The 57,671-nt window shown below is 43.0% G+C and carries 58 protein-coding genes (2 of these 58 only partly in view); 48 read left to right on the top strand and 10 right to left on the bottom strand.

Annotated elements, in window-relative coordinates:
- The 29 genes from GJS45_RS06375 to GJS45_RS06515 form a co-directional block, all read left to right on the top strand.
- Positions 1-63: the 3' end of a class I SAM-dependent methyltransferase gene (locus GJS45_RS06375; RefSeq protein WP_162340640.1), read on the top strand. 654 nt of this gene lie to the left of the window's left edge; the window shows 63 of its 717 coding nt (coding positions 655-717); its start codon lies beyond the left edge, outside the window; it ends in the stop codon at positions 61-63.
- Between the two features lie 11 nt (positions 64-74).
- Positions 75-893, top strand: coding sequence for an ABC transporter permease (locus tag GJS45_RS06380; protein ID WP_162340641.1), 819 nt, complete (start codon positions 75-77; stop codon positions 891-893).
- A gap of 255 nt (positions 894-1,148) precedes the next feature.
- Positions 1,149-1,316 carry an endonuclease domain-containing protein gene (locus GJS45_RS23805; protein ID WP_235954647.1) on the top strand — a complete coding sequence of 56 codons (168 nt, stop codon included), beginning with the start codon at positions 1,149-1,151 and terminating at the stop codon, positions 1,314-1,316.
- A gap of 190 nt (positions 1,317-1,506) precedes the next feature.
- On the top strand, positions 1,507-2,850 hold the full coding sequence (locus GJS45_RS06390; RefSeq protein WP_162340642.1) for an ABC transporter ATP-binding protein: 1,344 nt from the start codon (positions 1,507-1,509) through the stop codon (positions 2,848-2,850).
- Positions 2,819-3,607 carry a class I SAM-dependent methyltransferase gene (locus tag GJS45_RS06395; protein WP_162340643.1) on the top strand — a complete coding sequence of 263 codons (789 nt, stop codon included), beginning with the start codon at positions 2,819-2,821 and terminating at the stop codon, positions 3,605-3,607. The genes GJS45_RS06390 and GJS45_RS06395 overlap by 32 nt, the downstream gene beginning before the upstream one ends.
- A gap of 60 nt (positions 3,608-3,667) precedes the next feature.
- Positions 3,668-4,777, top strand: coding sequence for a glycosyltransferase (locus tag GJS45_RS06400; protein WP_162340644.1), 1,110 nt, complete (start codon positions 3,668-3,670; stop codon positions 4,775-4,777).
- Positions 4,770-5,699, top strand: a complete 930-nt coding sequence (locus GJS45_RS06405; RefSeq protein ID WP_162340645.1) for a glycosyltransferase family 2 protein — start codon at positions 4,770-4,772, stop codon at positions 5,697-5,699. The genes GJS45_RS06400 and GJS45_RS06405 overlap by 8 nt, the downstream gene beginning before the upstream one ends.
- Positions 5,696-6,454 carry a glycosyltransferase gene (locus tag GJS45_RS06410; protein WP_162340646.1) on the top strand — a complete coding sequence of 253 codons (759 nt, stop codon included), beginning with the start codon at positions 5,696-5,698 and terminating at the stop codon, positions 6,452-6,454. Before GJS45_RS06405 ends, GJS45_RS06410 begins: the two co-directional genes overlap by 4 nt.
- A complete protein-coding gene (locus GJS45_RS06415; RefSeq protein ID WP_162340647.1) occupies positions 6,455-7,369 on the top strand; it encodes a hypothetical protein in 915 nt (304 codons plus the stop codon). It abuts the gene before it with no gap.
- Positions 7,366-8,259 carry an FkbM family methyltransferase gene (locus tag GJS45_RS06420; protein ID WP_162340648.1) on the top strand — a complete coding sequence of 298 codons (894 nt, stop codon included), beginning with the start codon at positions 7,366-7,368 and terminating at the stop codon, positions 8,257-8,259. Before GJS45_RS06415 ends, GJS45_RS06420 begins: the two co-directional genes overlap by 4 nt.
- Positions 8,260-9,456, top strand: coding sequence for a glycosyltransferase (locus GJS45_RS06425; RefSeq protein WP_162340649.1), 1,197 nt, complete (start codon positions 8,260-8,262; stop codon positions 9,454-9,456). It begins immediately after the preceding gene.
- Positions 9,457-9,487: 31 nt separating this feature from the next.
- Positions 9,488-10,384: a glycosyltransferase gene (locus tag GJS45_RS06430; RefSeq protein WP_162340650.1), complete on the top strand. Its 897-nt coding sequence runs from the start codon at positions 9,488-9,490 to the stop codon at positions 10,382-10,384.
- On the top strand, positions 10,344-11,261 hold the full coding sequence (locus tag GJS45_RS06435) for a glycosyltransferase family A protein (protein WP_235954648.1): 918 nt from the start codon (positions 10,344-10,346) through the stop codon (positions 11,259-11,261). The genes GJS45_RS06430 and GJS45_RS06435 overlap by 41 nt, the downstream gene beginning before the upstream one ends.
- 363 nt (positions 11,262-11,624) lie before the next feature.
- A complete protein-coding gene (locus GJS45_RS06440) occupies positions 11,625-12,194 on the top strand; it encodes a class I SAM-dependent methyltransferase (protein ID WP_235954649.1) in 570 nt (189 codons plus the stop codon).
- An 18-nt stretch (positions 12,195-12,212) separates the two neighbouring features.
- Positions 12,213-13,274: a glycosyltransferase gene (locus GJS45_RS06445; RefSeq protein ID WP_162340652.1), complete on the top strand. Its 1,062-nt coding sequence runs from the start codon at positions 12,213-12,215 to the stop codon at positions 13,272-13,274.
- A gap of 12 nt (positions 13,275-13,286) precedes the next feature.
- Positions 13,287-14,237: a glycosyltransferase family 2 protein gene (locus GJS45_RS06450; protein ID WP_162340653.1), complete on the top strand. Its 951-nt coding sequence runs from the start codon at positions 13,287-13,289 to the stop codon at positions 14,235-14,237.
- A gap of 21 nt (positions 14,238-14,258) precedes the next feature.
- Positions 14,259-15,203, top strand: a complete 945-nt coding sequence (locus tag GJS45_RS06455) for a glycosyltransferase family 2 protein (protein ID WP_162340654.1) — start codon at positions 14,259-14,261, stop codon at positions 15,201-15,203.
- A complete protein-coding gene (locus GJS45_RS06460) occupies positions 15,200-16,261 on the top strand; it encodes a glycosyltransferase (protein ID WP_162340655.1) in 1,062 nt (353 codons plus the stop codon). The genes GJS45_RS06455 and GJS45_RS06460 overlap by 4 nt, the downstream gene beginning before the upstream one ends.
- Position 16,262: 1 nt before the next feature.
- Positions 16,263-17,390, top strand: a complete 1,128-nt coding sequence (locus tag GJS45_RS06465) for a glycosyltransferase family 4 protein (RefSeq protein WP_162340656.1) — start codon at positions 16,263-16,265, stop codon at positions 17,388-17,390.
- 111 nt (positions 17,391-17,501) lie between these two features.
- A complete protein-coding gene (locus GJS45_RS06470) occupies positions 17,502-18,683 on the top strand; it encodes a hypothetical protein (protein WP_162340657.1) in 1,182 nt (393 codons plus the stop codon).
- A 9-nt stretch (positions 18,684-18,692) separates the two neighbouring features.
- On the top strand, positions 18,693-19,772 hold the full coding sequence (locus GJS45_RS06475; protein WP_162340658.1) for a glycosyltransferase family 4 protein: 1,080 nt from the start codon (positions 18,693-18,695) through the stop codon (positions 19,770-19,772).
- A 54-nt stretch (positions 19,773-19,826) separates the two neighbouring features.
- Positions 19,827-21,017, top strand: coding sequence for a glycosyltransferase family protein (locus GJS45_RS06480; protein WP_162340659.1), 1,191 nt, complete (start codon positions 19,827-19,829; stop codon positions 21,015-21,017).
- The gene (locus tag GJS45_RS06485; protein ID WP_162340660.1) at positions 21,017-22,183 is read left to right on the top strand and encodes a hypothetical protein; all 1,167 of its coding nucleotides are present in this window, start codon (positions 21,017-21,019) and stop codon (positions 22,181-22,183) included. The genes GJS45_RS06480 and GJS45_RS06485 overlap by 1 nt, the downstream gene beginning before the upstream one ends.
- Entirely contained in the window at positions 22,180-23,154 is a 975-nt protein-coding gene (locus GJS45_RS06490; protein WP_162340661.1) for a polysaccharide deacetylase family protein, read from the top strand. Before GJS45_RS06485 ends, GJS45_RS06490 begins: the two co-directional genes overlap by 4 nt.
- Before the next feature lie 278 nt (positions 23,155-23,432).
- Positions 23,433-23,726: a hypothetical protein gene (locus GJS45_RS06495; RefSeq protein WP_162340662.1), complete on the top strand. Its 294-nt coding sequence runs from the start codon at positions 23,433-23,435 to the stop codon at positions 23,724-23,726.
- Between the two features lie 110 nt (positions 23,727-23,836).
- On the top strand, positions 23,837-24,196 hold the full coding sequence (locus GJS45_RS06500) for a methylglyoxal synthase (RefSeq protein WP_162340663.1): 360 nt from the start codon (positions 23,837-23,839) through the stop codon (positions 24,194-24,196).
- Between the two features lie 22 nt (positions 24,197-24,218).
- Entirely contained in the window at positions 24,219-25,211 is a 993-nt protein-coding gene (gene pfkA / locus GJS45_RS06505; protein ID WP_162340664.1) for a 6-phosphofructokinase, read from the top strand.
- A gap of 264 nt (positions 25,212-25,475) precedes the next feature.
- Positions 25,476-26,942: a mandelate racemase/muconate lactonizing enzyme family protein gene (locus GJS45_RS06510; protein WP_162340665.1), complete on the top strand. Its 1,467-nt coding sequence runs from the start codon at positions 25,476-25,478 to the stop codon at positions 26,940-26,942.
- An 89-nt stretch (positions 26,943-27,031) separates the two neighbouring features.
- Positions 27,032-27,403, top strand: a complete 372-nt coding sequence (locus GJS45_RS06515) for a phage holin family protein (RefSeq protein WP_162340666.1) — start codon at positions 27,032-27,034, stop codon at positions 27,401-27,403.
- A gap of 29 nt (positions 27,404-27,432) precedes the next feature.
- Here GJS45_RS06515 and GJS45_RS06520 read toward each other — a convergent pair whose 3' ends face one another.
- Positions 27,433-27,879: an AlbA family DNA-binding domain-containing protein gene (locus GJS45_RS06520; RefSeq protein ID WP_162340667.1), complete on the bottom strand. Its 447-nt coding sequence runs from the start codon at positions 27,877-27,879 to the stop codon at positions 27,433-27,435.
- A 118-nt stretch (positions 27,880-27,997) separates the two neighbouring features.
- Here GJS45_RS06520 and GJS45_RS06525 point away from each other — a divergent pair, with 118 nt between their 5' ends.
- From GJS45_RS06525 to GJS45_RS06555, 7 genes are all read left to right on the top strand, one after another.
- Positions 27,998-28,555, top strand: coding sequence for a hypothetical protein (locus GJS45_RS06525; protein WP_162340668.1), 558 nt, complete (start codon positions 27,998-28,000; stop codon positions 28,553-28,555).
- 58 nt (positions 28,556-28,613) lie between these two features.
- Positions 28,614-29,516 carry a histone deacetylase family protein gene (locus GJS45_RS06530; protein ID WP_162340669.1) on the top strand — a complete coding sequence of 301 codons (903 nt, stop codon included), beginning with the start codon at positions 28,614-28,616 and terminating at the stop codon, positions 29,514-29,516.
- A 16-nt stretch (positions 29,517-29,532) separates the two neighbouring features.
- Positions 29,533-29,772: a hypothetical protein gene (locus GJS45_RS06535; RefSeq protein ID WP_162340670.1), complete on the top strand. Its 240-nt coding sequence runs from the start codon at positions 29,533-29,535 to the stop codon at positions 29,770-29,772.
- Between the two features lie 99 nt (positions 29,773-29,871).
- On the top strand, positions 29,872-30,507 hold the full coding sequence (locus GJS45_RS06540; RefSeq protein ID WP_235954650.1) for an OmpH family outer membrane protein: 636 nt from the start codon (positions 29,872-29,874) through the stop codon (positions 30,505-30,507).
- 148 nt (positions 30,508-30,655) lie between these two features.
- The gene (locus GJS45_RS06545) at positions 30,656-31,627 is read left to right on the top strand and encodes a deoxyhypusine synthase family protein (RefSeq protein ID WP_162340671.1); all 972 of its coding nucleotides are present in this window, start codon (positions 30,656-30,658) and stop codon (positions 31,625-31,627) included.
- A gap of 11 nt (positions 31,628-31,638) precedes the next feature.
- Complete coding sequence (locus tag GJS45_RS06550) at positions 31,639-33,018, top strand: OmpA family protein (protein ID WP_162340672.1); 1,380 nt, start codon at positions 31,639-31,641, stop codon at positions 33,016-33,018.
- Between the two features lie 13 nt (positions 33,019-33,031).
- Complete coding sequence (locus GJS45_RS06555; RefSeq protein ID WP_162340673.1) at positions 33,032-34,180, top strand: glycoside hydrolase family 130 protein; 1,149 nt, start codon at positions 33,032-33,034, stop codon at positions 34,178-34,180.
- A 91-nt stretch (positions 34,181-34,271) separates the two neighbouring features.
- Here the strand turns inward: GJS45_RS06555 and GJS45_RS06560 are convergent, their stop codons facing one another.
- Entirely contained in the window at positions 34,272-36,797 is a 2,526-nt protein-coding gene (locus GJS45_RS06560; protein ID WP_162340674.1) for a TonB-dependent receptor domain-containing protein, read from the bottom strand.
- Between the two features lie 292 nt (positions 36,798-37,089).
- On the opposite strand from GJS45_RS06560, the gene GJS45_RS06565 reads away from it, so the two are divergent.
- Complete coding sequence (locus GJS45_RS06565; protein ID WP_162340675.1) at positions 37,090-38,157, top strand: sensor histidine kinase; 1,068 nt, start codon at positions 37,090-37,092, stop codon at positions 38,155-38,157.
- The gene (locus tag GJS45_RS06570; RefSeq protein ID WP_162340676.1) at positions 38,154-38,879 is read left to right on the top strand and encodes a LytR/AlgR family response regulator transcription factor; all 726 of its coding nucleotides are present in this window, start codon (positions 38,154-38,156) and stop codon (positions 38,877-38,879) included. Before GJS45_RS06565 ends, GJS45_RS06570 begins: the two co-directional genes overlap by 4 nt.
- Positions 38,880-38,907: 28 nt before the next feature.
- Here GJS45_RS06570 and msrA read toward each other — a convergent pair whose 3' ends face one another.
- Positions 38,908-40,002 carry a peptide-methionine (S)-S-oxide reductase MsrA gene (gene msrA / locus GJS45_RS06575; protein WP_162340677.1) on the bottom strand — a complete coding sequence of 365 codons (1,095 nt, stop codon included), beginning with the start codon at positions 40,000-40,002 and terminating at the stop codon, positions 38,908-38,910.
- An 80-nt stretch (positions 40,003-40,082) separates the two neighbouring features.
- Positions 40,083-40,286, bottom strand: coding sequence for a PspC domain-containing protein (locus tag GJS45_RS06580; RefSeq protein ID WP_162340678.1), 204 nt, complete (start codon positions 40,284-40,286; stop codon positions 40,083-40,085).
- A 267-nt stretch (positions 40,287-40,553) separates the two neighbouring features.
- On the opposite strand from GJS45_RS06580, the gene GJS45_RS06585 reads away from it, so the two are divergent.
- From GJS45_RS06585 to GJS45_RS06625, 9 genes are all read left to right on the top strand, one after another.
- Complete coding sequence (locus GJS45_RS06585) at positions 40,554-40,997, top strand: hypothetical protein (RefSeq protein WP_162340679.1); 444 nt, start codon at positions 40,554-40,556, stop codon at positions 40,995-40,997.
- A 21-nt stretch (positions 40,998-41,018) separates the two neighbouring features.
- Positions 41,019-41,261 carry a hypothetical protein gene (locus GJS45_RS06590; protein ID WP_162340680.1) on the top strand — a complete coding sequence of 81 codons (243 nt, stop codon included), beginning with the start codon at positions 41,019-41,021 and terminating at the stop codon, positions 41,259-41,261.
- A gap of 269 nt (positions 41,262-41,530) precedes the next feature.
- Entirely contained in the window at positions 41,531-42,625 is a 1,095-nt protein-coding gene (locus GJS45_RS06595) for a PAS domain-containing sensor histidine kinase (RefSeq protein WP_162340681.1), read from the top strand.
- Between the two features lie 140 nt (positions 42,626-42,765).
- Positions 42,766-44,121 (top strand): NAD(P)/FAD-dependent oxidoreductase, encoded by a 1,356-nt coding sequence (locus tag GJS45_RS06600; protein ID WP_162340682.1) that lies wholly within the window; start codon positions 42,766-42,768, stop codon positions 44,119-44,121.
- Entirely contained in the window at positions 44,118-45,662 is a 1,545-nt protein-coding gene (locus GJS45_RS06605; RefSeq protein ID WP_162340683.1) for a 4Fe-4S binding protein, read from the top strand. Before GJS45_RS06600 ends, GJS45_RS06605 begins: the two co-directional genes overlap by 4 nt.
- Positions 45,663-45,664: 2 nt before the next feature.
- The gene (locus GJS45_RS06610) at positions 45,665-47,152 is read left to right on the top strand and encodes a cellulose synthase family protein (protein WP_162340684.1); all 1,488 of its coding nucleotides are present in this window, start codon (positions 45,665-45,667) and stop codon (positions 47,150-47,152) included.
- 74 nt (positions 47,153-47,226) lie between these two features.
- A complete protein-coding gene (locus tag GJS45_RS06615) occupies positions 47,227-47,931 on the top strand; it encodes a glycosyltransferase family 2 protein (protein WP_162340685.1) in 705 nt (234 codons plus the stop codon).
- Positions 47,932-48,008: 77 nt separating this feature from the next.
- Positions 48,009-48,896: a hypothetical protein gene (locus GJS45_RS06620; protein WP_162340686.1), complete on the top strand. Its 888-nt coding sequence runs from the start codon at positions 48,009-48,011 to the stop codon at positions 48,894-48,896.
- Between the two features lie 12 nt (positions 48,897-48,908).
- Positions 48,909-50,252 carry a carotene biosynthesis protein gene (locus GJS45_RS06625; protein ID WP_162340687.1) on the top strand — a complete coding sequence of 448 codons (1,344 nt, stop codon included), beginning with the start codon at positions 48,909-48,911 and terminating at the stop codon, positions 50,250-50,252.
- Between the two features lie 17 nt (positions 50,253-50,269).
- Here GJS45_RS06625 and GJS45_RS06630 read toward each other — a convergent pair whose 3' ends face one another.
- From GJS45_RS06630 to nirB, 4 genes are all read right to left on the bottom strand, one after another.
- Complete coding sequence (locus GJS45_RS06630) at positions 50,270-50,950, bottom strand: response regulator transcription factor (RefSeq protein ID WP_162340814.1); 681 nt, start codon at positions 50,948-50,950, stop codon at positions 50,270-50,272.
- Positions 50,951-50,968: 18 nt separating this feature from the next.
- Positions 50,969-52,786 carry a sensor histidine kinase gene (locus GJS45_RS06635; RefSeq protein ID WP_162340688.1) on the bottom strand — a complete coding sequence of 606 codons (1,818 nt, stop codon included), beginning with the start codon at positions 52,784-52,786 and terminating at the stop codon, positions 50,969-50,971.
- Positions 52,787-52,921: 135 nt separating this feature from the next.
- The gene (nirD, locus tag GJS45_RS06640) at positions 52,922-53,299 is read right to left on the bottom strand and encodes a nitrite reductase small subunit NirD (protein WP_162340689.1); all 378 of its coding nucleotides are present in this window, start codon (positions 53,297-53,299) and stop codon (positions 52,922-52,924) included.
- Between the two features lie 54 nt (positions 53,300-53,353).
- Positions 53,354-55,849, bottom strand: a complete 2,496-nt coding sequence (nirB, locus tag GJS45_RS06645) for a nitrite reductase large subunit NirB (RefSeq protein WP_162340690.1) — start codon at positions 55,847-55,849, stop codon at positions 53,354-53,356.
- 158 nt (positions 55,850-56,007) lie between these two features.
- On the opposite strand from nirB, the gene cobA reads away from it, so the two are divergent.
- Entirely contained in the window at positions 56,008-56,778 is a 771-nt protein-coding gene (cobA, locus tag GJS45_RS06650) for a uroporphyrinogen-III C-methyltransferase (RefSeq protein WP_162340691.1), read from the top strand.
- A 27-nt stretch (positions 56,779-56,805) separates the two neighbouring features.
- Here cobA and GJS45_RS06655 read toward each other — a convergent pair whose 3' ends face one another.
- The gene (locus GJS45_RS06655; RefSeq protein ID WP_162340692.1) at positions 56,806-57,201 is read right to left on the bottom strand and encodes a DUF7009 family protein; all 396 of its coding nucleotides are present in this window, start codon (positions 57,199-57,201) and stop codon (positions 56,806-56,808) included.
- Positions 57,191-57,671, bottom strand: partial view of a rubredoxin gene (locus GJS45_RS06660; RefSeq protein WP_162340693.1) — the end only. It continues 959 nt past the right edge of the window; only the last 481 of its 1,440 coding nucleotides appear in the window; its start codon lies off the right edge, out of view; the stop codon is at positions 57,191-57,193. Before GJS45_RS06660 ends, GJS45_RS06655 begins: the two co-directional genes overlap by 11 nt.

Genomic DNA, 57,671 nt, shown 5'->3' on the forward strand with positions numbered 1-57,671 from the left:
GATCACGGTATGTATTTCGACAAATGTATGGCTTTGTGGAAATTGTCTGATATCAAAATTTAGTCTAAGATTTAATGACAAAAGTCAGTGTAATTGAACCTTCCAAAGGCTGGAAGGTAGTAGATGTAGGAGAGTTATGGAGGTACAAGGATCTGTTGTATTTTCTGACGGTCAGAGGGATTAAAGGAAGGTATGCTCAATCTGTTCTGGGAGTGGGTTGGGCCATTATTCAGCCCTTGTTTACCACGTTAGTATTTACAGTAGTTTTTGGCGGCTTGGCTAAGGTGGATTCTGATGGCATGCCCTATATTCTATTTTCCTATTTGGCTTTATGGCCCTGGAATTATTTCTCAGGAACCCTCTCTGAGTCCGCCAATAGCCTGGTTACCAATGCTAGTATGATTACCAAAGTCTATTTCCCCAGGTTGATTCTACCTTTGGCGGCTATCTTTTCCAAACTCTTAGATTTTCTTATATCCTTTTTAGTGCTTCTGGGCTTATTGATCTATTTTCAAGTTATGCCGGGATGGAACCTGATATTTTTGCCCTTGCTCTTGGTGCAGTTGCTGATGGCCTCATTAGGAATTGGAATGGTGCTTTCGGCGATGGCGGTTCAATACAGGGATGTAAAATACGCCCTGACATTTGTGGTGCAGTTGTTACTGTATCTGGCTCCTGTGGTGTACAGTACCACTGCGGTACCCGAACATTGGCAGTTTGTCTATTCCCTCAATCCCATGGTGGGGGTGATAGAAGGCATACGTGCTATGTTTCTTTCCAGGCCCATGCCTTGGGAAAGGATATGGCCTGGGGCAATTGTGGCTATGACAGTTTTTGTTTTTGGCTTGTTTTATTTCCGCCGTATGGAAAAGGTGTTTGCTGATGTTGCTTAACCTAACCCACTCACCTAAAGAGAGAGGGGGAGAGCCCTAAAACTATTTTTTATAAAAATTGAAAAAGGTAACAACGATTGCAGTGAATAGCATGAATTCCTTACTGGTTTTACTCTTGGGAACGGTATTCTGGTCCACCTTTATGGGGTAGGAAGATTTAGGGATATGCATCACAAAGCTTCACTGTAAATTTTTCGAAGGGCCAAAGAGCTGAGAGAGCGTATGACTCCAGCTGAACAAATTCTTTGATAAAAATTGAAAGCAAGGCAAATAAATGGTTTGCATTTTAGAAGGCAGCATCCCATTTCTAAATATATTGTTGATTTCTATTGCCATACAATTCAACTGGTTATTGAACTCGATGGTGAAATTCATCAAAAGAGGGATCAAAAAGAAAGAGATAAAGAAGAGATGAAGATTTGAGCAAACTTGGATTACACATCCACAGATTTTCAAACCAACAGGTACTTGATGAACTACCTTCTATTTTAATCAGAATCCTAAATAAAATTGAACATCTTAGACGAATTAGCCAATAGCAGTATAATTTATTTTAAGATGAAACTAAATCATACCAAAACACTAAACACCCCTTTAGGGGCTAGGGGGTAAAATGTCAGATACCATAATCAAAGTAGAAAACATCTCCAAACGCTACCGCATAGGCTTGCAGGAAAAAAAGGCGGATACTTTTGCCCAGCAGATGGTCAATGTACTGAAATATCCTATTGACAACTTTAAAAAGATTAAGAGCCTAGGTAAGTTTCAGGGAGAACCATCCCTAACGGGAGGCAGGGAGGAGGAAGGTGTTCATTGGGCACTGAAGGATGTAAGCTTTGAGGTGAAGCAAGGAGAGGTACTAGGAATCATCGGCAAAAATGGTGCGGGAAAATCTACCTTATTAAAGATACTTTCCAAAATCACCGAACCTACTTCTGGCAGGATAGAAATGTATGGCAGGGTAGCAGCCTTGCTGGAAGTAGGGACCGGATTTCACCCTGAATTGACAGGACGAGAAAATATCTATATGAACGGTACTATCCTCGGGATGACCAAAAAGGAAATAGATCGGAAACTAGAGGAAATTATAGATTTCTCCGGGGTTGAGAAGTATGTGGATACTCCTGTTAAGTTTTATTCTTCAGGTATGCGGGTCAGGTTGGGATTTTCGGTTGCTGCTCATTTGGACCCTGAGATTCTAATTATCGATGAAGTTCTGGCGGTTGGAGATTTTGAATTTCAAAAAAGGTGTTTGGGGAAAATGGAAGAAGTTGCGGGAGGCGGTAGAACGGTGCTATTTGTAAGCCATAATATGGGTGCTGTGAAAGAGCTTTGTCATAATGCTTTAATTTTAGAAAAAGGAAAAGTTGTGAAATATGGGACTTCTGAATTAATGGTTGCAAATTATTATAATAGAGATCAAACTATAGAAATTGGAAAACCGAAAGTAGAAGATTACCATCAAAGAACCTTTAAAGGTTCAGAAGTATTAATTCATGATATAAAATTCAAGGAATTTGGTGAAAATATACCGGTAATTCCTATGCATTCAAATTTAGAGCTTATTTTAGTGGTAGAGTCTAAAATAGAATTTAGAGGTGCAAATTTTAATTTTAGAATCGGCAATGAAGAAGGCTTGAATTTAGGAGGAAGGTTCAGCTTGGATGATGGTTTCAAAGTTGATTTGTACCCTGGAATCAATGAGTTTTCCCTTAATTTATTTGAAATTCCATTAACTCAAGGAAAATACTTTATCACCTTTGGTGTCAATCAATCTGAAAATACGATCGCATGGGATATTATTAAAGATTACCCCTTGTTTGAAATAATTAATGATAATCAATTCAACTTTTTTGAAAATAGGCCTTGGGGTATTAATCATTTTAAAGTTGATTGGAGAAAAGTAGATAAAAATGAATCGATTTATGGAATTGAGCAGGATAAAAGAATACTATGATTTGCATTCGAAAAGAAAGATCGAAGATTTCGTAAATGGAAACCCTAGAGTCGAAAGAGCTTATCAGGAAATAAAAACTTGGTTTGTAAATAACCCTAAAGATGTACTGGAAATCGGATGTGGTATTGGTACAGTAGCAAATAGGCTAGCTAAAATATTCCCAGATACTAATTTTAATGCATTTGATATAAGCCCCAAGTCAATAGAAATTGCTAAACTTCTGTTTCAAAATCGAAACTTAAATTATTACTTAGCAAATGAAATCAATGAGGTATTTTTTCCGCAAGATCAAGTTTTTGATATCATTTATTTGATCGATGTTTTTGAGCACCTTCAAGATGAATCTAGGACAATCCTATGTGATTTTATAAATACTAGATTAGCAGTTGAAGGTGTTGTTTTTATGAGTTGCCCGACTCCCTCTCATCAAAATTGGTTGAAAAATAACAAGCCAGAGGGTATTCAGCCGGTAGATTTTGATATACACTTAGATGATTTGATAAATTTTGGAAATAAAATAGGTAGAAGAGTCTTATATTATAAAGAAATAAGCGTTTGGAATGAAGGAGATTATTTACATGTAGTTCTTGGAACTAGATCATTAGCAAATAGAGTAAAACCAAATAATCTAGAAAGAAAAGTAGGTTTAAAAGAGGCATTTTCAAACAAAATAAATTCTTTTTTAAAAAAATCTCAATCGGAAAGGAATGATAGGATAAGACATATTTCTCAAATCCTTCCGGATTTTAGGATTTAATAGGTGGATTTGCGTGCTTATTAAAAGCCAATAGTTTATTTTGCAATACTTTTAGAATTAATGAAAAAAACAAAAATATGCTTCACTTCTCCGATGTATTCGGTTTATTCTGAAACATTTATTCAGAACTTAAAAATGGGAATCGAAGGTGAAATATTTCATTGTTTTGGAGGAATGTTTCCTAACCAGTCGGAGGATCGGGAGTTGGTTAACTATCTAAAACCCGAACTGCATCACAGAATTCTTAAAAGACTTGGATTTTTACGGAAGCCTCTTGATCAGCTTTATTTAAGTGATTATATAAAAACGAAAAAAATTGATTTGATTTTTGCTAATTACGGACCGGCCGGTGCAAGAATGGTTCCTGTTGCAAAAGGTCTTGGAATTCCATTAATTGTTCATTTCCATGGTTTTGATGCATCTGTTAAGGAAATAATTTCAAATAATAGGGAGCCGTATATTGAATTATTTAAAACGGCTAAATCGATCATAGTCGTATCTGAAACTATGAAACAAGATTTGGTCAATCTTGGGGCAAATGAAAACAAAATAAAAAAAATTATTTATGCACCAAATTCTAAGTTTTTAAATATTTCACCTGATTATCACTCCAAACAAATCGTCGCAATTGGTAGATTCGTTGAGAAAAAGGCACCCTATTTGACTTTAATGGCATATAAATTAGCCAAAGAAAAGTGTCCCGAACTAAAAATAAAATTTATAGGGGATGGTCCATTACTTTCTATCTGCAAAGATTTAGCTGAATCCTTGCATATCAAAGACGTTTCATTCACAGGGGTACTTAACTTGAATGAAATTCACAATGTGATCACAAATTCCTTTTGTTTTATTCAGCATAGTAAAAAGGCATTTAATGGAGATAAGGAAGGGACTCCTGTTTCAATTTTAGAGGCGATGGCATCTGGGTTGCCAATTATTAGCACCAACCATGCTGGAATTCCTGAAGTGGTCATTGATGGACAAAATGGTTTTATTGTTGAAGAAGGCGACATAGAGACGATGGCTGAAAAAATGATTCAATTATTCAATGATAGGAAATTGGCTAAAGTATTTGGGGAAAAAGGAAGATCCAATATTGAACAAAATCACAATTCGACTGACTATTTTAGAAAAATAAATGCATTAATAATTGATTGCGTAAATGCATAATCCCCTCGTCTCTATCCTAATCCCCAACTACAACAAATCCCCTTATCTCAGGGAAACTTTGGATTCGGTATTACAACAGACTTATACCAATTGGGAATGTATTCTTGTGGATGACCACAGTACTGATGATTCTTGGAAGATTTTGGAGGAATATGCAAACTTGGATACTAGGTTCAAAATTTTTAAAAGACCCGAGAATCGGCAAAATGGTGGAAATGCAGCTAGGAATTTTGGTTTTGAATTGTCTCAAGGAGAATTTATAAATTGGTTGGACTCAGACGATGTAATTAATATAGAATTTATTACTGAAAAAATCTCCACCTTTGAAATACATCCGAATTTAGACTATGTCCTGAGTAATATTTATAAATTTCAGTTATCAATAAATGAGAAAATACCTATTTATGATTCTAATGATGACAAGAAATTTTTTGTAAACTTTGGAGGCACCAATAGGATTTTTCAAACTCCTATGGCATTGTACAAGAAAAGCTTCTTGAACACATTTGATTATTTGTTTGATGAAGAAATAATTGCTGTTCAAGACATGGAATTTCATGTAAGAGTAATGTTAAAGTCATTAAACTATAGGGTTAATCTCAAATCAATTGTTTTTTGGAGAATAAATGAGGGCTCCAAAACTACCTCCTTTATTAACAACTCCTATTGTGAAAAATATAAGAAATCATATCCGGCATTTAAGAAAATTTTTTTAAGTATTCAAGATAAAAATATAATTGACAAGAAAGCTGAATTATTTTTTCAAAATGTCTTTAATGACATGTTGTTGAATTTACCTTTTTGTTCATCTATATATTGGGATATATTTTTTTTTGCAGCAAAACATAGACTTTTTAAAGGAAAATATCAAGCTTTGAGAATTTTTGGCATTAGGATTCTTAAATCCGTCAAACTGATTTGATACCTAAGGTTATCCATTATTGTTGGTTTGGCCCCAATCAGATGACTGACCTGGAAAAGGACTGTATTAGGAGCTGGAAAAAATGGCTGCCCGATTTTACCCTTAAATGCTGGAATGAGGATAATTTTGATGTTACTTTATTTGAATTTACCAGAGAAGCCTATGGCTTAAAGAAATATGCATTTGTCTCGGATGTTTGCAGGTTAAAGGTTCTCTACAGTGAAGGAGGGATATATTTGGATACCGATATGTTATTGGTTCAAAAAGTGGATAGTTTACTTACCTACGATTTTTTTATTGGGGAGCAAAAGCAGCGGAGTTTAAATGCAGCTATTATCGGGGCGGAAGCAAAACATCCCCTTATCCTAGAACTTCTTGATGGATATAGGCAACTTACATTTGACTATAATGCCCCAATGGATATACCGACCTACCTGAATGCTAGACTGAAAAAAGAGGGAATCAAGGTATTTTCTCCTGAGTATTTTTATCCACTGCCCTATACTAAAAGAGGAAGAGCGATAGAAGATTATATTCGACCTGAAACAATAACGGTCCATCTTTGGAACCATAGTTGGAAACAGGAACGGGATTACCTACATGATAAAAACTTCAGCATGGCACTGAAACAGTATCTTCAACGCTGTCTAACTTCTCCTCAGAGCATTTGGAAAGATGCTTTTTTGTTGGATTTTACGAAATACTTTCTGGCGGATAAATTTGAATCTGTTTATCGACGGTATAAAAAAATGTAAATGAGGATTGATCAAGATCTGGAGGTATTTAAACAAACCGTGTTGTCTAAATCAGAAAAACTTTTTGTGCTATCCACTTATTTTTCTTCTAAACAGGACCCTGTGCGGGGAGGGTATCAGGATTCGGATAACTTTGGATATATCGAAAACTGGTACCATTCTGTCCTGGAACATGGGCTTTGGGCGGTGGTATTTTATGATAAGTTAAGCGCTGGCTTTATAGAAAGGTATCAAACCGAAAAAATTATATTTATCAAATGTCGATTAGGTGGGATGTCCCTAAATGATGAGCGGTTTTTTATCTACAAGGAATTTATTCCCCATCTACCTGAAAACGCGTATGTGCTCACTACCGATATCAATGATGTTGTTATAAATAAAAATCCTTTGTCATTATTACAGCGATCACCCGATAAATTGTTTTTAGGAAGAGGAAATCGGAGGGTCTGGAAAAACGGCATTTGGCTTCTGAGCTCTTTAAAACAATTCAGCAATAAATATAATCAGTCCCTACCCATCAGCTTTTTTCATTATCCGGTATTTAATCCGGGTACCATAGGTGGAAGAAAAGAAAAGGTAACGGAATTGTTTACAAAAATGATCCAAGTGTTTCAAGTCTTAGGAGATGACAAAAATTACGATATGCCTGTTTTCAACTATGTGCTGAAAGAATATTATTATCCTAAGACCAATAGGGTTGACGGGAAAATACCTTTTGGATTGGCCTGGAATTTTTGGTTTTACGCTTATCGGATTCAGCGTAAACTTGAATCCGAATACAAAAAGGAAAAATATGACCTTGTCACCCATCAGGAATCCGTGGTGGAAAATAATAAAATAGTTGCAGGTTATCCCTTTGTCAGTATGTTTAGTTGGTACGAGAATCCCTCAGAAGCTTATTTGATCCATAAATGAAGAAAATCAAAAACTACTTTCACCACCATTTGGCAAGGCCTCTCTATCAAATATTGAGACCATTTCAAGCTGTTTTCAATCTGAAGAAAAGGACTTTTTTTGATAAGTTTAAAATAAAAACCAAAGATGGGGTAAGCTTTTGGTTGTACAACAATGCTTTTTTTTGGGAAACTGAGATGTTTTGGACTGGTTTTGAAAATTTCGACTATGAGCGAAAAACCAGAGAAGTTTGGTGCGAATTGGCTGAAAAATCAAAAGTCATATTAGATATAGGTTCCAATACAGGATGGTTTTCGATGATGGCCATGGCAAATAATCCTCAAGCAGAAATCCATGCCTTCGAACCTCAGCCAAATGTATTCGAAGTACTGAAAAAAAATAACGATATCAATGGATTTGGAATTACCTGTAATCCAATTGCGCTTTCGGATAAACCAGGAAAATTTCCTTTTTATAATACTGGTTCTGAAACTTTTATATCCAAAAACACCAACCATGGTAGTCTCAATAAAGAATGGAGAACTGAAAAACAATATGCTATCGAAGTTGAGGTCAAGCGATTGGATGAATATTGGGGTTATAAATCCAAAAAGATTGATCTGATAAAAATAGATGTAGAAACTTTCGAATACCAAGTTCTGAAAGGTTATGGGAAATTATTGTTTGACCATAGGCCTATCATCATTCTGGAAATTCAAGATGGTTTGATTGGGAAGAACATTTTAAATCTTGTGCAGGATTATCAATTTGAATTTTTTCATATAGATGAAAAATTGGGGTTAAGAAAAGTACCTGCCTTGGGTACATATGCCGATGATATTCATCGGAATTATTTAATTTGTCATGAGGAAAAAACCAATTTGATTTCAAAATTCATTACCAAAGCATAAGTGAAGATTCTTATCATTCCTTCTTGGTACCCCACACCCAAGCAACCTTTGAGAGGTTCGTTTTTTCAGGAACAGGCACAATTTCTTCAGGGAAAAGAAGGAATAGATTTTCAAGTGCTTTATGGAGAGAAAAAATCAAATCCATTGATTCGTTGGATTTGGATATTCATTCAATCTTGGTTGAAGCCTATCTGGCCAATTTCTACAGAAAAAGTCAAACAAGGTCCACAGGCTTATGGATTTGACTTTCCTGCGAACAGAAGGATTCCTGATAAGCTTCAAATCCAATTTGAACAGCGTATTTTTCTTAAAGCTTACCGAAGCTTGGTCCTATCAGGTTGGGTACCTAACTTGATTCATGGACAAAGTGGGATGGATGCAGGCATCTATGCCCACCATATTAGTCAGGAAACCAATGTACCTTTTGTGATTATGGAACATCAGGTATTTGTATTTCACTACAATTCTAAAATGCGTTCTACCTTGATTATGAATGCATTTCAATCGGCCCAAAAAACTGCCGCGGTGAGTTGGGATGAACGAAGGCAAGTCTTGATGAACCAACCCCATTGCAATCCGGAGGTGATCTGGAATTTGGTCGATGAAGATCAATATGTGATTGATTTAACTAAAAGAAGCAAGGAATTCACGGTCATTACACTTCTTAATTCACTTCCGATCAAAGGTTCAGAAGATTTTATGGAGGCCATGGCAATTGTGCTTCAATCCGATCCGGGGATCCGCTTTATCATGATTGGAAAAAGTGCTAATGAAAAATCATCCAATCCACATGAAAATCTGTTTGTCAGAAAAAGTAAAGAATTGGGAATTTTTGAAAAAGGAGAATTTATTCCTGTTGTACCGAGAGATCAAATTTCTGATGTCTTAAACCAAGCCCATTTGTTTGTTTCACCTAGTATTCAAGAACCTCATGGAATTGCTGTAAGGGAAGCAATGATGTGTGGTTTGCCAATAGTCAGTACGGCCAATGGAGGGGTGGAAGACAGTGTTAATTCCGATACAGGATTGGTAGTACCTGTCAAACAACCTGAGGCAATGGCATCGGCCATTATGTATGTGAGAAACAATTATTCCAGTTACCATCCTGATCGGATTAGGGAATTGGCCATCAGTCAATGTGGTAAAAAGGCTTTTTTAATATCAATGTTGGAATTTTACCAAATCGAAAATCGGTAAGGTGCGGAAAAAACCAAAATTAAGTGTTTGTATGATTGCCTATAATGTTGAAAAATACATTGGTGAGGCGATAGAGGGAGTGTTGAATCAAACAGCTGATTTTGAAATTGAGTTGGTGATTTCTAATGATAAATCCCAAGATAAAACCGAGGAAGTTGTTCAAAAGTATATTCAGGAACATGCAAATGGTCATTGGATAGAATACAAGAGACAGGAAAAAAATTTAGGTTCCACACTGAACTATCTGTGGGTGTTGGAACATTGTCAGGGACAATATATTGCACTCTGTGATGGAGATGATTATTGGACTGATGTCCTGAAACTTCAAAATCAGATTAATTTTTTGGAAAGGCATAAAGAATATATTGGCTCATTTCATAACCGGCACAAATGTGATGAAACAGGCAATATTCTTTCAAACTCTATTCAGGAAAAAGAAAAAAGGAATTGGGATTTTGATGGATTGGTTTCAATTATGCCTGAGATTCCTTCAGCGTCAGTAGTATTTCGGAAACCTCCAAATTTCTCCTTACCCAATGAATTTAAAAAAGTTGTGATCAATGGGGATACCTTCCTTTGGGCCTATGTTTTACAGTTTGGGAATTTTTATTTTGATTCCCTGATTGGCCCCTCGGTTTATAGAATTCATTCCCAAGGCCTTTGGTCAACTAAAAGCAGTTATAAGAAATCAGAATTATCTTATAGAACCTATCAACTTTTGGATTCGGCTTTTCCGAACAGAAAAAGTATCAAGCTGCAGCTTTTTCAAATCCGCTTTCATCTTTTCTATTATGCCATGAAGGAAAAAAAGTGGGGAAAATCAATGAACTATTACTTTTCAAATTTATTTGGTATGTTAACCTATCCTTCAGCGACAAAAGTTTTTATTGATTTTCATAAAACAGTCCTACAAAAAAAATCCAGGTGAATTGATTATTTCGGTTGTAATTCCACATTACAAGGATGTAGAAAGGTTACTTGGCTTACTAAAATCTTTGGAAGGTCAATCTTTAGAAAAAGAAAATTGGGAAGTAATTGTAGTCAACAATGACCCTGAATTGCCTTTGGTATTGCCAAACGATTTTTCTGCTACCTACCCGCTGCAAATACTGGAAGAGAAAAAACCGGGTTCCTACACGGCAAGGAATAAGGGTATAGTTGAAGCTAAAGGACAAATTATTGCATTTACGGATTCTGACTGCCTGCCTGACAAAGGTTGGTTAAAGAATGCCATGGAATTGTTTCTCCAAGATTTTAAAAAAGAAATCGGAATATTGACTGGACCGGTTCCTTTGTTTTTTAAAGACCCAAAGAATTTGACTGATGCGGAGGTTTACGAAAAATATACTGGATTTACCACAGAAGCCTATGCCAAAGAAGGCCATGCCATCACAGCCAATTGGTTTTCTTATAAATCGGTTTTGTTTGAATTTAAATGTTTCAATGAAAAATTGAAATCAAATGGGGATTCTGAATTGTCAGGGAAAATCAGCCAAAAATATTCAATCGTTTACGGAGAAAATATTTTGGTCAGACATCCTGCCCGCCACCAAACTTCCGACTTGGTCAATAAATATCAAAGACTATTGGGTGGTACTTACACGAGAAGATTTCAGGGAAATAAAGCTGCCTTCCGTAAGTTTGTTCTAGATTTTGTTCTCAGAAGATATCGATTTTCCCTGAAAAAAATATTTACAGTTACACCAAAAGAATCCTTTGTCATTCTTAAGGTTTGTCATGCTATTAACAAAGGAGCTGTTAAAGAATATTTTAATTTGATTAGAGGAGGGGATACTAAAAGGTGATTCATCTCCGCCGTCATCGGTAGGATTCGCTGAGTAAGCCTAATAGTTTAAACTAGCCCTTCCGAATCCAAAGCAATCGCCTGATTTTGAGGACTTGCTCTACACCTTGGGAGATTGCTTCGTTCGCTTGAAAGAATTTTATAGAAATTAAGGTTTTGAAATGCTCCCCGCAATGACGCGCTAAAACCGAAGAAATCCCCCAAAAATACGGTTACTTCCATCTCCCATAAACATACCCAAATAAGAGAAATCCCAATAGGGTTTTAAAATTTACAAGCAACAATGCTCCAATACCTCAAAAGAAAGTTCTACTACTATTACATTCGAAAACACAGGCTTATCAACAAGCCCAAATTTGAGGTCATGCCTGTTCCTGAAATCGGATACGATCACTTGAAAAATGGAAAATTACTGGCCACAAGGGAACAATTGTTAGCACTTCTTCCTAAAAACGGTGTGGTCGCTGAATTGGGCGTGGACCATGGGGATTTCAGTAGGAGGATTTTAGATATCAATCAGCCTGCTAAATTACATCTTATAGATGTTTGGAAAAGCGAGCGATATCCCGAGCACCTATTCCATAAAGTAATCCAGAAATTTCAAACAGAAATTAAAGAAGGAAAAGTGGTGATTAATAGAGGCTTATCAACTGAGGTAGTAGATCAGTTTCCAGATCAATATTTTGATTGGATTTATATTGATACGGTTCATGACTACAGGATAACTAAGCTTGAACTGGAGGAATACAAACCAAAAATCAAAGATGGAGGCATCATTGCCGGACATGATTTCATAGTAGGGGAAATCGATGTTCCTTGGAAGTATGGGGTGATAGAAGCAGTTTATGAGTTTTGTAATGAGCATAATTGGGAAATTATTTACCTAACTATGGAGAGAAGTATTTCTCCTAGTTTTGCAATTCAGAAGAAATAATTGAAAATCGTCCGGATAGTGTTTGAACTGGATTTTGGAGGGGTAGAGAAGGTAGCAGAACTTGCTGCTGTTGGTTTTCAAGTTTACCCTGATATCCAAATGCAGTTTATTTCATTGGGGAAAGGGGGAAAGGTTTCAGATGGATTAATCGCCAAAGGACATCAGGTTTGGGTAATGAATCAAAAAGGCAGGATCCCTGATTTTGGCTTGATTCATCAATTATATCAGTATTTCAGAAAGGAGCAATTCGATGTGGTCCATACTGTGGGGGCAGAAGCCAATTTCCATGGATTGTTGGCAGCGGCTTTGGCAGGAGTAAGCATCAGAATTGGAGAGGAAATCGGACTTCCTAATCACCATATTTTTTATAGGATACTTTTCAGGTTCACGTACCAGTTTGCGCATCAGGTGATTTGTGTATCCCAAGCGGTCAAGGAACACCTGAATCAAATAGGAGAGTTACCCTTATCCAAGGGAAAGGTCCTGTACAATCCGGTTAAATTGCCGGAGGTCAAAACCAAAAAGGAATCATCAGGGAATCAATTGGTTTTTATAACAGTTTCCCGTTTGACGACCATCAAAAATATCAAGAGTATAATTCTTGCCTCGGGTGAAATTATCCATGGAACAGATTTTCGGCCCAGGCTGATAATCGTGGGTGAAGGAGAGGAGAGAGAGAACCTCAAAAGCTTAGTCGGAGAAAATCAAATCGAGGAGTATGTCAGCTTTGAAGGATATCAGGCCGATGTATTTAATTATTTGTCTCAAGCAGATGTATTTGTCCTTCCTTCGTATTCGGAAGGTTCCTCATTGGCATTGGCCGAAGCCATGCATATGGAATTGCCATCTGTTGTCACCAAAATAGGAGGGGCATCGGAAATTCTTGGCGATTCTGCTTCCGGAACATTGATCGACCCGTACTCCCTTCAAGAAATAAAAGACACCATGTTGGGTTTTTTAAAAATGGATTCAGCAGAAAGGCTGAAAATGGGAAAACGTGCAAAATCACAGGCTGCAAAATTTTCCAAAGAGAATTACTGCAAGGAATTACTGACCCTATATAAATCCATTCCAGTTTAGTTTTAGGTTTTAATGAAAAAGCCTCTAGTTTCCATAGTGATTCCGGTTTATAACAAAGCCGCTTTTATCAGGGAAACCTTGGATGCTGCCTTGGCACAAACCTATCAAGCAATTGAAATTGTCCTGGTGGATGATGGTTCTTCGGATGGTTCTCTCGAAATCCTTAAGGAGTACCATGAAAGAAACCCGAATAAAATTGTCCTGATCGATCAGGATAATCAAGGGGTATCTCCTGCCACCAATAAAGGCATAGAAAAGTCAAGGGGAGAATACATTCAGTTTTTGGATGCGGATGATTTGATGTCCTCTGATAAAATTGAAAAGCAGGCAAATCTCTTGAGAGCCAAAGGAAATCTTGCCATGGCTTCCTGTGAATGGGTGACATTTTTGGATAATCCCGAAAACTATCAAAAGTGGAAACTAAATACTTATATAGACTATCCCAACCCATTGGATATGGTATTGGATTTTTTTAATCACTCTGAAATGATGGCTATTTCATCTTACCTTACTCCCAAGGAGCTAATAGCAAAAGCAGGTCCTTGGAATGAAGCACTGACCATCAATCAGGATGGAGAGTTTTTTATGCGGGTTTTACTTCAAGCGGAACAGGTACTTTTTGAACCTGAGGGGAAAGTATATTACCGAAAGCCCGGGGCCACCAATGTCTCCCAGCAGAAATCATACAATGCTTCTAAATCATTATTGGAAAGTTACCGCTGCTATGAAAGGGAGGTCTTAAAAAAAGAAGATTCCCATAGGGTCCGTGAAGCCCTGGCCAAAAACTACCTACGTTTTATATACGTCACCCATCCCAAGTATCCCGATCTGATCAAGGAGGCTGAGAAAGAGTTTGATAAATTCAAATTTACGCATCCAGTCAGAATAGGAGGGCCCAAGTTTCAAATGATGGCTAAGTTGTTGGGATTCAAAAATTCCATCCGTTTAAAAAGGTTTTTCTAACTATTAACCATTAACAATCAGTTGTTCTCCATCATCATCCCCCTATACAACAAAGCCCAATACATACAAAGAGCGATTGATTCTGTTTTATATCAAAACTTCCAGGAATATGAAGTGATAGTGGTAAATGATGGTTCTACGGATGGGGGGGAGCAAAAAGTAGCCAGCGAATATGGTGACAGAATTAGATTGATCAATCAGGCAAACCAAGGGGTATCCCAGGCCAGGAATTCCGGAATTGCTGAAGCGAATTATGAATATTTAGCCTTCTTGGATGCTGACGATTATTGGCACCCCAATTACCTAGACCATATTCGCATTGGACTTGAAAAATTCCCCGGAACAGGAATAATAGGCAGCAGTTATGCAATAACTCACGAAGAATTAGGGCTTGAAGATTCCAAGGGTTGGTTTGAGATAAATGATTATTTTAAAAGAGCAATCGTCAATACCCTTTTTTTTACATCTGCTACCGTTGTCAAAAAGTCGTTTTTCCTTCACAATTCAGGATTTGACAAAAATTTGGCAAGAGGGGAAGATTTGGATGTTTGGTTCCGAGCTGTTTTGTTTTTTGGAAATCCGGCTTATACCTTTTCCAAATTGGTTTATTACAGCAGCGAAGATGAAACCCAAGCCACCAATAGACAATTTCCTGTGGAAAGAGCATTGGTGTCCAAAATTTTGGGAGATGATTATGCCACAAGCCAATCAAGCCAAATGAATAATGATTTTGAGGCATTCAGACATCAATACGTTTATTTTAATCTATTACCTTATATAAGGGATACTCAAAATGATATCAAAATTAAATCCCTTTTAAAAAACACAGGTTCGAGCTATTTCTTTTTGAGGTTGGTGTATTTTCCATATTTTGGATTTCACCGATTTTTGATGAAGTCTGCATTTGGAAAAAATCTGATCCGAAATTATCTGAAATTCTGTTTACGGTATATTTACAGCCGATGAAAATCATAAGGTTGTGTACCCTGCTCAACTTTGGTGGGTTGGAACAAAGGTTAGTAAATATATCCCATATCAATGACGGACATGAGTGGATTTTTTGTGCTTTGGGTACAGGCGGTGAAGCTGCTGAGGAAATCACAAAAAACGGTAAAAGAGTAGTGCTATTGGATGTTGCATACACTATTCCAAGTGTAAAAGCAATTCAAAAATTGGTGAGTTTCTTTCTGCAGGAAAAACCCGATGTGGTACATACCTCAGGAGCAGAAGCCAATTTTCATGGGATTATTGCAGCGAAGATGACGGGCGTGAAAAGATTGATAGCAGAGGAAATCGGAATTCCCAACCAAAAGATCCACCATAAAATAATGGTCAAAATAATATATAAATTTCCTGACTACGTTTTGGCCAATTCCAAACCGGTGACAAATTACCTTGAAAAGGAAAATGGCGTCAATCCAAAAATTTTGAAAATAATTCCCAATCCCCTGAATGCTATAGCTAAAAGAGCCATTCAACAATCTTATTCCAAGGATTTTCAAATTCTTACTATTTCAAGGCTCAAGGTTGTTAAAAATATTGAGGGGATATTAAAAGTTATTGCTTTATTGGTACAAGAAAATCATCCATTGAAGTTTACAGTAATCGGTGATGGGGATAATTTTCTGGCATTAAAAGAAAGGGCATCTGATTTGGGAATAGCAGAAAATGTAGAGTTTAAGGGTTTTATTCCAAGTCCTTTGTCAGGCATCAAAGAAACTAATCTGTTTATTCTCAATTCATTCACTGAAGGGTTTTCAAATGCGTTGGTGGAGGCCATGTCCGCGGGAATACCTTGCTTGGCAACAGATGTCGGTGCTGCCGGCGATCTAATTGAGGAGAATGAAACAGGTTGGTTGGTAAAACCGGGAGATGAACAAGATCTTTATATAAAGATGAAATTTATTCTTTCGTTGGAAAAGGAAAGATTGGCTGAAGTAGGGAATAATGGGCGAAACGCTGTCATTGGCAAGTATCATTTAAATCGGCATATATCTCAGTTAATGGAGGCTTACCAAAAATAAAATGGAAAAAATCAGGGTCCTTCAATGTATCGAAACGATATCCTCCGGAGGAGTTGAACAGACCCGTTTGACTTTGGCCAAATACCTTCCCACGAACCGCTTTGAAATCAAAATAATTTGTACCTATGCAGGAGGGCCGATTGCTGACAACCTTAGAAATGAAGGGGTGGAGTTGATTGTTGTCAGTTCGATGAAGCATCCTTTGGATTGGACTATTCATAAACAAGTTCAGGGAGTTATCTCCTCCTACAGGCCTCATATCATACATGGAGCAGTTTTTGAGGGCAATAGCATGGCAGCTATTTCTGGTTTTTTGAAAAGGGTTCCCGTAATAATTTTGGAAGAGACCTCAGATCCACAAAACCGATCATCAAAGGCGGACTGGCTATTAAGACAATTAATGAAGGTGTCGGATGTTATTATTGCGATTTCACCTGATGTTAAAAATTATCTTAAAATGAAAGCCAAAATCACTCCTTCAAAAATAAAAATGATATTTAATGGAGTACCTATTCCAGAACAGATCAACCACAATTTAGTTCAGCTAAAAAAGGAAGAACTAAAAATAAGTGAAGATGAAATTGTAATAGGTTTCGTAGGAAGGTTATTTGATGATCACAAAAAATTAACAGATTTAATTGATGCCATATCCATCATCAATGATCCCATAGTCAAATTATTGGTTGTTGGAGATGGGAGAGATAAAAGCATAATCGTAGATCTAATCAGAAAGTTAGAATTAAATAAACAAGTGATATTAGTTGGTTTTCAAGAAAATACAGGATTGTTTTATTCTGTTATGGATATTCTTTGTGTACCTTCAGCGAGAGAGGGTTTTGGATTGGTAGCAGTAGAGGCGATGTTACATAAATTACCCGTAATTGCCACGGCAGTAGGTGGGTTAAAAGATATTGTGATTGATGGTAAAACCGGTTATCTGGTGAAACCCAAATCACATAAGGATCTCGCAGATAGAATTAAAGAGTTAGTTAAAGATGCACAACTCAGGGTAACCTTTGGAGAAGCAGGTTATGTCAGGGCAAAAGAAAAATTTACAGCAGACCGCTATTGCCTGGAAGTTGAAAATCTGTATACCACCCTTTTAAAAAAGAAAGGCTTTCTGCATTAGGCTCATATTATTGAAAATCCCTTCCGGAAATTTGATTTATTTTAAGGTATTTTGTTAGACATCATATTCATTGTAGCTGGATTAATCGCCTTGGTGAATTCAAATACCACGATGGCAAAAAGTTTTGGGTTGCCTTATAAACATGAGGTCCACCTCCATTACCTTTTGTTTTACCACCTGTTTTTCAGTGTTTTTTTCACTTGGTATATATTGAATTTCGGGGGAGATTCCCAAGGATATTGGCGATTGGGAATGCAGCAGGTCTTGGTCAGAGACCCCACTTGGATAAAATATTTTGGTACAAGTACTACTTTTATTTTGTGGTTATGTTATGTCCCAGCCAAAGTACTTGGTCTTAGTTACATTACTGGAAATATATTATTCGGGTTTTTAGGCTTTATAGGTATCCGGTATATTTTTGTGATGGTAGCGGAATACTTTCCTACCAACCACAAAGTACTCAATATCCCGATGTTTCCGTATGTGTTTTATTTTTTGAACCTCCATTTCTGGACAGCTGGGGTGGGAAAGGATGCCATCTGTTTTTGGGGCATCGCCTGGTTTCTCTTTGCCTTGCAAAAATACCAGTCCCGTTGGTGGGAAGCGTTAATCGCCTTGTTTTTTGTGTATATGGCAAGACCTCATATGGGGCAAGCCTTGATTGGCGGAGCAGCAATAGCCATTTTGCTTGGTAGTCACATGAGAATTCAATATAAAGTGGTGTTAGGGCTGATTGCTGCAGCAGGGACATTTTATCTATTAGGAAGTACGGCTGAATTCTTGGATTTAGAAGAATTAACTCTGGAAAGCCTGAATGAAAAAAGTGCGACCACAGCTCGGAATTTGAGCAGGGGCAGTGTGGGTTCAGCAGTAGATATTTCTTCCTACTCCTTGCCGATGAAGGCGTTTACCTATTTGTTTAGGCCCCTATTTCTGGATGCACACAATATTGTGGCGCTATTCAGTTCTGTTGAAAATGCTCTTTACCTTTGGTTGAGTTTGTTTATATACCAAAATTGGAAACCCGAAGCAATAAGGGATATGCCGCTGTTTTTGAAGGCGGGAATTATTACGTTTATTCCGGTAACCTTTGCCTTTATGAATGCCTTAAGTAACCTGGGGGTCGTGATGCGCATGAAAAACATGACCATGATCTACTTTATGTTATTTTGCTTTTACCTGATCGTACATAACAAAAAGCAACGCTACCTGCGGGCCATGGACAGAAAGCGGTTTTTCGAGCGAAGGCAGGCCATTATTGAGCAAAAAAAGGCATTGACGCCGAATGACTGAGGCATCCAAATGAAAAAAATCCTTTTCCTTCCCAAATATCCCAGAAAAGGGGCCAGCAGTCGCTTAAGAACCTATCAATTTTTGCCCTTATGGGAGGCTGCCGGAGTAAAGGTTACGGTCTCTCCTTTTTTTACTTCCGCTTATCTCGATGCTATCTATGCCAATAAAAGACCGCCATATCTTCATGTGCTGGCTTGCTACTGGCGCAGGTTTAGGGTCTTGATGACAGCCGGAAGCTACGACCTGGTTTGTATCGAAAAGGAATTGTTTCCCTACCTTCCGGCTTTTCCCGAATGGCTGCTTTCCCGTTTCAAAGGCTATTGGGTGGATTATGATGATGCGGTATTTCACAATTACGATCGGGGGAAATACGGGCTGGCCTCTCGCCTGATACCACAAAAAATTGACCGGGTGATGAAATGGGCTACCGCGGTTACCGCAGGCAATGATTACCTGATGCAGCGGGCCCGGTTGGCTGGTGCGAAAATGGTAATCCGGCTCCCTACCGTGATTGATCCGGCGCGGTATCAAACGAAAGTACATCGGGAAACCGCTGCCGTCACCATCGGCTGGATTGGTTCTCCCAGCACGCTTAAATACCTGGATGCCCTGCTCCCGGTATTGGAAAGTCTGAGCAAGGAATTGGATATTACCTTGCTCCTTATTAATGGGAGAAAACGACCTGCCTATACCGGAAAACTACAAACCATCCCCTGGACCGAGGAAGGAGAAGCCCAGGCCTTGCTACAAATGGATATCGGCATCATGCCCTTGCCGGACAATCCCTGGGAAAGGGGCAAATGTGCCTACAAGCTTATCCAATACATGGCCTGCGGACTGCCCGTGGTGGCCTCCCCGGTGGGAATGAATAAAGAGGTGGTAAGGCATGGCGTGAATGGGTTTCTGGCCCAAACCGATGCCGAATGGATTGCGGGGCTTAGCCGACTTATCGAGGACTGGAGGCTTAGAAGGGACTTTGGGGAAAAGGGGCACCAACTGGTCATGGAAAATTATACCCTGCAACAGAATTTTAAAAAAATGCAGCAACTGCTGAAAACCCTTGAAAGTGAAAGGTCCAAAAATGCTTGAAATAGTACCTGCCTTTAGGTTAGAATACCAGTCGGAATCAGGCCGCTCTTTTCTATGAATATCCTTTTTATCACCTGGGATTCCGATCAGACCAACTACCTGGAAAACCTGTTTATCCCCATTTTCGAAGGAATACAGAAAAAAACAAGCTACCGGTTTCAAATCATGCAGTTTTCCTGGGCGGCACCGCAAGAAGTGGAACGCCTCCGCCTGCTGGTGGAAAATGCTGGAATAGGCTATTTTCATCGTGTTGTTTCACACCAGCCCAATGCCGCCCTGGGCTCCCTTTGGACGCTGATGCGTGGCAGTAGAGAAATCAAAAAACACCTTAAAAAAAACGAAATTGCCTGCCTGATGCCCCGATCCACGTTGCCTGCCTGGATGGTGTTGAGACTGGGAGACTGGCTAAAAAAGCGTTCCATTTCCGTCGTATTTGACGCGGATGGCTTTCCGATTCAGGAGCGGGTAGATTTTGCGGGACTAAGTCCCAAAGGTTTTTACCATCGTTGGCTCCGGCAGGTGGAGCGGCGCATGGTCCAGAACGCCCAGCGTGTCCTGACCCGCTCTGAAAAAGCAATCGTCTTCCACCAGGAGCATACGGGTATTCAACAGCGGGAAAAATTTTATCCGGTGATCAACGGTCGGGATCCTGAAATCTTTAAGCCGAATGCTGCTGGGAGAACCGCCATTCGAAAAGAATTGGGAATTCCGGAAAGTACCTGCCTTTGGTTGTACTCGGGCAGTTTGGGGCCGCAATACCTGGTCCCCGAAATGCTTCAGCTCTTTTGGCTTGGCTGCCAAAAAAATCCCGATAGCCGGTTTTTGTTTCTGGTTCGCAATACGGATTTCCTGAAGGACAAGATTCCGGAACGGCTTAAGAAACGGGTTATGGTAAAAACGGTTCCCTTCGAATGTATTCCGGACTATAATGCGGCAGCAGATTTGGGCATCAGTCTGCGTAAAGCGGCTCCCAGCCTGTCAGGACTGGCACCTATCAAAATCGGCGAGTACCTGCTCGCTGGTTTGCCGGTATTGCTTTCGCCCGGGATAGGCGATCTTTCCGATCAGTTGGCAGCAGAGCCGGCCTGTTTTGTTTACCGGGCAAATCCCGGGGAGTTTATAGATTGGTTGGAAAACACTAAAAAATTGGCAAAAGCGGATATTCGAAAGTTGGGAGAACGGTATTTTGGTCTGGAGCAAAGCGTATCGAGCTATATCCGGGCATTGGAAAAGGGGTCGATTTAATGAGCCCAAAGGATTTTTTCTTTATATTTCTTCTCCTAAGCCTGGTTTTCCGTTGGATTGGCATTCGATCAAAGAACAAGCATTATACACGGCGGCAAAGGGCTTTTCTCTATGCCATGTGGGTGTATCACCTGGGAATGGGCTACCTGTTTTACCGCTACCTGCTCCACCATGGAGGGGACAGCCTGCGGTACTGGAACCTGCAAAGCCTCCCAGTCAGCGAGGCGGAAAGCTGGATGGCCCACTGGGGGGTCGGCACGGCATTTATTCAATGGGTTAATTTCCCCTTTTCCCATTGGCTGGGGCTTCATTTTATGACGGGAACGGTGGGCTATGCGACGCTCTCTTTTTTCGGATTTGTACCCCTGTTGGAGTGGATGGGAAGGCGCCTGCAGCCTTTGGATGCTTCCCCGGTTATCATCGGAGGCTTCCTGTTGGTATTTTTGCCCAATGTTCATTTCTGGACGGCCGGTGTGGGCAAGGAGGCTTTTCTATGGCTGGGCCTGGTACTAGTCATGGTGGGCACGCAAAACTTCCCCGCAGGATGGGGCTATTTGCTTTTAGGCTTGGTGCTTTCATTAATGGTCCGACCGATTCAAGGGCTTATATTAGTTATATCGGTCGCAGGAATACTTCCCTTTCATCCGGGCCTTCGAAATTACCGAAAGTGGGTCATTCCCTTGGGGGCAGTATTAATAGTTGGGATACTGGGCTACCGCTGGCTATTGGGTTCGCTGGAATACGGCTTTCACTTCAGATGGATAGGGGAGCTGCTGGATTGGCAACACCGCTACCTCGATTCTTTTGGAGGGAACAGCCGTCTGCCCATGGATGACTATTCGTTTCCCGAAAAATTAGCTGCCGTTTTTTTCAGACCCTATCCCTGGGAAGCGGAGGGTTTTTGGCCCTTGGCAGCTTCCCTGGAAAACAGCCTTTTTTTCCTCCTGCTAGTAGCCGGAAGCCTGGCACTCCTTCAACGAGGGATGAATCGCAGCATTCCGTTTTTCTACCGCATAGTCTTTGTCTATGGTATTTTACTATCAATATTATTTGCCCTGGCCCTTAATAACCTGGGGTTAATCATGCGAATGAAAAGTATCTACACGGTCTTTATGAGTTGTTTTTTTTACGAGTGCATTGTTCATGGTAAATCCGGGCTCCGATGAATAAAGGAAGCTTAATCATCTCCCTGGATTTCGAGCTCCATTGGGGCCGGTTTGATAAAACGCCTTTGAAGGGTAATGAGGCTTATTACCACAAGACGAGGGAGGTTGTTCCAAAATTGCTTTCGCTGTTTGCGGACTACAAGCTGGAAGTTACCTGGGCGACGGTGGGCATGTTGATGGCCGAGAATTTGGAGGAATGGGAATGGTTTAGTCCGGCGCTCAAGCCAGGCTTTAGCAGCCCGCAGTATTCGGCCTATGACTGGCTTAAGAATACCCGGGCAGACCATCACTGTCTGTTTGCTCCGGATTTGGTCCGGGAAATTATCCGGACACCCGGTCAGGAGCTGGGGAGTCATACCTTTGCCCATTACTATACCCGGGTACCCGGTCAACTGGCCGGGGAGTTTCGGGCCGATTTGCTTGCCGCCCGGCACATTGCAAAAGAAAAATTCGGGACTGATCTTCGTTCCCTGGTCTTTCCTCGCAACCAGTACCATACGGAGGCCTTGCAGATTGCCGGAGCACTTGACTTTTCTTCGGTACGAACCAATCCCGGCGATTGGTTTTGGCAAGATCCGGAAAAGGAAGGCTGGTTTAAAAATGGAATCCGGGCGGCAGATTCCCTTTGGCCTCTTGGCAGTCGGACCTCTTTTCAGCCAGCTAATCCGAGTCCCGGATTTCCCAGTTTGGTTCCCGCATCTCGCTTTTTCAGGCCCTATCAGCAGCGGCTTCCCTGGCTAAACCGCATGAAAATCAACCGGGTAAAAGTTGAAATGGAAACGGCCGCCCAAAAGGGAGAAGTGTACCATCTTTGGTGGCACCCACACAACCACGGCCACTATCCCGAGCAAAGCCTTCAGGAAGTAAAAATCATCCTGGATCATTTTTTAAGATGCCGGGAGTTGTATGGCATGCAGAGCTATTCCATTAGCCGTTTTGCCGAAGATCAGCTTCCTCCGGGACGGGATTGATCCCGGCCCATTCCTTCTGGCACGCTCATTCCTACCTCTTCCCGAATCCTCCCGGGGAAAAACCTTTCCCAAAAACGTACCGTAATTTTCAATAGCGGGCGAAACGCTATTTACCAGTCCCGTTTACGCATGCAGGCATGGGGTTGAAAGGCACTCCTTTACCAGGCAGCGGCCAATCTACCGCAGGCTACCTAACTTTAGCTGCATAAAAAAACCTGAATAGTTGTCGGCTTGGTGTTTATGTGTTTATTTTGCCTTTGCTTAAATTAACTTCACCAATGAACCTGTCAGATTTTAAAAATAGCATCCAAATGGATACCCCTCCATCGGGTTTATCTGTATATTTGCAATCGCTGTGGTTGGATAAGAAAGGAGATTGGGACCGTGCCCACGGATTGATTGATTCCCTGGGGGGTGAAGATGCCGCCTCACTTCATGCCTATTTGCATCGCAAGGAAGGAGACCTTTCCAATGCTGGTTATTGGTACCGTCGGGCGGGGAAAAATCCTGCTTCCAACAGCCTGGAGGAAGAATGGGAGCAATTGGCCCGTTATTTTTTAACGAAACAATAAAGGTAATCAATTTTACCTTTCGAACTGATATTTTTGGTTCCCGCAAGGGGTCCAATTCCCGGGCGTTTTTGATTAACTAGATACATTATTCGTTTCAACGTAAAAGAGACATGAAGGTAGCATTGATAGCCCACGATGGGAAAAAAGCAGACATGGTTCACTTCCTTAGCGGGTCGAGAAAAGAACTAGAAGGTGTAATCCTGGTGGCTACGGGTACTACCGGAACTCATATCGAAAAAGCGGGGTTTGAGGTGGAGAAATTGTTATCCGGACCATTGGGCGGGGATGCTCAAATTGGGGCCATGGTGGCGCAGAAGGAACTGGACATGGTGATCTTTTTCCGAGACCCGCTGGGCAAACATCCCCATGAACCGGATGTGCAAATGCTGATGCGGATCTGTGATGTGCATAATGTGCCTCTTGCCACCAATTTGGCAGCAGCCGAATTGATGTTCCAACATTTGAAATAAGAAAAACGACTCAAACAACTACATGCTAGACCAACCTATATCCATTAAGAAAATTGGCGTACTTACATCTGGCGGTGATGCGCCGGGAATGAATGCGGCCATTCGCGCCGTGGTCCGTGCCGGTTTCTATTATAAGCTGGAGGTTTTCGGAATATACCGGGGATACGAAGGAATGATCCATAACGATATCCGAAAGCTCGACAGCCATTCGATCGCCCATGTACTGGAAAGGGGCGGAACGTTCCTGAAATCTGCCAGAAGTGAGGAGTTTAAGACCCCGGGAGGTAGGAAAAAAGCATATGAAAATCTAAAAAGTCATGGAATCGATGCCTTGGTGGTGATTGGAGGGGACGGTTCGTTGACCGGTGCACACCTGTTTTACAAAGAATTTGGCATACCGGCGGTAGGATTGCCGGGAACCATTGACAACGACCTCTTTGGTACGGACCTTACCATTGGGTTCGACACGGCCTGCAACACGGCGATTGAAGCCATCGACAAGATCCGTGCTACGGCTACTTCCCATGATCGACTGTTTTTTGTGGAAGTAATGGGTCGGGATGCAGGGTTTATTGCGATTAATGCGGGTATAGGAAGTGCTGCCGCTGCCATTCTGATCCCGGAGAAAAAATTTCCGGTTGAAAAATTGATCGACCGTCTCAAATTCAGGGAAAAAGCTAAAAAGGAAAGTAATGTGGTGATCGTTGCCGAAGGCGGTAAAAGTGGCGGAGCCCAGGAAATATCGCTGAAAGTAAAAAAAATCTTTCCCAGTTACGATATCAAGGTGACTATATTGGGCCATTTGCAGCGGGGAGGGGCCCCCTCTTCCTTTGACCGTATCCTGGCCAGTAAATTGGGAGTATCGGCAGTGGAAGGCTTGCTCCATGGTAAATACGATGTGATGGTAGGGATCATCAATAACAAAATCGTGTTTACGCCCATCAAACGGGCCATTGTCGATGATAAAAAAGTAGACGAGGAGGATTTGCGGATTGCCGGAATCCTATCTACTTGATCGGATAGTAATTGCCATTTTGATAAGTTAGCAAGCCCCAAAACCTCGGGTCGGATATCTTCCTTCCCGCTCAAATTGGATTTGGATTTTTTTAGGGGGGATTCTCGTTAATTTCTCATTAATATTTTGCATATATTCAAATAGGGGGTATTTTCATTGTCTTTTGGCTACAAAAAATTTCCATTTACTACTATTTTTGGACATATTGTAGTTTGATTGTCAATTATCTTTTTTCCAATACCTAAAATAAACCTATTTAATAACATGAAGAAAAACATTGAACGCCTGCAACAAAACTACCTGGACCAAGCGCGGGAAAAGGTCACCGAAGGCAAATCTCCGGCCTCTTTGGCGCAGGATTCCGAAAACGGGCGAAGGTCCTTTTTTAAAAAGGCTGCATTGGGAGGATTGAGCCTGGGGGGCATGATGATGCTTCCTACGGAAGACACCATAGCCCATACCACTTCTAAGGTCAATCGCCTTTCCAATCCCTCCGATTTGAAAATTACCGATATGCGCATTGCCCAATATGGTAATGTTCCGATATTGAAGATTTACACCAATCAGGGCATTCATGGGCTGGGGGATGTCCGGGATGGGGCAGACAAGCGCTATGCCCTGATGCTGAAAAGCAGAATTCTGGGTGAGAATCCCTGTAATGTGGAACGGATTTTTAAGCGGATCGAACAATTTGGATGGCATGGCCGGCAGGGCGGCGGTGTATCAGGTGTGGAAATGGCCCTTTGGGACCTGGCAGGAAAGGCCTATGGCGTACCGCTGTATCAGTTGATGGGAGGAAAGTTCCGGGATAAAGTCCGGATTTATGTAGATACGCCCACCGTAAGCGATCCGGATGAATTTGCCAATAAAATGAAGGAACGGGTGGACATGGGATTCACCATGTTGAAAATGGATATAGGTATTGGATTGATCAAGGATGAAAAGGATACCCTGACCAATAAATCCCCCTGGGGACAGTTGCGGGGCTGGTCGGATCAGGATGTGATGAGTTATACCCAAACCCCCCATCAGTTTACCCATGTGCAGATTACCCAGAAAGGACTGGAAAGGATGGTAGAATATGCCGCCAAGGCAAGGGAAAAGGTAGGCTATGAAATCCCGCTGGCCATTGACCATTTTGGGCATATGGGGTACAATGAAATGATCAAACTGGCAGAGGCTTTTGAGCCCTATAACATCGCCTGGCTGGAAGACCTTATTCCCTGGCAAAATACCGAACAATGGAAAAGGATCACCGAAGCGATTACGACGCCTACCCTGACGGGAGAAGATACCTACCACAAGAAAAATTTCAAGGACCTGATTGAAAACCGGGCCGTGGACCTGGTTCACCCCGATCCTGGCAGCGCAGGAGGCTACCTGCAAACCAAAAAAATTGGAGATTATGCGGAGGAGTATGGAATTGGCATGGCCCTGCATCATGCTGCCTCTCCCATTACCTTTATGGGTACCATCCATGCGGCTGCGGCTACCTATAATTTCATAGGTCTGGAGCACCATTCGGTGGATAATCCCTGGTGGGAAGATCTGGTAACCGGAATGGATAAACCCTTTGTGAAAGATGGGTATGTGGAAGTTCCGGAATCGCCTGGAATAGGGCTGGAACTGAATGAAGACGAGGTGAAGAAACGACTTCGGGAAGGGGAGCAGTTTTTTGCCCCTACCGATGACTGGAACGAAATTCGATCCTGGGACCGAACCTGGAGTTGAGTTCTCAAGAAACCCCTGGATATTTATTCGGGGGTTTCTTTTACTTACTACCAGAAAATTATATCTTAGTTCAACCCTCTAAAAATATCATGAGCAAATCAAAAGACATCTTTTCCATCCTCCTTCAGCTGGCAGTTGCGGGATTGGTCATTATTTTTACTGGGTACCTGTTACCGGGAATAGTGGTCACTGATTGGATCACTGGGGTCATTATTGCCGCATTGCTGGCATTGTTAAACATTACCATTAAACCTATTTTGATCTTTCTGACCATTCCCATTACCATCCTGACATTAGGCTTGTTTTTGTTGGTGATCAATGCGCTGTTGGTAATGCTGGCTGCTGCGTTGATTCAGGGATTTACGGTGGATAATTTTTGGTGGGCCCTTCTTTTTAGTCTGGTATTATCGCTGGTTAATTCCATTTTGGGTATTTCTCTCGGAAATGGACTCAGAAAGTAGTTGCTTATCAGTTTAAAAAATCGATTGGATTAAGGATGCTCCGGTAGCTGGAAGGGTACGGATCGGTCGTGTTTTCGGCGGTAATAAACCGGCTTCTGGTTTTCTTCGGTAAGGGCATGGGGAGCACGGTCGCTTTTTGGGACGTGGATAAGAAGCAGGTATTTCTCCTCCGTAGGTTCAGAATCAGTAAACAGCGGCACTTCGTATACCTCAAATGTGATCGGAAAGGAGGGCTGACAATATTTTTCCACGGCCTCAGTGGCCATAAACATTTCCTCTTCCGGGTCTATGCCCAATACCTGTTTTCGGTCAGAAACGCCGACCACTACCGTTCCCCCTTCCGTGTTGGCAAAAGACAAAAGTGTTTTAGCAATTTTTCGCTGGCTGCTCAGACTCTGCTTATAATCCAGGTGCAAACCCTCCGGTGTAGTGAGTAAGTTTTTGATCCATTCACTATTCTTTTTAGGAGAAAACATTTTTTTAAAAGGTAAAAGATGGTAAATTATTGGAGAGTTAATATGAGCAATATTAATTTTTTATTTAATTGTAACCAAAACCAGCAATAATCATTTCACAAATCCAGCTTATAATCCAATGAACTATCCAAACGAAGGCTTTTTGCCTGAAACCATTGCAAAACTACGAAAAGAACTTGAAGCTGCCGGGAAGAATTTTAAAATCGTGGCAGGGGAGGATAATTCCGATGAATATGTGAATTTTTATTTTGTCGGAAAATTCGAAGGTAAAGATGTCATCTATGATGCCGTCTTGTATACGCTTCGGCTGCATTACCAGAGTGAGATCTTCGAATTGGCAGAGCACGAGGCAGCTAAGAAATTCCCTGACTACCACGGCATCAGTTACGAAGAAGACGAAAACGGAAACCTCAAACCACTGAAGGCAGAAGAGGAAGAGGTGGGTTGGTTTATCACGGAACTTATCATGGACATGGAAGAGGAAGGAAGGGTGAAAGTGCAGGAGTTTGTTGATATGGATACGCATCACGACTATGGAATTGGCCTGGATGCTGCTTTAAACATTGAAGCCATTGACGAACAGGTCCTTCAGAAGTTTGTTTCTGACTTTAATAATGATTCCCTGATTTTGGACGAGACCTTTTACGCATTTGAGTCCGAAGAGGAGGATGGCTAAGTTCAGCCTTTTTTCCTGATAATTGACAACAATTTTAGTTGCAATAAGTTTTGGAGGTATGTTAAAAGTAGCCTGGTCCTCACTTTATGCCCATCCGTTACCCGAAGGGCACCGATTTCCCATGGAAAAATACGAGTTACTTCCCGAGCAGTTGCTTTACGAGGGCACCCTTTCGGAAGCTAATTTCTTCAAACCTGAAAAGGGGGATGAGCACTGGGTGCGGGCAGTTCATGACGGCCAGTACCTGGAAAAATTAAAAAGGCAGCAATTAAGTCCTTCAGAGATCCGGCGCACTGGATTTCCACTTAGCGAGGCCTTGGTCGAACGCGAACTGCATATCATGCAGGGATCGGTAATGGCAGCTGATTTTGCGCTTGAATATGGAATTGCTATGAACACCGCTGGAGGTACCCATCATGCCTTTGCAGATAGAGGGGAAGGGTTCTGTTTGCTAAACGATATCGCTATTACCGCCCAATACCTGGTGGAGGGCCGGGGGCTAAAAAGCGTGCTCGTGGTCGATTTAGACGTACACCAGGGAAACGGTACCGCTGCTTTGTTTGCCAATAACTCCAAGGTATTTACGTTCAGTATGCATGGGGAGCATAATTACCCGATGCACAAGGAAAAATCAGATCTGGACATTCCCCTAAAAGACTATACGGATGACAAGACCTACCTGGAAATATTGGGGGAGAATTTGCCAGCGTTAATGGATCGGGTTGCTCCCGAATTTCTGATTTACCAGTCCGGGGTAGATGTCCTGGCCTCGGATAAGCTGGGCAGATTGGGCTTGTCTCTCAGCGGATGCAAGGAGCGGGACAGAATGGTACTGGAAACGGCCAAAAAAAGCCGCGTTCCCGTCATGTGTTGCATGGGAGGGGGCTATTCCCAAAAAATCAATGACATCATAGAGGCTCATGCCAATACCTATCGATTGGCACAGGAACTGTTTTTTTAATCATAAAATAAAGGTGATGCGTAGAGAAAAATGGAGAAAATACTGGATGATGCATGCCGTGGGAGGCTTGTTGTTGACCGGGTTTGGACTTAGCTTATTTGGAGAAGCACTGATCAGGAAATGGGATAACGCAGCCTTTTGGGACTGGGTAGTATGGGGAACCCTGGCCCTGCTGGTGTTCAATGCGGGCATCTCGTTGGTGGGTCAGGCAGTGATATACCGGGTGAAAATGGATAGCCTTTCGGATCGCGACTAATTATCAATCGCGGATATTTAACATTAATTAAGCGGGCAGAATTTGTAAAAGGTTTAGAATCCTTATATTTGCCCCGAATACTATAAAAATCCGTAAGAAGTGAGAAAAATAACAACGATTATTAGTGCAATAGTAATGGCGGGCATGCTTGCAGTATCCTGTAATTCCACTACCCCAGGGGAAGAAATAAGTAATATTGCAGACGAAGTAAACATTGCTGATTTGAAAGTGGCTTATATCGTCACGGACAGCGTTATCAACAATTTTACCTATTTTAAAGAAAAATCCGCTGAAATCGCTGAAAAAGGCAAAAAATACGAAGGTGAATTGACCAACCGTGCCAGGGGATTTGAGCAGGAAGTACAGAACTTTCAGAGCTCAGCCTCTTCGATGACCATTAATCAGGCCAGGGCAAAAGAAGAAGAGTTGGTTACTAAGGAGCGGAATTTGGTGGCCTTCCGTGAAAATATCATGCAAGAGTTGTCTGCCGATGAGACCAAACTGTACAATGACGTGTACGACATGATTCAGGAATACCTGGATACTTATGCAGCAGAAAACGATCTGGAAATGATCCTTTCCTACACCCGTGGTGGAGGCGTATGGTATGCCAATAAAACCCTGGACATCACCGATTCGGTCGTCGAGGGAATTAACGAAGATTACCAAAACGGTGAGGAACCGGAAGCGACCGAACCGGCTGCATCCGAATCGACTGAATCAGAGCAAGAATAGCAGCCAGAAATTTAGGCATCAGGAGCCCGGATTTTCCGGGCTTTTTTGTTTCTACTGATTCCGGTTGCTAATCAGTGCCTGGTTTACTATCTTCCCTACGCTTTTTATTATTAGTTTCTAAACAACGAGTAAATTTAACATTTGGATCATGGAAATTACCAATTTTCTGAAACACCATTACCGACATTTTAATGCTGCTGCCTTGATTGATGCGGCAGACGCGTATAAAACCCATTTGGATGAAAACGGCAAGATGATGATCACGCTTGCCGGGGCGATGTCTACGGCGGAATTGGGTATTTCGTTGGCGGAAATGATTCGACAGGATAAGGTTCAGATCATTACCTGTACCGGAGCCAACCTGGAAGAAGACATCTTTAACCTGGTGGCACATGATTATTACGAACGAATTCCCCATTATCGAGATCTCTCTCCCCAACAGGAACAGGAACTGTTGGACCGGCACCTAAACCGGGTGACGGACACCTGCATCCCGGAAATGGAAGCCATGAGGAGGATCGAAAAGGTGATATTGCAGGAGTGGCAAGAGGCAGACCAAGCCGGTAAACAGTTTTTTCCCCATGAATTTTTTTACAAAGTATTGCTTTCCGGGAAGTTGGAACAGGAATATCAGATTGACCCGAAAAACAGTTGGCTGTTGGAAGCAGCCAAGAAAAATATCCCCATCATCGTACCGGGATGGGAAGATTCTACACTGGGTAATATGTACGCCGGACATTGCATTTCTGGAGATATCCAGGACGTTCACACCGTCAAAGGCGGCATTCAGTACATGATGTATTTGGCAGATTGGTACACCGAAAATGCCAAAGAAGAAAGTAAAGTAGGTTTTTTCCAGATTGGCGGAGGCATAGCGGGCGATTTTCCGATTTGTGTGGTCCCCATGTTGCATCAAGACCTGCAACGAGACGGAGTTCCTTTGTGGGGCTATTTTTGTCAGATTTCGGACAGCACCACCTCTTTTGGGTCTTATTCTGGCGCAGTACCCAACGAAAAGATAACCTGGGGAAAATTGGGATTGGACACTCCGAAGTTTATTATTGAATCGGACGCTACTATTGTCGCTCCCCTGGTATTCGCCATCGTTTTAGGCTATTAATCCAATAACCCGTGTATGGAATAGTCATCATAATTTCAAGGGCGATTGCCCTTTCGGCGCTTGCTGTTTGGATCACCTTGCCCGCTGAGGCACAGGAGGATTCAGTCCGGTATGCGGTCTCCATGGCTTATGATGAACAATTACCCCAGATTGGAGCGGAGGGGAATTTGTATTTCTCACTGGCTTTTCACCCCCAAAATAATGGAGGAAACCAGGATCCGGGAGACATCTGGTTTGCCCGGGAGGAAGGAGAAGGGTTTGGTAAATCAACGCCCATGGCTTCCTTAAATACGCCATATTTAGATTTGCTGATCGGTTTTATTCACCCGGATACGGTACTGGTGTATCACCAGAATCTAGATAACCGGCAGGTAATGCAGGGATACTATCGATCCGGAGAAGGTTGGGAACGGGGAGATGAGCACTTGATTCCCGGATTTAGGTCTACAGGAAGCCACTTTAGTGCCAGACTAGATGCAGAAGGCAGCCTTATGATCCTATCCATGGATTCCTTTGGTTCGTATGGTAACGAAGACCTTTACCTATCTTTCCGACAGGGAAATAGGACCTGGTCCCGGCCTCAAAATCTGGGAGGTACGGTTAATACCTACCGGCAGGAATTAAGCCCCTTCCTTAGTGCCGATCACCAAACCCTTTATTTTTCGACAAATGCCTACGAGGGAAATAAATCCCTGGGAGTCTATTCCAGCAAACGCATTGGAGAGGCATGGACGGAGTGGTCTGAACCTCGTCCCTTAGATTTACCGGAATTGGAGGGTTGGGACCTTTATTTTTACCAGGACCCCTACCGTGACCGGTATTTTTTCACCAATACCCGGACCAGCGATGGGTATGGAACTATCCTTTGGGTAGGTGAATCTTCGGTTGAGGCATCCAACCTGGCCGCTCCAAAAGAAAGATCAGCTCCTGAATTGGCCATTGAAACGCAGGACACCCTGGCCGGTTCGGAACCATCAGCGGAAAGCATTCCGCCTCCGCCAGCACCTGAATTGGATCTTTCCCAACAATTGGAAAAACTACAGCCGGGGGAATCATTGGTGTTGGAAAACCTGCTCTTTCAAAGAAGCTCGGTAGTGCTTGCAAGCGAGGGGGCATCGCAAGAGTTAACCAAGTTGGCTGCCTATTTGAAGGAACACCCGGAATATGTCATTTCGGTGGAAGGTCATACGGATAGCTATGGGAGTACCCGCTTGAAGGAAAGGCTGTCCCTAAACCGAGCCCGGAAGGTAAGAGACATGCTGCTTGAAAAAGGAGTTGCCTTCGAGCAAGTCAGGGTTAATGGTTGGGGAGGGAAAAAGCCCATCGCTTCCAATGATACGGCCGAGGGAAGGCGAAAAAACAGACGCGTGGAAATTATTCTTTTGAATTAACCCTAATCAACTTATGGAAACCTTAAAAACAGGCTCGCATTACATTTGGTCAATCGTCTTATTTGTTTTTGCGCTGGCAGCTTCCTGCGGGCAGAAAGAAACAGGAAACCAGGAGGAAACCGCGGCCTGGCCCGGTCATAAATCCTGGGAAATGGGGCCATTTGTCAAACAGAATGCCGCAAATCCGGTGCTTTTGCCGGGAGCACTGGAATTCCTTTGCCCGATTCTAGAAGAATCCGTGAAATGGGAGGAAAAAGACGTATTTAATCCAGCAGCAGTGGTTAAAGACGGCCAAATCAACTTGCTTTACCGGGCCGAAGATTTTCTGGGCAGCAATAACGGCACCTCCCGTATTGGCCTGGCCTTGTGTGAAGATGGGTTGAATTTTGAAAAGCTTTCCGAACCCGTTTTTTATCCGGAAAACGATAGCCTGAAGCACCTGGAATGGGATGGGGGAGTGGAGGATCCCCGCATCGTGGAAAGTGAAGACGGACAGTATATCATGACCTACACCAGTTATGACGGTGAGGTCGCCCGATTGATGCTGGCCACCTCACCCAATCTTAAGGACTGGACCAAATACGGAAGGGTACTGAAGGGTGATTTTAAAGACAGTTGGAGCAAGGCTGGAGCGATCGTAGCGGTGCGTGAGGGCGAGCGAATTATTGCTAAAAAAATCAATGGACGCTATTGGATGTACTTTGGGGATACCGATCTTTTTTTGGCCCATTCTGAGGACCTGCTTCATTGGGTCCCTTTGGAAACCAACGGGGCGTTAAAACCGGTAATGAAGCCCAGACCCGGTTATTTCGACAGTCGCCTGGTAGAATCGGGTCCTTACGCCTTGCTCCGAAACGAAGGGATAGTGCTCCTTTATAACGGGATGAACCTGGAAGAGGGGCAAGAACTGGATCCTTCCCTGCCTCCGGGGGCCTATTCCGCAGGTCAAGCCCTGTTTGACGGTGATGATCCTTCCAAATTGATCGATCGTTCCGAAACCTATTTCATGACTCCGGAAGAACCTTATGAAATCGAAGGACAAGTAAATCTGGTTTGTTTTATCGAAGGGATGGTTCCCTATAATGGTAGCTGGTTTTTATATTACGGGACCGCAGATTCAAAGATCGCTGCGGCCGTTTATGAGGAAACAGACATGCGCTAAGGGGTAAAAAAAGGAACCCCGGCAGTACCTTTTCAGGTATTTACCGGGGTTCTGTTAATTGAGAGAATTAACAGTCTTTAAGGGGGCAGAATTAGTTTGGTCCACCGCCGCCCATGACGGCACCGCCGGCACCACCATCGCCCTCTTTTAAATCTTCATTGGTCACGCCTCGTTTCTTCCTTCTTCCACCATCCACACTTAGTTTTCCGATTCGGTAAGAGAAGTTTATTTTAAAATTCATGTTTCGCATACTGGTGACACTTTCCTGCATGATGGTAGGAGTCACCAACTCATTTCGGATTTTAAATTCGCTGGTAAAGAAGTTTTCTGCACCGAATCCGATACTTCCTCTCTTTTCAGCAAATTGCTTGTTTATGCTTAAGCTGTAGATACCAAAGCCTCCAGATGAACCTTGTAATTGAACCCTTCGGCCCCGGTAGAAGCTGAATGCCTGGATTTGCCAGTCATTTGGTAGGCTGTAGTTTCCGAACAGCCTTCCGCTCAATACCAACCCTTCGTTTTGAGCAGCAAATGCAGGATCATCTAAGCCATTATCCAATTGGGCAAAATAGCTGTCTATGGATCCATTTAGCGAAAATTTACCTGAAATGTTGATGTTAGAGAACACGCTCAGGCCATACGCTCTTTCATTTCCTATGTTCTCGTAGGTGGTGAAGATCACATCGTCATCCTGAATGGTTCTTACCGGTTGGATGGATCCGGTGGTATTTCTCAGGTAGGTAGTGAAATTAAGCGATGTTCCTTTTATAAACGTGCTGTAGGATAATTCGTAATTGTCTGTAAATTCCGGATCCAATAGCGGGTTTCCCTGTGTGATTTGTTGAGGGTTGGCCGCTTCAATGTTTGGGTTCAGAAAATTCAGGGAAGGCCTCTGAATTCTTCGGTTATACGCCGCTTTTAACATGTTTCCATTTTCCAATTTTCTACCAAAGTTCATGTTTGGAACGAAGGTTCCGTAGGAAGGTATATCGGCAGGCAAATCAGAATCAAGAAAATCAGCTTCGATATTGGTATATTCGTAGCGCATTCCTGCTTTGATGGTATAGTGTTCCAGGAAGCCCAGTGTGTAGGATAAGTATCCTGCGGTTACATTTTGGTCGTAATTAAACTTATTGGAAAGGCTAATATCGTCCACTTCTTCAAATTCCCCATCGGCTCCTTCTGCCCGGAAATAAGCAAAGTCACTGACGGCTTTCCGAAGAATGTTTTTCGCACCGTATTCCAAAATCTGGTTATCACCTGAGCCCATGGGGCTGACATAGTCTAATTGAACCGTGAATTCTTCGTTAAGGTTATCGTTGTCATTTTTCAATCGGCTTACTACCTGGTCAAAGGACTCGTTATACAAACTGTTGATAAAATCATTGGTTCGATTGCTTCGGCTATACAAGCCAGACACACTAAATTCTTTCCCTTTTTTCTCAAAACTTTTGGTATAGTTATAGCTTACATCCACACTGTTGGAGAGATTATCTGTACGTACATCTCGCAGCAGCTCACTTACCAATACATCTTCCACATAGGTTTCGGTAGTCAGGTCATCCTGGTTCATTTTCATGTTTCTCAGACCAAAACTGACGGATGTGGTCATGAAATTAAGTGGGTTGATTTCGTAATCCCATCCAAAATTATACCTTCCGAACATCATGTTGTTACGGGTATCGGCAGCTTGAAGTATCCGTCTGTCAGGTCCATCGGAGGACAGCAGCGTTTGCTCATTTTCAAACCCTCCCAGTATATTATATCCGGCACGACCAAATCCGCCCAGACTAAAGCCCATTTTTCCCTTCTTAAGGGCAGCATTCAATCCCACATTAGATCCTCTTATCCCGGCACTGGTATTGATGTTCAGGGAAGCACCTTGTAACTTATTTTTCTTTGTCACAATATTGATTACCCCTCCGGTGCCTTCTGCATCGTATTTGGCAGACGGGGAGGTGATTACCTCTACCGACTTTATTTCTTCGGCAGGAATTTGCTTTAATGCATCGGCAATATTGTTGGCCACAATGGCGGATTGTTTGTTATCGATCAAAACCAGGATATTACTGCTTCCGCGCATGGACACGTTTCCATCCAAATCTACGGTAAGCATCGGAACCCTACGCAAGACATCGGAAGCATCTCCTCCGATGGTGGTTTTATCATTTTCGGCATTGTATATCGTACGGTCCACTTTTTCTGTGATCAGGCTTCGTTGCCCCTGTACGGTTACCTCTTCCAGTGCAACAGCAGATTCAGCCAGGGTAAGATTTCCCAAAAAGACATCGGGGGTATTAGGTCCCACTTCGATATCCTCCCGAACGAGGGGGTCATAGCCCACATAACTTAATTCAACTTTATATCGGCCAGCGTTTTTTACATTAAAAAAGAATTCTCCGCTGTCATCCGCAACCCCACCGGCAACCCCAGCATCGGTACCCGCCTCTTTCAACATGGCTGTCGCATAAGGAACCGGTTCACCGGTTTCTTTATCTACCACCTTGCCCGAAATTTTGAATTCTTTCTTGTCTGCATTTCCCTGCGCATGGGTGTGTAGGGTTCCTGCAAACAGGAAGAGGGTGGATATTACTAATAAACTGAATAATCTTTTCATTGGAGTGGAATATTTTAAATAATAGTTGTTTCAATACCTGCAACAAAAGAAATCTATTCTGTAGGGATAAAAAAACACAATAGATAGGTAGCCGTCAATTATCGACAAAAGCAGGAAAATACCAGACCAATGATTCGGCACTTCTCAATATTTGTATTGGTGGATCAGATTGGCTGATTAGACGGCTATTAAGGTATCTTGGTAGATTCTTTTGGTTCTTTCGTTTTCTTTATTTTAAGTTTATGCTGAGAAAAGGTATTTCTACGGAATATCGATCTCCCAATCTAAGCTTATGTCGTATTCCAATCAATCCCAGCGGATCACCCTGCTTATTCACATACTGGCGTGGATATTCATCGCCACGGTGATTTTCGTAGTCAGTCCCCTTTCCTGGAAAGTAGAGTTACCAGTTGAATACTGGTTCAAGCAGGGCTTTGTTCTAGCATTTCTTATTTTGCTGTTTTACCTCAATATGAAGGTGCTCGTTCCTAAAATTCTATTTAAGGGAAAGAACTGGACCTTTCTGCTGATAGCCATAGGCTCTACCTTAGTCAGTTTGTTTTTGATTATTCAATATGAAAATATTGTCAACCTGCCCGAGTTGATGCATTATTCCTTCCGGCCCAATGTACCCTACGAACCAAGACCCCGAAACTTCAGTTATGACCTGTTCACCGTATTGTTGTTACTTTTTGGTTTTGGAATCAGCACCAGCGTAGTGGCGGTACAAAAGTGGCAGGCCGATTTGGCTTTAAGAAAAGAGATGGAGCAGGAAAAGGTGTCCTCTGAATTGTCCTATCTTAAAGCGCAGATAAATCCGCATTTTTTCTTCAATACGCTGAATAATATCTATGCACTGACCAACATTGACGTGGAAAGAGCCCAGAAAGCCTTGCTGAAGCTGTCCCGAATGATGCGTTATGTCCTTTACGAAACGGATAAGGACCTGACGCGATTTAGTAAGGAACTGGATTTTATCATTGACTACATCGAACTGATGCGGCTGAGGCTCTCAGATAAGGTGATTCTGAACATTGACATACAGGAGAAAGTAGAGGATGTGCCCATCGCCCCCATGTTATTACTTCCTTTTCTTGAAAATTGCTTTAAGCACGGTATCAGTTCCACCAATGAAAGTAAAATTGATATTTCCATTTCTCAAAAAGGGAAAATTGTGCAACTTCAGACGCTGAATACCATCTTTCCGGCAAATCCTAATAGTAAAGAGACCGAAGGAAGCGGCATCGGGTTGACCAACACCAAAAGGAGGTTGGCCTTGATTTACGGAAAAAAGCACCAACTTAATATTGACCAAAATAATGAAAAATATCGAGTAGATTTAACCTTGGATTTGTCATGAATATCAGGTGTATCGTAGTAGATGATGAGCCCCTGGCCCTGGAGATGGTTTGTAAATTTGTAGAGAAAACAGCCTTTCTTCAATTGGACGCAAAATTTGAAAGTGCCCTGGAAGCATTGGCCTATATCAATTCCCAACAGGTAGATCTCCTGTTTTTGGACATTCAGATGCCTGATTTGACCGGTATGGAGCTGGCCCGGGTGCTTGAAGGAAGGAAAGGTACCGCTTCTCCTAAAATCATCTTCACTACGGCCTACAACCAATTCGCGATCGAAGGATACAAAGTCGATGCACTGGATTACCTGCTAAAGCCCTTTAGTTACGAAGAGTTTCTGACAGCCAGCCAAAAGGCCTTACGTCACTTCGAGAATTCACAGGCGATAGAAAAAGAACCGGTTCAGGATTATATTTTTTTAAAAGTCGAATACCAATTGGTTAAGGTTAAACTCAAAGAAATTATCCTGGTAGAAGGGTACAAAGATTACGTAAAAGTGCATCTGGAAGGAAAAAGTGCTCCCTTGCTCTCGCTCACCACGCTCAAAAGCATGGAAGAAATGCTTCCTGATAAACAATTTATGCGTGTGCATCGGTCCTATATCATATCCTTGGATCATATCCAATCCATCAGTAAGAGCACGGTAAATATGGGCATCATCACCATCACCGTCGGTGAAGGATACAAGGAAAATTTTCTGCAATTTATCAATAAATGGATCCAATAAAATCAGAAGATTCCAACTACCTTGTAAGCTATTCTACGGCGTACACGAAATTGCCATAGCCTTCTTCCTCCATATCTGAAAGGGGAATGAACTTCATGGCAGCGGAATTCATGCAATATCTCAGCCCTGTAGGTTCCGGACCGTCATTAAAAACATGACCCACATGCGAATCCCCATACTTACTGCGAACTTCTACGCGTACCATACCCATACTTCTATCAATCGGCTTTTCCAGAAACCGAGCATCCACCGGTTTGGTAAAACTGGGCCAACCTGACCCTGATTCGTATTTATCACGTGAACTGAACAAAGGAGCACCTGAAACAATACAGACATACAAGCCTTTTTCCTTATTATCATTGAGGGGATTGTCAAAAGCCCGCTCAGTAGCTTCTTCCATCGTGACCTGATATTGTAACGTTGTTAAACTGGCTTTCAATTCACTATCGGAGGGCTTGTCATAGTTATCAGAGGAGGGTACCTCCCAATGTTGCTGAATAAACCGGTCTCTTCCTGAACCGGTCCGGTAGGCTTTATACTCATTGGGTTGCTTTTTGTAATAGTCCTGGTGATATTCCTCGGCAGGGTAAAAATTCGTAAACTTCACAATCGGCGTGACGATAGGCTTTTCAAAAACAGTTGATTGCTCCAATTTTTCTTTGCTGGATTCAGCCACTTTTTTCTGACTTTGATCGTGATAGAATAAAACCGACTCGTATTGGCTTCCCCGATCATAAAAACTCCCCCCCGCATCGGTAGGGTCAAACAATTTCCAGTAAATATCAATGATCTCACTGAAACTGATCACATCTGGATCAAAGGTTACCTGAACGGCCTCTTTATGACTGGTTTGGCCTGAGGAAACCTGCGCATAGGTTGGATTTTTTTCTTTTCCTCCCGCATAACCTGAAACGACTGAAATAACCCCGTCAATCCCTTCAAAAGGAGCTTCTATGCACCAAAAACAACCTCCGGCAAAGGTGGCTTTTTCGGTTTTACCTTGATAACTGACCGATTCCTCCTCTCCATTATCACCTCCCGACTCATTCGATGCGTTGCAGGCTGAAAGGGTAATGGAAAAAAGGGCCACTAGCCCGAATAGGGTTTTCCTTGAATAGCTCATGTAAAATCGTGTATTTATTTCCCTTAGGAAACGTCAAAATAGGGGTTTATGTTCAAAAATTTTAAGAGCCGGTTATCAGATTATCCGGTTTGTGAATTATCCTCCGGAATGACAAACCACAGAATCAAGTAAACCAGTAATCCTGGAAAAGCAGCACTCAGTAATGAAATCAGCACGTAGGCAATTCGAAGTTTGTCTGCTTCCCAGTCCAGGTAGTTGGCAAGCCCACCGCATACGCCTGCAATTAGTTTATTCTGAGTGGATCGGTGAAATTTTTTAGTCATGGAATCGTAATATTTAGCGTTAAAAAAAACGGGATGTCAGCTTAAGGTAGTCAAACCACCCTAATCCATGTAAATTAAGCAATTTGAAGGCCAATTTCAAAAAAAGGAGTGCCAACGCCACATCCCCTGGAAGGAACCGCTAGATTGATCAGTTGTGTTGGATATCAATTCTGGCATTTTTTTTGAACCGAGTGACTAAGAGTAAGTGATCGAAAGCCATGGCTTTCTTTTATTTAATTGAATGTATAACCAAACCAACTCAACACCATGAATTTGAATGTAGTTAATTTGAGCGCAGCAATCGCCTGCACCCTGTTATTTATTGCCTGTGACGGCAGTCAATCTGGTAAGGATAACCTGAATGAAGCGGAAGACGAAATGGAAGCAATAACTTCTGATACCAAGGAGGAGGTTAACGAAGTTCTTTCAGAAACAGAAGAGGTTATTTCCAAGGAAACGGCTGAACTCAAAGAGGAGGCCAGCAATTTGAAAAGTAAATTGAATGAAAATCAACTGGAACCTGCCGATTCAGCCATTAGCGAGCATATTTCACGCTTGGATGAAGGCATCCAGAATTTGGAGCTAAAGTCAAGAGAATTTGAAAATGCGGCTCAAAAAAGAAAAGAACAGATCAAAACCGAATTTGATAAATTGGTAGTAGAAGTGGAAACAAGTTTGGAGAATTTGAAAGAGGAATTGCAAGAGGGCTAAATCGAATTTAGACTACTGTAAATGAGAAAGGCATTTTCTGAGCGATCAGGAAATGCTTTTTTATTTGAAGCCCTCTCAATCAAATCATTGTACAGGTGCTATTTGCAGCTGCCAGGCACGGCGTTACTGAAGGCAGAAACCGTTGAGGTCTTCGAGACCTCGACGGTTTTTTTTGTGTACATTCCGAAAAAAGAATACGAGGTCATATCGATGAGTGATTTAGAGGAAGCGCAAATGGTTTTGGTTATCAGTAAATTACCTTAACTGAAAAGCAACAACAACTTGACAGGTTTTCGGATTCTAAGAATTATGAAAAACGTATTAAGTATCGTAAAATTATTTTTTCAGGGTGTAAAAAAAACTCCAAAATGAGTCACCGGCAAAAGCGATTTTTTTGGCTTGAAAATTGCGCAAAATTTATAAATAAAGTTTTGAAGAAAATATTGAAAAGGTATCACAAGATCTGAAATTGACAATTCCGTGTAAAAAAATAGGCAAACGCGGATTACTTCAATTGGGGAGGAATTTATATTATGGAAGATACAGAAAATTTGTTGAGCGATACCGATTATGATTTGGGTTTGTTTTTTAAATTTTCTCCGGATCTGTTTTGCATCGCAAGCTACGATGGGTATTTTAAAAAAGTTAGTCCCTCTTTTCAGAAACTATTGGGTTATTCTTTTGATGAATTGTATGAAAATCCCACTACTACTTTTTTGTATGGAGAAGATGCAGCTATCACGGCGGACATTCGAAAAAATGTAATTGGTGGCACGGCTTTAAAAAATTTTGAGAACCGGTACCGGACAAAAACAGGCGAAGTGATTTGGCTTTCCTGGACGTCTTTTCCAATACCGGAAGAAAAGTTGATCTACGGGGTCGCCAGAAACATTACCCCCAAAAAAGAAATTGAGATCAAGAAAAACGAATGGATTCGGTATTTGACCCAGAGGAATGAAAAATTAAAGCAACTTACCATTACCACTTCGCATGACCTCAGGGCACCTGTTAATAACCTTTTAGCTGTTTTTCAGCTAATGGATACTCAAAAAATTGAAGATCAGGAGACATTGGAACTGGTGGAGTTGCTGCATCAGTCCACAGAGGGTTTAAAACAGAAGTTAGATCATTTTTTAACCACCCTAAAACAAGATTACGCTGAGAAGGTAAAGGTCGAAAAACTTTCGCTTAGGGGTATTTACAACCAAACCACGGTTGCCATTCAATCGCTTATTGAAAATTCAGGGGCGGTGATTTTGGCTGACTTCAGCCAGGTTCCGGAAGTTGAATTCAACCGCATGTACCTGGAAAGTATTTTCCTGAATTTGATTACCAACTCCATCAAATACAGTAAATCGAATGTAAAACCCCTTATAGAAATTAAGTCTTTTGTAAAAAATGGCATGGTAAAAATTTCCTTTACGGACAATGGGCTGGGCTTTGATATGGAACAGGTGAAAATGAAATTATTTGGCTTTGATCAAACGTTTCACAACCACAAGGAAAGCCAGGGAGTTGGGTTATACCTGGTACATGCGCATGTTACGGCATTGGGCGGAAAGATCGGGGTGAATAGTAAACCTGGGGAGGGAACGGAATTTATCATTTCATTTCCAGATCTGGATTAGTGAATTGGTTTTGTTTCGATCCGGTTGTTTCCTTTTTAAATGCTAATTTTTTTCATCAACTTGTCAGGAATTAGACAGATAGTCGTCTGTTCCAGTACGTAAATTTGTTTGAGAAATAGTATTAGGAAGGATTTTTCCCAATGAGTGAAAAAAGCAAAAGCATCGTTATTATTGGCAATGGCATTTCAGGAGTAACCTGTGCCCGAAATATCCGAAAGCAGGATCCGCGGGTGCCGATCACCATCATTTCCGGAGAAACGACCCATTTTTTTTCCCGAACCGCCCTGATGTATATTTACATGGGCCACATGAAATACGAGCATACCAAACCGTATGCGGATGATTTTTGGAAAAAAAATGACATCCAACTGCGCCAGGGATGGGTTCATTCTGTGGACTATACACATAAAAAAATAGTTTTCCAGAACGGTGATGAATTGTCCTATGGAACATTGATTTTGGCCACCGGTTCCAAACCAAATAAATTTGGATGGCCCGGAGAAAACCTGGAAGGGGTACAGGGGCTTTACAGTTATCCTGATCTTTTGTCCATGGAGAAACACACCCAATCGATTAACCGGGCTGTAATTGTGGGCGGCGGATTAATTGGAATCGAAATGGCAGAGATGCTAGGCACCAGAAATATTCCGGTTACATTTCTGGTCAGGGAAAAGGGTTTTTGGGACAACGTGCTTCCGGAGGAAGAAGCAGACCTGGTCGGCAGGCATATTCGGGAACATGGAGTCGACCTCCGACTAGAAACAGAATTGGCCGCTATTCTGGACGATGGAAAGGGAAGGGTAAAAGGAGTCCGGACCGGTAACGGCGAGACCATTGATTGTGGTTTTGTGGGGTTAACGGCCGGGGTGAGTCCGTATATTGAGATATTCAAAGGAACCGAACTGGAAACGAATCGGGGCATTCTGGTGGACGAAAAATTTCAGACCAACCTTCCGGATGTGTTTGCCATCGGTGATTGCGCAGAATTTAAAATTGCCCCGGGACCGGATCGAAAAAAAATCGAACAAGTCTGGTACACCGGCAGAATGCATGGAGAAACACTGGCGCACAACCTGACGAGCAAAAATCAAGTTAGCTATCAGCCTGGTATTTGGTTTAATTCGGCGAAGTTTTTTGATATCGAGTACCAGACCTATGGGCACGTTCCAGCCCAACCAAGGGAGGGAGAATGGGCCTTCTACTGGGAGGATGCTTCCGGTAAGATGGCGCTGCGATTGCTTTTTAACGAAAAAGATCAGGTGTTAGGTGTCAACGCCTTTGGTTGGAGAATGCGGCATGCCTTTTTCGACCGGGCTATCACAGAAGGCTGGGAGGCAGACAGGGTGGTCAGCCAACTACATAAAGCCGACTTCAACCCGGAATTTCACAAAAAGCTGCACCGGCTTCTTATAGCGGCTTATAACAAGGAAAAGGGCAAATCCCTGACGATTCCTAAAAGGTCATTTATTCAAAAACTAATTGGTTCAAGGGCATGAAATTTCTTCAAAATACAGGGCTGACACTTTTTGTATTAGGCTTAGCCATTTTCACCGCAATCCCCTTTTTAGGAACATGGGAACTAGATGCCTCCATGGTAAAAGAAACGACAAAGGAGATGCACCGGGAAGTGATGGTAGATATACTAACTCCCATGTATGATAAAACCTACTCCTCTCAATTTGCCTTTATAAGCGAATACAGCCGCCATTTCGAAGCGTATAATGAATCTTTAAAGGCCGAAGAAAAATGGGATCAGGTGATTTGGGATGATTATGCCTTTCCATTGACAAAAAATGCCTCCGAAGGCCCAGTATCGGCTTCCCCTTTGCTATTCTTGTTTCTTTCCATAGGATTAGCGGTTTTGGGCGGATTACTTTATATCCTGCCCTTGTATAGAAATGAGACAGCAGGTATTAAGAATGACGGAATTTATTTTTCGTCCATGAAAGCAAGAGGCTGGCTGGGGATCGTCACCGGAACCTACCTGATTGTTTTTTACATCATTCTGTACTGGTACCCCGAATACCTGGCAAATTTGGTGATCATGGTAGATCCCCTCAGTGAGGTCCTGTCCGGTGGTCCGGCAAGCCAGTGGTTTCTATACGGTTTGATATACACCCTGGCCATACTGGTCATGGGCGTTCGCATGTTCCGGAAATATCGGGGAAACAACTACCAAACCATTCGAACCGTTTCGGTCATGTTTTTCCAGTTATCTTTTGCCTTTCTGATTCCGGAAATTTTGGTTTTATTCAACATGCCCTGGCATGACTTTAAGAATATTTGGCCCCTGGACTATTCATTTTTCTATGAATATCGCCTGGAAGGAATGATCAGTTCGGGTGCATTGGGCATGTTTATGCTTGTTTGGGGCATATTGTTAATTATAATCGGAGTGCCCATTTTTACCTATTTTTATGGTAAGCGCTGGTATTGTAGCTGGGTGTGTGGTTGCGGGGGCCTGGCCGAAACCCTGGGAGATCCCTACCGGCAACTTTCGGATAAGTCCTTAAAATCGTGGCAAATTGAACGTTATCTGGTGCATGGGGTGTTGGTATTTGCCGTCCTGATGACGGTCGTTACCCTAACCAATTATTTTATGGAATTTGGCCTCTTGGGTCAGGCAACGGATCAGCTCCACTCCATTTATGGTTTTGCGATTGGTTCGGCTTTTGCTGGAGTTATTGGGACCGGATTTTATCCCTTTATGGGGAACCGGGTATGGTGCCGGTTTGGTTGTCCTTTAGCAGCTTACCTGGGCATCGTACAGCGTTTCAAGTCCCGATTTCGGATCACAACCAATGGAGGGCAATGCATTTCCTGCGGCAATTGCTCCACCTATTGTGAAATGGGCATCGATGTTCGCTGGTATGCGCAGCGGGGGCAAAATATTGTCCGATCCTCCTGTGTGGGCTGTGGGGTATGTTCCGCCGTCTGTCCCCGCGGAGTATTGAAACTGGAGAATGGGGAAGAATCCGGAAGGATTAACGACATGCCGGTCATTATCGGTAATAATTCCGTCAAATTGAAATCGTAAACATGTGGATATATTTGTTTTTAGGAATGTATGGTTTGGCCATGACATTTATTTTGCTGTACAGTTTTGCACAGGCAAACTTGTTATGGCATTTTTTCCGGTTCAAAAGCAATAGTGAACCGATGGCTTCTTTGGAAGACCCGGATTTACCCCAGGTGACCGTTCAACTACCTGTTTTTAATGAAAAATACGTTGTAGAGAGGTTGATGGATGCGGTCTGCCACCTGCAATACCCATCGGAAAAGCTTGAAATTCAGATTCTCGACGACAGTACCGACGAAACGGTGTCGCTGATCCGGGAATCGATCAAAAAATACCCGGAAGCGAATATCAAACACGTTCATCGAAAAGTCCGGACCGGCTTTAAGGCAGGTGCCCTGAAGGAGGGGTTGGCCGAGGCTTCGGGAGAACTGATAGCCATATTTGATGCTGATTTTGTACCGGATACCCAATTTTTGCTAAAAACGGTTCCCCATTTTAAAAACGAGGAAATCGGCATGGTCCAATCCAGGTGGGGACATCTGAACGAAGATTATTCCCTATTTACCCGCCTTCAGGCCTTTGCCTTGGATGCGCATTTTATGGTGGAGCAAATGGGAAGAAATGCCCAACAGGCTTTTATTAATTTTAATGGTACCGGAGGGATTTGGAGAAAAACCTGTATCCTGGATGCGGGAAACTGGGCAGACGATACGCTGACAGAAGACCTGGATTTGAGTTACCGTGCCCAGCAAAAAGGATGGAAATTTTTGTATCGACCCGATGTGGTATCTCCTGCCGAACTCCCACCTGTCATGTCGGCTATCAAATCCCAGCAATTCCGCTGGACAAAGGGTGGGGCAGAATGTGCCGTCAAGCATTTAAAAGAGGTGCTGCGAGGGCCCTTTCCCTTTAGTGTCAAAATCCATGCAGCCGCTCATTTGCTAAATTCCTTGCTATTTATCGCCATATTGATTGTCAGCATTAGCAGCCTACCGATTTGGTGGGGGTTTTACCAGGGATTGATTCCGCCGGATATTTTCAAGGCGGCGACTGTTTTTTTGGTAGGTTTTGTCCTGATAGCGGCCGTTTATTTTGTTGCCAATTTGAGTTTGGCCGGCTATTCCCGGAAGGGACTTTGGCGTTATTTATGGGAATTGCCCGTCTTCCTTTCGGTATCCATGGGACTTTCGGTCCATAATGGACAGGCAGTATGGGAGGGGCTTACGGGGATAAAATCTCCTTTTATCCGAACACCCAAATACAACCTGAAAGGTAAAAAAGAAGGCTGGTCCGGTAATGTTTACCATCTCAAAAATGTCCCTGCCACGGTTTACGTAGAGGCAGGGTTGGCCTTGATCTTTCTGCTGGTCGTCGTTTTGTCGGTGTATACGGCTACTTACGAAATGATCCTTTTCCATGCCATGCTGGCCATGGGTTTTGGAACCGTCAGCCTGGCCTCTTTCAGCGGTCCAGGGAGACCCGGTACTCACTTATCGAGCAGCGTTTGAAACTGAAATAGGCCTGTTTTCTTTGTATTGGTCCTTTGCTACCAACCGCAAGGCTTATCACTAACTATTAAAGAATGAATCCAAAAAAAGGAGCACCTAGCCATATTGATGTCATCATACCTGCCTTTAACGAAGAAAATGCTGTTGGAAAGGTAATTCAGGAAATCCCGGCCCTCGTCAGGCATGTAGTGGTAGTCAATAACAACTCCAATGACAATACCCGGAAGGTAGCGGCCAAGGCCGGTGCAGTGGTATTGGATGAGCCGATAAGGGGCTATGGAAAGGCCTGTTTGAAGGGGATGGCATTTCTTTCCCGGGAGAAAGTAGCTCCTGATGTGGTGGTTTTTTTGGATGCCGATTACAGTGACTATCCAGCGGAAATGGAACGGCTCATTGCTCCAATTATCGAGGATGGGTTTGATTTCGTAATTGGCTCCCGGGCTCTGGGCAATCGGGAGAAAGGATCCATGACGCTACCACAAGTCTTTGGTAATTGGTTGGCTACCCGCTTGATGCGGCAGATGTATTCAGCTCATTTTTCCGACCTGGGGCCTTTCCGGGCCATTCGTTGGAAAAAGTTGCAGGCATTGCAAATGGTAGATGAAAATTACGGTTGGACCATAGAAATGCAGGTAAAGGCAGTCAAAGCTGGGTTGACCTATACCGAAGTCCCGGTAAATTACCGGCAGCGGATAGGCAAATCCAAAGTCAGCGGAACCCTGAGAGGAGTCATCGGTGCCGGATATAAAATCCTTTGGACGCTATGGAAATACCGGTAACTTTTGCTCATACCTTTCTTCTCCCGGGCTTTAGAAGTACGTATTTTTCATTAAATTACGACTAAATAGAACCAATCATGAAGAATCGATTACTCTTATGTGCAGGAATCTTGTTGACCTTAGCTTGTTCGCGACCCGAAAGGGAGTCAGTGGATTTTGAAGCCTGGGGAGAATATTGGTTCCAGGGAACAGCCGAAATTAGTAGTTTTGACCTGGTCCAATACCGTTACGGGGAACCCCGGGAAGGGGAGGCTGTATTGATTTTCGTGACGGAAGATTTTTCCCGGAGCAAACAAGTAAAACTGGATGATCCGGCCGCCGCCGGTAGGGATAAGATGTCAGTGATTAAAATGAACCAAACCAGGGACTTTATCACTGGAATTTACCCCTATCACATGATGCTTTCTGCTTTTACCCCCACCAAAGAGGACTCCCGGGGAGTGAAGTTTACCGTGTCTTCTCAGGAATGGTGTGGACAGGCATTTGCTCAGGTAAATTTAAATAGTGGGGAATCCTATTCGGGAGAACTGTTTTCCTATTTTGAAGAAGAAGGGGATAAGAGCTTTTCCCTTACGGGAATGGCAGAAGATGATTTGTGGAATCTGATCCGCATACACCCCAATCAAATCCCTACCGGAAGCGTACAAATGTGGCCTTCTCTTATCTATCAAAGGTTAACTCATCGGGATTTTGCAGCCGAAGAAGCGTTTATCCGGTTGAAAGATATCAGTGATTCACGAAGACAGCTGGAGGTGACCTACAGCACCGGCCAAAGGGAATTGAGGATAGATTTTGAAAAAGAATTTCCTCATACCATTCTGGGCTGGGAAGAATTGCATACCAAAGAAAACGGGGAAACGGAAATTACCAAGGCCACCCGAAAAGGGATGAAGGTCGTTGATTACTGGACCCGGAATTCGCTGGAAGATGAATACCTACGCGATGAATTGAATCTTAACCCCTAATCCCGACTCCTTTTGAAAGCATTTTTAAGTTATGCGGGAGTAGCAATTGGGTTGTTGGGGATAGGGTATTGGTTTCCCAGAACGGCCTTTCCGGAGCTGATGGGCCTGTATGGAATGGCATTCTTAAGCTACCTCGTACTGGTTTCCATTCACAAGAATAAAGCATTTTCTACCCTGGTAGTGATAATACTGGCCATGGTCCTGCGCCTGCTTTTGATGGGAGCCTGGCCGGAACTATCGGACGATTTTTACCGGTACCTATTTGATGGGCAGCTATTGGTAAAAGGAATCAATCCTTACCTGCAAATGCCAGCAGAACTGTTTGACTCTGGTATCATACCGGATAATTCCTATTGGCAAAGCCTGGTGGAGAAGATGAATTCTTCGGAATATTATTCACTTTATCCGCCGTTGCATCAGCTTTTTTTCTGGATGGCCGCACTGGCAGGAGAAAATTTATTTCTCAACATCCTGGTGCTGAGGTTAATTATTTTGCTTGTAGAAGGGATCAATTTATGGCTGATTCAAAAAATCCTTTTCCTTTGGCGCAAGCCTGCTTATCACCTTTCCTGGTATGCGTTTAATCCGTTGGTTATATTGGAACTGACCGGTAACCTGCATTTTGAAGGGTTAATCCTCACGGGCTTGCTGGCGGCAATTTATTTTTACTCTTCCCAAAAAGTTGTATGGACTGGATTGAGTTGGGCTGCTGCTATAGGGCTAAAATTAACGCCCATTTTACTGGCTCCTGTTTGGATCCGATTTTGGGACAAAAGAAGGTTTTTGATCTTTTCATTAACGGCCATTTTTTTTGTTCTTCTCTTTTTGAGTCCCATTTTATTGCTGGAGGGAGGAGAAAACTATTACCAGAGTTTCCGCCTGTACCAGACCAAATTTGAGTTCAATGCTTCGCTGTATTACCTGATTCGGGGAGTAGCCGGATTTTTTATCGATTATAACCCCATCGCCTACGTAGGGCCTGCTCTTCAAGTGATTGCCGTCATTTTCCTGTTGGGCATGGGTTTGTATCAGCGGACATTTACTCAGGAAGCCCTGGTGTCAAAAATGGTGTGGATGTACCTCGTTTTTCTTCTGCTACAAACCACCGTACATCCCTGGTACCTGATTCCCGCACTAGGTATCAGCGTGCTAAGTGCCAACCGCATCTTCGTGGTCTGGACGGGATTGGTTTTTGTTTCCTACCATGCGTATGCTCAGCCCGGCATGAACGAAATTTTATGGATCATCGCCACTGAATACGTACTTCTGGGGATCGCGGGATTGTTGATTTTATACCGGGATTTCACCGGGGAACGTACGTTGTCTTCTTCCCCTTCCTCCTCCGGAGAGTTATGATGACCTAAAAACAGAAATCAGTTGCTCCTGATATGGTCTTTCAGGTCTGGCTCTTCTTCGATTTTTTTTAGGAGTTCTACCACATTGTTTACTTTTAGCTTCTTCATGATGTTGAACCGGTGCGTTTCAATCGTTCGGATGCTTTTTCCCAGTTGTTCTGCGATTTCCTTATTTGCAATACCGGCTGCGATCATTTTCAGGATCTGCCGTTCTCTTTTGGTGATCTCGTACTGATTGACCCCGGTTGTTTTATGAGTGATTTTCCGGTCTTTGCGCGTCAGAAAATTATTAACCAACACCTGGCTAATATCACCGCTGAAATATTTCCCTCCCTGGTGAATGGTTTTGATGGCCTTCAAAAACTCTTCCTTGCTGGTGTCTTTAAGCAGGTATCCAGATGCGCCGCTTTCGACGGACTGCAGGATGTAGTCTTCATCGTCGTGCATGGATAAGATCAGTACCTTGCTGTTCGGAGAGCTTTTGGTTAGTTTATGGGTCGCTTCCAACCCATTCATTACCGGCATTCGAATATCAATAATGAGTAAGTCTGGCTGCAACTTTTCTACTGCTTGCAGGGCTTCTTCTCCATTGGATGCTTCACCGATGACCGCGATATCCCCCTCATTTTCCAGCAGATTTTTGATGCCGCTGCGTACGACCAGGTGATCGTCCGCCAATACTACTTTTATTTTTCCCATGATGCTGTTTTTTCTCATTTAATCCAAAGGTACATTAATGCCAATGCTTGTTCCCCTTCCTTTTCCCGTTCGAATTTCACATTGCCCGTTGATGAAATTAGCCCGTTCACGAATATTGAAAAGTCCGTGACCGGAGGTTCCGAAATGCCCTTGCTCTTCCAATTTTTGGAGGTCAAAGCCTTGGCCGTTATCGCTGATTTCAAGATTTAGAAATTGTGAATTGTGCGAAATGGTAATGGTCACTTTCGTTGCCTGTGCATATTTGATGGCATTGTTTACGGCTTCCTGGCAGATTCGGTAGAGGTTATTTTCTACTTTTCCTTCCAATCTACTTAGAAATCCCGTTTTGTTTTCAAAAGTCACCTCCAAATCGGATATTTTGGATATTTCCCGGGCAAATTTGTTCAAGACCGGAACGATACCATAATCCGAAAGGGCACTCGGGGTAAGGTTAAAGGAAATCCGCCGGACCTCCCGGATTACATCTTTGAGTAATTCTTTGGAGGTTTTTAGTTTTTCCTTTTCGAAAGCGGTGTCGACCGAATGAATGCCTTCCAGGTTAAACTTCATAGCAGACAGCAATTGGCCAATGCCATCGTGCATGTCCCGGGAAATCCGCTTTCGTTCCTCTTCCTGTCCTTCCAGAATCAAGGCGGAGCGAAACTGCTGTTCCTTTACTTTTTTCTCGATTCTTTCCCGGTTGATTTCTTGAGAAATGGCCTCCGCCTCTTTTTTTTCCGTTTCGTCCGTACAGATCAAAAGCATGCTATCAGTCCGTTCTAGTTCATTTTGCGTAGGAATCAGGTTTACTTTTAGCCAGACAAAATCCCCTGCCAGGTTCACTACTTTGATTTCTCCATTCCAGGGATGGCCATTGCGAACCATTTCCCGGATGTTTTGCAAGTGCTTGCGATCGTATCCCTGCTCCTGCAGCCATTGAAAGAGGTTTTCGGGCCGCTCCTCCTCAAATTCCATTAGGGAAACGAACTGATCTGAAAATTGCTCAAAACTCCCATCTGCGGTGCATTTGGCATAAAGCGTGAAGTCATCCAGCGTTACATCCACCTCCAGAAGGTCTTGATAGGCCTGTTCCAGGGAACTGTATAAAGCACTTAGTTCCAGGGTCATTTTTTTGGATTTCTTCTGGGATTGCACCAGCTTGACAAATGTCTGCCGAATGGTTTTGGCAGAAGGGATGAAAACAAAAAACAGTTCAAATAGAATAACTCCCAAGGAAAGCACCATCAAAAACAGGGAGATATTCCCCAGATTCGTCACCTTCGTTTTAGCCTCCCGGTCGTATTGAAAAACGATGCGGTCCATGCCCTCCAAAAAGACAGGCTCCTGCCGGATAATGGATTCGATATCCTTTAGGATGTTTTCCGTTGGCGTTTGGATATCCTGATTCAGCGCGCCAACAATGCGGGAAGCAGCACTTGCGATCATTCGGTATTTGGGCTCAATTTGGGTAAAGAGGCTGGCTATTGTTTCACTGTTTTTTCCAGTAATTCCCAGGGAATCATCCCCGGTTTGCAATGCCCGGTGTGCCTCCTGCCATTCCTGTAAGGCCAATTCCAATTCTCCCAGCACTGCTGTTTTATCGGTTGGGACCGACGTTTCTCCCAGCAACAGGGCACTTTTACTTATCTTCTGACTAAGCATCCGCTGCCTTCCCGATAGGTTGACCACCAGCGAATCGTTTTCCTGCTCCCTGATAAATTTTTGAATCAGGATTTGACTGATAATGATGCTTGCCGCAATGGCACACAGGGCGATCAGGTAATACCTGCCGAGTTTTTCAAAGGTGGGTTTTTCGGTTAATGTATGATTATCCATTTGCGATTTCTTAGCCTAAAAATACGTAAAAACACTTAATATTCCCATTAGATAAACGCAAAGCAAAAAAGCAAGGCCTACATGCAGACCTTGCTTTCCGTTAAATGCCATCCAATAAGAAACGAATTCGCCGGCTTAATCCTCAAAGCCTACATACACATACCCTTCTTCGACTTTCACGGGGTAGGTAGCTATCGCAGCACAATCTCCGTTAAGGTTTTGGCCGGACCTAAGCGAAAACGTTTTTTTATGGAATGGACAGGCAACTTTGGGTTCGTCTCCTTCCGAACCGATCATGCCCCGCGACAAGGCCATTTGCATTTTGTGCGGACACAGGTTCTGACAAGCATACCATTCGTTTCTTCTGGAGAAATTATAAATGGCAATTTGCAGGTCTTTATACTTGATGCAGGCGCCACCGTTTTCGGGCAGGGCACTGACCGGTGCGGCCTTAAACCAGGTGGTGATTTTGGAATTGTCGGCTGTTTTATACATTTCCAGTTTGGTTGTCATCTTAGTTGCGTTTGGTAATAGTCGATTTTTTTAAGTAATGGATTGCATTTAGCTTCAGGAAGCGGGGATCTTTTGGCCTCGCATTTCTTGAAAAGAAACGGTTGGGTCGCCGTTTGTATCATTGACAAAATGCCTGAATTTTGCCCGAAGCTCAGGATTATTGACCACTTCTTTCCATTCGCAGGCATAGGTTTGAATCATAAAGGCCATTTCCCTTTCCAGTTCTTCTCCAATTTCAAGGGAGTCGTTTACGACGACATCCCGCAGGTAATCCAGGCCGCCTTCCAGTTTATTGAGCCAGGTTGCCGTTCGGGTAAGGGGTTCTGCGGTCCGGATATAGAACATCAGAAATCGATCGATGTACTTCAGGCAAGTGGCACTATCCACATCAGTGACCAACAGCTTCGCATGTTGTGGCTTCGACCCTCCGTTTCCGCAGACATACAGGTTCCAGCCTTTTTCGGTGGCAATAATGCCAAAATCTTTGCTTTGCGCTTCGGCGCATTCCCGGATGCATCCGGATACTGCTCCCTTTAATTTATGAGGAGAGCGTAGTCCCCGGTACCTTTCCTCTACCTGAATGGCAAAAGAAACGGCATCCTGAACGCCATAGCGACACCAGGTGGAGCCCACACAGCTTTTTACCGTTCGCAGCGATTTGCCATAGGCATGACCGCTTTCAAATCCGGCATGGATTAATTCTTCCCAAATATCGGGAAGTTGATCCACCCTTGCCCCAAATAAGTCGATCCGCTGCCCTCCGGTAACCTTGGTGTACAACTTGTATTTTTTGGCTACCTCTCCGATAACGATCAGCTTTTCCGGTGTAATTTCTCCTCCCGGAATCCTCGGAACGACCGAATAAGTCCCCCCTTTTTGGATGTTGGCTAAATACCGGTCGTTCGTATCCTGAATGCTGTCTTGTTTGACTATCAGTTCGTTCCAGGTGCTGGCAAGAATGGATGCTACAGCCGGTTTACATACCTCACATCCATCTCCTTTTCCGACCCGATTTAAAAGCTCATCATAGGTTTTGATTTTTTTCACCTTCACCAGATCCAAAAGCTCCTGCCTGGAAAAATCAAAATGCTCGCAGAGTACATTTTTTACCTGCTTTCCCATTGCTTTGAGCTGCTGTTTCAATAGGTCGTTGACCATGGGTATGCAACCTCCACAACCCGTGCCCGCTCCCGTGCAGGATTTGATCTCATCCACCTTGCTGATACCGTCCCTTTCGATCAGGTTGCTGATGGCCCCTTTGGTAACATTCTCACAGGAACAAATCTGAGCTTCATCGGGCAGGCTTTCTACACCTGCTCCCACGGGTTCTTTGCCTCCACGGGCTCCAAGAATCAAATCTTCCGGATCCGGGGGTAGTGGCATTTTATTTTGAATCATCTGCAGCAGTATGCCATAGGCAGCAGCATCTCCCACCAAAACGCCACCTAACAGCCGCTTTCCATCCCTGGCGACATTGATTCGTTTGTAGATACCCCGGGTTTTGTTTTCGTAGACGATGGATGTGGAAGGCTCTGCTTCCCCAAAAGGGTCACCAAAGCTAGCCACGTCGACCCCAATTAGTTTTAGCTTGGTGGACATGTCAAAACCAAGGAAGGGCCGGACTTCTTTTCCACACAGTTGATTGGCGACCTGAGAGGCCATTTCATAACCCGGAGCCACTAAACCGTATACCATTTCCTGATAAGACGCTACTTCTCCAATGGCGAAAATATCCTTGTCCTCTCTGGATTGCAGAAATTCATTTACGACCACTCCTCCCCGGGGAGCAGTAGACAGTCCGCAGCCTTTGGCCAGCTCATCCCGCGGTCTGATACCTGCTGAAATCACCAGCATGTCCACCGCTAACCTGGACCCATCCGCAAAATCAAGGCCGGTTAGTTTTCCATTACCTGTTATTTGTTTGGTATTTTTACTCAGGTGAATGGCTATGCCCAATGCTTCCAACTTGGCTTTTAGAATGGCGGCCCCTGCCTCATCTAATTGCCGGGGCATCAACCGGGGTGCAAATTCAATGACATGCGTATCTAAGCCCATGTCCATGACCGCTTTGGCTGCCTCCAGGCCGAGTAAGCCTCCGCCCATCACCGCCGCGGATTTCGCATTTTTCTTACCAAAATCAATGATAGCGTCCAGGTCCTCCAGGCTGCGGTAAACAAAGACCCCCTTTTTCTCTACGCCGTTGACAGGAGGGACAAATGCGCCGGAACCGGTAGCCAACACCAACTTGTCATACGACGTTTCTACTCCCGTATGACTCCTTACTGTTTTCTGATCCCGGTCGATAGCGACAATAAGCTCATTGGTACGTAGGTCAATATCCTTTTCTTCATACCAGGATCTGGGGGCCAAAAGCAAATCATCTGCAGTAGCTCCTGAAAAATAGGCACTTAAATGAACCCGGTCGTAGGCAGGCCAGGGCTCCTCCCCAAATACAGTGACCTTAAAGTCGCTGGCAGGCGCAGATGCTCTCAGTTTTTCGCAAAACTTGTAGCCTACCATTCCATTTCCGATTACAACGATACGTGTCATATATAATTTTTATTTAAATACTCAACTGCTCTGTCTAAGTAATTTATCTGATTAATCCCGTTTGAATCTTTCGCTAAGGTATCAATTATTTGATAAAATACGTATAAATACGTAAAAAAATACTTAAATTTGTTTTTGTGTTTAAGTAGTAAGTGTGTATGAAATACGTAGATTCAAAATTATCAATCGTCGGAGCAGGCCCTGGAGATCCCGATCTGATCACCCTAAAGGCAATAAAAGCACTTCAAAGTGCCGATGTGGTATTGTATGATGCCCTGGCAAATGAAGCATTGCTGGATTATGCTCCGCCTACTTCCATAAAAATTTTTGTAGGGAAAAGAGCGGGAATGCATCACCGGCAACAGCGGGAAATTAATCGAATGATCGTAAATTATACCAACACTTGTGGGCATGTGGTCCGACTAAAAGGAGGCGACCCCTACGTATTTGGACGTGGCCACGAAGAGTTGGAGTACGCACAAAGGCACGGGATTCCTACGACCTACATTCCCGGCATTAGTAGTGCCATTGCCGTTCCCGGATTGATGGGGATACCTTTGACCAAAAGGGGGATCAATGAAAGTTTCTGGGTAGTGACCGGAACGCTGAGTGATCAGCGAACGGCAAGGGATCTTACGCATGCAGCCCAATCCTCTGCCACAGTGGTCATCCTGATGGGGGTTAGCAAGCTGCCGGAAATTGTGGAACTGTTTAAAAAATACCGGGAGGTCAGCGAGCCGGTTTGCATGATTCAAAATGGAAGTAAACCGGATGTTCGTTTTATATCTGGAGATTTGGACAGCATCGTTTCGGTAAAGAATGAAGCGGGCCTTGCTTCACCCGCCATCATTGTGATTGGTGAAGTGGTTCGGGAAAAGGCCCAGGCTGTTTCTGAAATGCTGGAGCAGGAAGCGGTCCTGGTCAAATAGGATTAACAGCATAAATGGCCGTGGATTTCATTGCGATCCTTTTACATAATCCTCCGGGGTTTTTGGGTTCGGAAAATTATCACTTTCGTCTTCATGGGGTCGCTGGTGAAGGCATTGAAAATCCTTCTCAATGAGGATCAATGTTTCTTGCATGCTGCCTTCTTCCTGCAATTGTTTTAGAGAGATTTCCTCTGTTTTTGCCCAGGTTGTTAATGAGGAGAGCGGTGCGGAGATTTCCAGTTTTTGACCGGCAAATCGCGCCTGTATTGTTTTTACCGTTTGGTCCGGAATTAAGGCATACTGTAATACCTGCTTCTCGCCAAGGTTTAGTTCCTGATGGATGGGATGGCCCAGTGCAATTTGGGCTACCTCGGACTGGCTGAGCCGAAGGCGAATGGAATTATTATGGATTCTAAGTTTCATGTAAGATTATTAATTTAAAGGCCGACTTTGGACTCTCACAGACCGGACACTGATAACTGTCTGGTAATTTCATGAAGGAGGTCCCGGGAGGTACTTCGGACGCAGGATCACCGTATTTTTCATCATAAACGGTCTGGCAACTGGCACATTGGTACTTTCTGGGTGGTTTCCGGGCCGTTTCCCCGCTTCCTTCTGCGGAGCCGGGAGGTTTTCGAACCTCAAGCTGGTCGTAATACTTATAACTCAGTTCGATCAGTAATGGAGGAAGCGTCTCGATCGGCACATTTTTCACAAAGTAAAAATACTCGGATAAATTGGGATTGAAATTCCTCGAGAAAAGTATGTTAAAGGTATCCGGATCGTTTTCTTTGCTTTTCTTGGCCTTTTCTATGGCTACTGAAGTAAACAGGGCCATGTGTCTTGTTTTTACAGAAAAGCTCAGCCCATAGGTACTGATGTCCTGCTTGTCA

It is taken from the genome of Cyclobacterium salsum, assembly GCF_010119245.1.
GTDB lineage: Bacteria > Bacteroidota > Bacteroidia > Cytophagales > Cyclobacteriaceae > Cyclobacterium > Cyclobacterium salsum.

Coding starts and splice junctions, on each gene's coding strand:
- GJS45_RS06470 (WP_162340657.1), top strand. CDS start 17,502: ATGGCAAAAAGTTTTGGGTTGCCTTATAAACATGAGGTCCACCTCCAT.
- GJS45_RS06400 (WP_162340644.1), top strand. CDS start 3,668: ATGAAAAAAACAAAAATATGCTTCACTTCTCCGATGTATTCGGTTTAT.
- GJS45_RS06545 (WP_162340671.1), top strand. CDS start 30,656: ATGGAAATTACCAATTTTCTGAAACACCATTACCGACATTTTAATGCT.
- GJS45_RS06460 (WP_162340655.1), top strand. CDS start 15,200: ATGAAAATCATAAGGTTGTGTACCCTGCTCAACTTTGGTGGGTTGGAA.
- GJS45_RS06405 (WP_162340645.1), top strand. CDS start 4,770: ATGCATAATCCCCTCGTCTCTATCCTAATCCCCAACTACAACAAATCC.
- GJS45_RS06615 (WP_162340685.1), top strand. CDS start 47,227: ATGAATCCAAAAAAAGGAGCACCTAGCCATATTGATGTCATCATACCT.
- GJS45_RS06630 (WP_162340814.1), bottom strand. CDS start 50,950: ATGGGAAAAATAAAAGTAGTATTGGCGGACGATCACCTGGTCGTACGC.
- GJS45_RS06485 (WP_162340660.1), top strand. CDS start 21,017: ATGAGCCCAAAGGATTTTTTCTTTATATTTCTTCTCCTAAGCCTGGTT.
- GJS45_RS06525 (WP_162340668.1), top strand. CDS start 27,998: ATGAACTATCCAAACGAAGGCTTTTTGCCTGAAACCATTGCAAAACTA.
- GJS45_RS06395 (WP_162340643.1), top strand. CDS start 2,819: ATGGAATTGAGCAGGATAAAAGAATACTATGATTTGCATTCGAAAAGA.
- nirB (WP_162340690.1), bottom strand. CDS start 55,849: ATGACACGTATCGTTGTAATCGGAAATGGAATGGTAGGCTACAAGTTT.
- GJS45_RS06520 (WP_162340667.1), bottom strand. CDS start 27,879: ATGTTTTCTCCTAAAAAGAATAGTGAATGGATCAAAAACTTACTCACT.
- GJS45_RS06490 (WP_162340661.1), top strand. CDS start 22,180: ATGAATAAAGGAAGCTTAATCATCTCCCTGGATTTCGAGCTCCATTGG.
- GJS45_RS06620 (WP_162340686.1), top strand. CDS start 48,009: ATGAAGAATCGATTACTCTTATGTGCAGGAATCTTGTTGACCTTAGCT.
- GJS45_RS06655 (WP_162340692.1), bottom strand. CDS start 57,201: ATGAAACTTAGAATCCATAATAATTCCATTCGCCTTCGGCTCAGCCAG.
- GJS45_RS06585 (WP_162340679.1), top strand. CDS start 40,554: ATGAATTTGAATGTAGTTAATTTGAGCGCAGCAATCGCCTGCACCCTG.
- GJS45_RS06510 (WP_162340665.1), top strand. CDS start 25,476: ATGAAGAAAAACATTGAACGCCTGCAACAAAACTACCTGGACCAAGCG.
- GJS45_RS06495 (WP_162340662.1), top strand. CDS start 23,433: ATGAACCTGTCAGATTTTAAAAATAGCATCCAAATGGATACCCCTCCA.
- GJS45_RS06595 (WP_162340681.1), top strand. CDS start 41,531: ATGGAAGATACAGAAAATTTGTTGAGCGATACCGATTATGATTTGGGT.
- GJS45_RS06420 (WP_162340648.1), top strand. CDS start 7,366: ATGAAGAAAATCAAAAACTACTTTCACCACCATTTGGCAAGGCCTCTC.
- GJS45_RS06605 (WP_162340683.1), top strand. CDS start 44,118: ATGAAATTTCTTCAAAATACAGGGCTGACACTTTTTGTATTAGGCTTA.
- nirD (WP_162340689.1), bottom strand. CDS start 53,299: ATGACAACCAAACTGGAAATGTATAAAACAGCCGACAATTCCAAAATC.
- GJS45_RS06380 (WP_162340641.1), top strand. CDS start 75: ATGACAAAAGTCAGTGTAATTGAACCTTCCAAAGGCTGGAAGGTAGTA.
- GJS45_RS06570 (WP_162340676.1), top strand. CDS start 38,154: ATGAATATCAGGTGTATCGTAGTAGATGATGAGCCCCTGGCCCTGGAG.
- GJS45_RS06415 (WP_162340647.1), top strand. CDS start 6,455: ATGAGGATTGATCAAGATCTGGAGGTATTTAAACAAACCGTGTTGTCT.
- GJS45_RS06565 (WP_162340675.1), top strand. CDS start 37,090: ATGTCGTATTCCAATCAATCCCAGCGGATCACCCTGCTTATTCACATA.
- GJS45_RS06450 (WP_162340653.1), top strand. CDS start 13,287: ATGAAAAAGCCTCTAGTTTCCATAGTGATTCCGGTTTATAACAAAGCC.
- GJS45_RS06465 (WP_162340656.1), top strand. CDS start 16,263: ATGGAAAAAATCAGGGTCCTTCAATGTATCGAAACGATATCCTCCGGA.
- GJS45_RS06635 (WP_162340688.1), bottom strand. CDS start 52,786: ATGGATAATCATACATTAACCGAAAAACCCACCTTTGAAAAACTCGGC.
- GJS45_RS06475 (WP_162340658.1), top strand. CDS start 18,693: ATGAAAAAAATCCTTTTCCTTCCCAAATATCCCAGAAAAGGGGCCAGC.
- GJS45_RS06480 (WP_162340659.1), top strand. CDS start 19,827: ATGAATATCCTTTTTATCACCTGGGATTCCGATCAGACCAACTACCTG.
- cobA (WP_162340691.1), top strand. CDS start 56,008: ATGAAATACGTAGATTCAAAATTATCAATCGTCGGAGCAGGCCCTGGA.
- GJS45_RS06440 (WP_235954649.1), top strand. CDS start 11,625: ATGCCTGTTCCTGAAATCGGATACGATCACTTGAAAAATGGAAAATTA.
- GJS45_RS06530 (WP_162340669.1), top strand. CDS start 28,614: ATGTTAAAAGTAGCCTGGTCCTCACTTTATGCCCATCCGTTACCCGAA.
- GJS45_RS06555 (WP_162340673.1), top strand. CDS start 33,032: ATGGAAACCTTAAAAACAGGCTCGCATTACATTTGGTCAATCGTCTTA.
- GJS45_RS06430 (WP_162340650.1), top strand. CDS start 9,488: ATGATTGCCTATAATGTTGAAAAATACATTGGTGAGGCGATAGAGGGA.
- GJS45_RS06535 (WP_162340670.1), top strand. CDS start 29,533: ATGCGTAGAGAAAAATGGAGAAAATACTGGATGATGCATGCCGTGGGA.
- pfkA (WP_162340664.1), top strand. CDS start 24,219: ATGCTAGACCAACCTATATCCATTAAGAAAATTGGCGTACTTACATCT.
- GJS45_RS06500 (WP_162340663.1), top strand. CDS start 23,837: ATGAAGGTAGCATTGATAGCCCACGATGGGAAAAAAGCAGACATGGTT.
- GJS45_RS06560 (WP_162340674.1), bottom strand. CDS start 36,797: ATGAAAAGATTATTCAGTTTATTAGTAATATCCACCCTCTTCCTGTTT.
- GJS45_RS06580 (WP_162340678.1), bottom strand. CDS start 40,286: ATGACTAAAAAATTTCACCGATCCACTCAGAATAAACTAATTGCAGGC.
- msrA (WP_162340677.1), bottom strand. CDS start 40,002: ATGAGCTATTCAAGGAAAACCCTATTCGGGCTAGTGGCCCTTTTTTCC.
- GJS45_RS06390 (WP_162340642.1), top strand. CDS start 1,507: ATGTCAGATACCATAATCAAAGTAGAAAACATCTCCAAACGCTACCGC.
- GJS45_RS06600 (WP_162340682.1), top strand. CDS start 42,766: ATGAGTGAAAAAAGCAAAAGCATCGTTATTATTGGCAATGGCATTTCA.
- GJS45_RS06610 (WP_162340684.1), top strand. CDS start 45,665: ATGTGGATATATTTGTTTTTAGGAATGTATGGTTTGGCCATGACATTT.
- GJS45_RS06590 (WP_162340680.1), top strand. CDS start 41,019: ATGAGAAAGGCATTTTCTGAGCGATCAGGAAATGCTTTTTTATTTGAA.
- GJS45_RS06515 (WP_162340666.1), top strand. CDS start 27,032: ATGAGCAAATCAAAAGACATCTTTTCCATCCTCCTTCAGCTGGCAGTT.